The 45,602-nt window shown below is 64.3% G+C and carries 38 protein-coding genes and 1 tRNA gene; 16 read left to right on the forward strand and 23 right to left on the reverse strand.

Translation table 11 applies throughout. The features are described from left to right. A partial coding sequence (locus LB547_RS31235) for an NAD(P)(+) transhydrogenase (Re/Si-specific) subunit beta (protein ID WP_224656083.1) occupies positions 1–1,008 on the forward strand: 1,008 nt, incomplete at its 5' end. Positions 1,009–1,076: 68 nt separating this feature from the next. Here LB547_RS31235 and LB547_RS31240 read toward each other — a convergent pair. From LB547_RS31240 to LB547_RS31250, 3 genes are all read right to left on the reverse strand, one after another. Beyond that, positions 1,077–1,994 (reverse strand): hypothetical protein, encoded by a 918-nt coding sequence (locus tag LB547_RS31240; protein ID WP_140580584.1) that lies wholly within the window; start codon positions 1,992–1,994, stop codon positions 1,077–1,079. A gap of 227 nt (positions 1,995–2,221) precedes the next feature. Then, positions 2,222–4,693 (reverse strand): DNA topoisomerase (ATP-hydrolyzing) subunit B, encoded by a 2,472-nt coding sequence (gyrB, locus tag LB547_RS31245; RefSeq protein WP_140512864.1) that lies wholly within the window; start codon positions 4,691–4,693, stop codon positions 2,222–2,224. 346 nt (positions 4,694–5,039) lie between these two features. Further along, positions 5,040–5,609 (reverse strand): NADPH-dependent FMN reductase, encoded by a 570-nt coding sequence (locus LB547_RS31250; protein ID WP_140497272.1) that lies wholly within the window; start codon positions 5,607–5,609, stop codon positions 5,040–5,042. A gap of 231 nt (positions 5,610–5,840) precedes the next feature. Here LB547_RS31250 and LB547_RS31255 point away from each other — a divergent pair, with 231 nt between their 5' ends. Then, on the forward strand, positions 5,841–7,211 hold the full coding sequence (locus LB547_RS31255; RefSeq protein WP_140759303.1) for a cytochrome P450: 1,371 nt from the start codon (positions 5,841–5,843) through the stop codon (positions 7,209–7,211). A gap of 21 nt (positions 7,212–7,232) precedes the next feature. Here LB547_RS31255 and LB547_RS31260 read toward each other — a convergent pair whose 3' ends face one another. From LB547_RS31260 to LB547_RS31290, 7 genes are all read right to left on the reverse strand, one after another. After that, on the reverse strand, positions 7,233–8,207 hold the full coding sequence (locus LB547_RS31260; RefSeq protein WP_140559777.1) for a complex I NDUFA9 subunit family protein: 975 nt from the start codon (positions 8,205–8,207) through the stop codon (positions 7,233–7,235). A gap of 140 nt (positions 8,208–8,347) precedes the next feature. Beyond that, positions 8,348–8,734 carry a hypothetical protein gene (locus LB547_RS31265; RefSeq protein WP_224655870.1) on the reverse strand — a complete coding sequence of 129 codons (387 nt, stop codon included), beginning with the start codon at positions 8,732–8,734 and terminating at the stop codon, positions 8,348–8,350. A 239-nt stretch (positions 8,735–8,973) separates the two neighbouring features. Then, on the reverse strand, positions 8,974–9,975 hold the full coding sequence (locus LB547_RS31270) for an Ldh family oxidoreductase (RefSeq protein WP_140497264.1): 1,002 nt from the start codon (positions 9,973–9,975) through the stop codon (positions 8,974–8,976). Between the two features lie 103 nt (positions 9,976–10,078). Beyond that, on the reverse strand, positions 10,079–10,888 hold the full coding sequence (locus LB547_RS31275) for an ABC transporter permease (RefSeq protein WP_140759305.1): 810 nt from the start codon (positions 10,886–10,888) through the stop codon (positions 10,079–10,081). Continuing rightward, positions 10,888–11,553 carry an ABC transporter permease gene (locus LB547_RS31280; protein WP_140497260.1) on the reverse strand — a complete coding sequence of 222 codons (666 nt, stop codon included), beginning with the start codon at positions 11,551–11,553 and terminating at the stop codon, positions 10,888–10,890. Before LB547_RS31280 ends, LB547_RS31275 begins: the two co-directional genes overlap by 1 nt. Positions 11,554–11,840: 287 nt before the next feature. Further along, entirely contained in the window at positions 11,841–12,641 is an 801-nt protein-coding gene (locus tag LB547_RS31285; protein WP_140512875.1) for a transporter substrate-binding domain-containing protein, read from the reverse strand. 53 nt (positions 12,642–12,694) lie between these two features. Further along, entirely contained in the window at positions 12,695–13,510 is an 816-nt protein-coding gene (locus tag LB547_RS31290; protein WP_140559774.1) for an ABC transporter ATP-binding protein, read from the reverse strand. 211 nt (positions 13,511–13,721) lie between these two features. On the opposite strand from LB547_RS31290, the gene LB547_RS31295 reads away from it, so the two are divergent. The 4 genes from LB547_RS31295 to LB547_RS31310 all read left to right on the forward strand — a co-directional run bounded on the left by LB547_RS31295 (position 13,722) and on the right by LB547_RS31310 (position 17,734). Beyond that, positions 13,722–14,594, forward strand: coding sequence for a dimethylarginine dimethylaminohydrolase family protein (locus tag LB547_RS31295; protein WP_140759307.1), 873 nt, complete (start codon positions 13,722–13,724; stop codon positions 14,592–14,594). Beyond that, complete coding sequence (locus LB547_RS31300) at positions 14,591–15,235, forward strand: TetR family transcriptional regulator C-terminal domain-containing protein (RefSeq protein ID WP_224680575.1); 645 nt, start codon at positions 14,591–14,593, stop codon at positions 15,233–15,235. Before LB547_RS31295 ends, LB547_RS31300 begins: the two co-directional genes overlap by 4 nt. Continuing rightward, a complete protein-coding gene (locus LB547_RS31305; protein WP_140759308.1) occupies positions 15,235–16,815 on the forward strand; it encodes a 5-guanidino-2-oxopentanoate decarboxylase in 1,581 nt (526 codons plus the stop codon). Before LB547_RS31300 ends, LB547_RS31305 begins: the two co-directional genes overlap by 1 nt. 211 nt (positions 16,816–17,026) lie before the next feature. Further along, complete coding sequence (locus tag LB547_RS31310) at positions 17,027–17,734, forward strand: SDR family NAD(P)-dependent oxidoreductase (RefSeq protein WP_140497248.1); 708 nt, start codon at positions 17,027–17,029, stop codon at positions 17,732–17,734. Positions 17,735–17,845: 111 nt separating this feature from the next. Here the strand turns inward: LB547_RS31310 and rpsA are convergent, their stop codons facing one another. From rpsA to aroA, 3 genes are all read right to left on the reverse strand, one after another. Next, a complete protein-coding gene (gene rpsA / locus LB547_RS31315) occupies positions 17,846–19,543 on the reverse strand; it encodes a 30S ribosomal protein S1 (RefSeq protein WP_140497246.1) in 1,698 nt (565 codons plus the stop codon). 203 nt (positions 19,544–19,746) lie between these two features. After that, a complete protein-coding gene (cmk, locus tag LB547_RS31320; RefSeq protein ID WP_140759310.1) occupies positions 19,747–20,397 on the reverse strand; it encodes a (d)CMP kinase in 651 nt (216 codons plus the stop codon). A gap of 263 nt (positions 20,398–20,660) precedes the next feature. After that, positions 20,661–22,019 (reverse strand): 3-phosphoshikimate 1-carboxyvinyltransferase, encoded by a 1,359-nt coding sequence (gene aroA / locus LB547_RS31325; RefSeq protein WP_140497241.1) that lies wholly within the window; start codon positions 22,017–22,019, stop codon positions 20,661–20,663. A gap of 207 nt (positions 22,020–22,226) precedes the next feature. On the opposite strand from aroA, the gene LB547_RS31330 reads away from it, so the two are divergent. The 3 genes from LB547_RS31330 to LB547_RS31340 all read left to right on the forward strand — a co-directional run bounded on the left by LB547_RS31330 (position 22,227) and on the right by LB547_RS31340 (position 23,641). Further along, on the forward strand, positions 22,227–22,616 hold the full coding sequence (locus tag LB547_RS31330) for a TIGR02300 family protein (protein WP_140497238.1): 390 nt from the start codon (positions 22,227–22,229) through the stop codon (positions 22,614–22,616). A gap of 173 nt (positions 22,617–22,789) precedes the next feature. Next, a tRNA-Ala gene (locus LB547_RS31335) sits at positions 22,790–22,865 on the forward strand. A 290-nt stretch (positions 22,866–23,155) separates the two neighbouring features. Further along, entirely contained in the window at positions 23,156–23,641 is a 486-nt protein-coding gene (locus LB547_RS31340) for a hypothetical protein (protein WP_140759312.1), read from the forward strand. On the opposite strand, the gene LB547_RS31345 is transcribed toward LB547_RS31340, so the two are convergent. The 5 genes from LB547_RS31345 to LB547_RS31365 all read right to left on the reverse strand — a co-directional run bounded on the left by LB547_RS31345 (position 23,631) and on the right by LB547_RS31365 (position 29,362). Beyond that, a complete protein-coding gene (locus LB547_RS31345; protein ID WP_140759314.1) occupies positions 23,631–24,149 on the reverse strand; it encodes a hypothetical protein in 519 nt (172 codons plus the stop codon). The two genes, LB547_RS31340 and LB547_RS31345, sit on opposite strands and share 11 nt — an antisense overlap. After that, positions 24,142–27,021, reverse strand: a complete 2,880-nt coding sequence (locus LB547_RS31350; RefSeq protein ID WP_140759316.1) for a sarcosine oxidase subunit alpha family protein — start codon at positions 27,019–27,021, stop codon at positions 24,142–24,144. The genes LB547_RS31345 and LB547_RS31350 overlap by 8 nt, the downstream gene beginning before the upstream one ends. Beyond that, entirely contained in the window at positions 27,018–27,284 is a 267-nt protein-coding gene (locus LB547_RS31355) for a sarcosine oxidase subunit delta (RefSeq protein ID WP_140559767.1), read from the reverse strand. The genes LB547_RS31350 and LB547_RS31355 overlap by 4 nt, the downstream gene beginning before the upstream one ends. A 71-nt stretch (positions 27,285–27,355) precedes the next feature. Further along, positions 27,356–28,609, reverse strand: coding sequence for a sarcosine oxidase subunit beta family protein (locus LB547_RS31360; RefSeq protein WP_140759318.1), 1,254 nt, complete (start codon positions 28,607–28,609; stop codon positions 27,356–27,358). Positions 28,610–28,702: 93 nt separating this feature from the next. Then, positions 28,703–29,362, reverse strand: coding sequence for a TetR/AcrR family transcriptional regulator (locus LB547_RS31365; RefSeq protein WP_181177962.1), 660 nt, complete (start codon positions 29,360–29,362; stop codon positions 28,703–28,705). Between the two features lie 266 nt (positions 29,363–29,628). Between LB547_RS31365 and LB547_RS31370 the strand changes: the two genes are divergently transcribed. Beyond that, the gene (locus LB547_RS31370) at positions 29,629–31,068 is read left to right on the forward strand and encodes an aldehyde dehydrogenase family protein (protein ID WP_140512893.1); all 1,440 of its coding nucleotides are present in this window, start codon (positions 29,629–29,631) and stop codon (positions 31,066–31,068) included. A 57-nt stretch (positions 31,069–31,125) separates the two neighbouring features. After that, a complete protein-coding gene (locus LB547_RS31375; RefSeq protein WP_140759322.1) occupies positions 31,126–31,707 on the forward strand; it encodes a DUF1349 domain-containing protein in 582 nt (193 codons plus the stop codon). 31 nt (positions 31,708–31,738) lie between these two features. Here LB547_RS31375 and LB547_RS31380 read toward each other — a convergent pair whose 3' ends face one another. The 4 genes from LB547_RS31380 to LB547_RS31395 all read right to left on the reverse strand — a co-directional run bounded on the left by LB547_RS31380 (position 31,739) and on the right by LB547_RS31395 (position 36,541). Then, the gene (locus LB547_RS31380; protein ID WP_140564971.1) at positions 31,739–33,268 is read right to left on the reverse strand and encodes a mercuric reductase; all 1,530 of its coding nucleotides are present in this window, start codon (positions 33,266–33,268) and stop codon (positions 31,739–31,741) included. Next, on the reverse strand, positions 33,258–34,601 hold the full coding sequence (locus tag LB547_RS31385) for a glucoamylase family protein (protein WP_140497308.1): 1,344 nt from the start codon (positions 34,599–34,601) through the stop codon (positions 33,258–33,260). The genes LB547_RS31380 and LB547_RS31385 overlap by 11 nt, the downstream gene beginning before the upstream one ends. A gap of 213 nt (positions 34,602–34,814) precedes the next feature. Beyond that, on the reverse strand, positions 34,815–35,567 hold the full coding sequence (locus LB547_RS31390) for an SDR family NAD(P)-dependent oxidoreductase (protein WP_140759324.1): 753 nt from the start codon (positions 35,565–35,567) through the stop codon (positions 34,815–34,817). A 194-nt stretch (positions 35,568–35,761) separates the two neighbouring features. Then, on the reverse strand, positions 35,762–36,541 hold the full coding sequence (locus LB547_RS31395) for a helix-turn-helix domain-containing protein (protein ID WP_140759326.1): 780 nt from the start codon (positions 36,539–36,541) through the stop codon (positions 35,762–35,764). Positions 36,542–36,627: 86 nt separating this feature from the next. Between LB547_RS31395 and LB547_RS31400 the strand changes: the two genes are divergently transcribed. The 5 genes from LB547_RS31400 (at position 36,628) to LB547_RS31420 (ending at position 44,007) form a co-directional block, all read left to right on the forward strand. After that, on the forward strand, positions 36,628–38,793 hold the full coding sequence (locus LB547_RS31400; protein WP_140759328.1) for a hydantoinase/oxoprolinase family protein: 2,166 nt from the start codon (positions 36,628–36,630) through the stop codon (positions 38,791–38,793). A gap of 13 nt (positions 38,794–38,806) precedes the next feature. Next, positions 38,807–41,002: a hydantoinase B/oxoprolinase family protein gene (locus tag LB547_RS31405; RefSeq protein ID WP_140674195.1), complete on the forward strand. Its 2,196-nt coding sequence runs from the start codon at positions 38,807–38,809 to the stop codon at positions 41,000–41,002. Positions 41,003–41,007: 5 nt separating this feature from the next. Continuing rightward, positions 41,008–41,514: an acetone carboxylase subunit gamma gene (locus LB547_RS31410; RefSeq protein ID WP_140674193.1), complete on the forward strand. Its 507-nt coding sequence runs from the start codon at positions 41,008–41,010 to the stop codon at positions 41,512–41,514. 109 nt (positions 41,515–41,623) lie between these two features. Then, positions 41,624–42,451 (forward strand): SDR family NAD(P)-dependent oxidoreductase, encoded by an 828-nt coding sequence (locus tag LB547_RS31415; RefSeq protein WP_140512906.1) that lies wholly within the window; start codon positions 41,624–41,626, stop codon positions 42,449–42,451. Positions 42,452–42,705: 254 nt separating this feature from the next. After that, positions 42,706–44,007: an O-antigen ligase family protein gene (locus LB547_RS31420; RefSeq protein WP_140512908.1), complete on the forward strand. Its 1,302-nt coding sequence runs from the start codon at positions 42,706–42,708 to the stop codon at positions 44,005–44,007. A 207-nt stretch (positions 44,008–44,214) separates the two neighbouring features. Here LB547_RS31420 and LB547_RS31425 read toward each other — a convergent pair whose 3' ends face one another. After that, the gene (locus LB547_RS31425; protein ID WP_181165291.1) at positions 44,215–45,480 is read right to left on the reverse strand and encodes a polysaccharide biosynthesis/export family protein; all 1,266 of its coding nucleotides are present in this window, start codon (positions 45,478–45,480) and stop codon (positions 44,215–44,217) included. Between the last annotated feature and the right edge of the window lie 122 nt (positions 45,481–45,602).

Here is a 45,602-nt window from a genome sequence, read left to right on the forward strand (position 1 = left end):
CTGGGTGTGGCCATCGGCGCCATCACCTTCACCGGCTCGGTCATCGCCTTCCTGAAGCTTGACGGGCGCATGTCCGGCAAGCCGATCATGATCGGCGGCCGCCATTTCATCAACATCGCGCTTGGCATCGCCTTGGTCGTGCTGATCGTGCTTTTGGTCACCACCGAATCGAAGCTCGTCTTCTGGCTCATCGTTGCCGCATCGCTGGTGCTGGGCGTGCTGCTCATCATCCCCATCGGCGGCGCCGACATGCCGGTCGTGGTGTCGATGCTCAATTCCTATTCGGGCTGGGCGGCGGCCGCACTCGGCTTCACGCTCGGCAATCTGGCGCTGATCATCACCGGCGCCCTGGTCGGCTCGTCGGGCGCCATCCTGTCCTACATCATGTGCAAGGGCATGAACCGCTCCTTCATCTCCGTCATCCTCGGCGGCTTCGGTGGTGAGACTGCGGCCGCGGGCGCTGATGATGGGATCGAGCGCACGGTCAAGCAGGGCTCGGCCGACGATGCGGCCTATCTGATGATGAACGCGCAGAAGGTCATCATCGTGCCGGGCTACGGCATGGCCGTCGCGCAGGCGCAGCATGCACTGCGCGAAATGGCCGACAAGCTCAAGGCCAATGGCGTCGACGTCAAATACGCCATCCACCCCGTGGCCGGCCGCATGCCGGGCCACATGAACGTGCTCTTGGCCGAAGCCAACGTGCCTTACGACGAAGTGTTCGAGCTCGAGGACATCAATTCCGAATTCGCGCAGGCCGACGTCGCCTATGTCATCGGCGCCAACGACGTCACCAACCCGTCGGCGCGGGATGACAAGTCCTCACCTATTTACGGTATGCCGATCCTCGACGTCGACAAGGCGCGCACCTGCCTGTTCGTCAAGCGCTCGCTCGGCTCCGGCTATGCCGGCATCGACAACACGCTGTTCTACAAGGACGGCACCATGATGCTGCTCGGCGACGCCAAGAAGATGACCGAGGAAATCGTCAAGGCCATGGATCACTGACCCGGTCACATCGTCCGCATGAAGAAGCCCGGCTCGCCGGGCTTCTTCATGCGGATTTCAGACGATGTTCAACGGCTGGTCAGGAACACAGCCTCCTCGTCGTCGCGCTGCCTGCCGCCGAGGGCGGCCGCGGCGCTGGCGATGAAGGCGCCGATGACCAGCGACAGGGCGCCGAGGAGCGCAAATGTGGCGCTCGCCTTCCTGGCGGTATCGGCCGCCTGCTGGGCCTTGGCCTTGGCGTCCTGCGCCTTTGCCAGCAGCGTATCGACACGCGTCTTGGCGTCTGCTTCCGACAGGCCGGTGCGTGCCGCGACCAGCTGCGACAGGTATGTCTTGTCCTCGGGCGAAACCTCGCCAGCCGCAGCGCTGGCGACCAGGATGCGCGATGCCTGCGCCGCCGCCGCCGCGTCGTTTTGTGGATTGGCTGCCGCCAGTCTCGCCGCGTCCGCCGGCCTGAACAACGAGTCCACCAGATAGGATGTGGCATTGTCCGTCGATGCCCCGCCTGCATTGGCCGATGCACCGGCCGAAGCGCCCTGGGCGGCGCCGGCGGCCACGCTGGATACAGCCTGGACGCCGGAACCCACAGCCGCCGACAGCGCCGAGCCGAGCACGCCGAGGACCAGCAGCGTCGCCAGCGCCCATGCCAGGAAGCCATGAGCCGTATCCCGGAAATAAACCTCGTCGGTATGCACGCCCACCCATTTGGTGCGCAGCCGGCCGGCAAGATAGCCACCGAGGCCGGATGACAGCCATTGCACGACGATCAGCCAGACCGCGGTCGAAACCGCGAAGCTGGTGATAGAGGCGCTTGAGCCCGACCATGGCGAGACCATGCTCAACCCCAGGCCGGAGCCGAGCAGCATCAGGATGAAGGTCAATGTCGAGGCGGCGAAGGCACCGGCGATGATCGGACCCCAGCTGATAGCGGTGGCGGACGATTCCACCGCGCCGGGATCATCCGTGATCGACAGGGTGGACTGCATGACAGCCCCCTATCGCGCGAAAAGCATGATGAGAAGGATGATCGGGATTGGAACCCCGAGTAACCAGAGCAAGATGCCGCGTCCCATGGGAGCCTCCTTCGCCAGGAATTGTGATCGATACTGTCACAATGCTGGAAAGAAGCTTCCGTTCCGGCGGTTCGAATGAATCTCGCAAGGGAAACACTGGCGCGACCGACGCGCGCCAATGGTCCCGGGATGACTCCGGATTAAATGTCCAGATTGGCCACCGACAGCGCGTTGTCCTGGATGAACTCGCGCCGCGGCTCGACCTCGTCGCCCATCAGCCGCGAGAACAGGCTGTCGGCGTCGGTGGCGTCGTTTACCTTGACCTGCAGCAGCGAACGCACGTTCGGATCGAGCGTGGTTTCCCAAAGCTGCTCGGCGTTCATCTCGCCCAGGCCCTTGTAGCGCTGCATGGTCAGGCCCTTGCGGCCGGTCGCGAACACCGCGTTGAGCAGTGCCAACGGTCCCGAGATGGGTTCCGAAACATCCTTGCGGCGCAGCACGGGCGGCGCTCCATAGACGTCGCTGAGCCGCTGCGCGTAGCGGTCGAGCTGTCGCGCATCGGCTGAATTGATCAGCGCCATATCGAGATGGGCGTATTCCTTGACGCTGCGCACCGTGCGTTCGAAGACATAGCCGCCGATACCCTCATTCGAAGTCGACATCCGGCCGGTCCAGCCGCGCTCGGTGTCCTCGGCAATGATGTCGAGACGTTGCGCGATCCGCTCCGCCATCGCATTGGCGCGGCCAAGATCGGCGACGACGTCGGCATTGAGCCCGCCGGCGATCGCCGCCTGCTCCACGACGCCTCTGTTGTAGCGCGTGTGCAGGCCGTTGATCAGCTGGCGCACCGCGAGCGCATCGTCGATCGCCGCCCGCAGGTCCTGTCCGGCGCGAACCTCGCCGGAGCCGAGCGTGAGCGAGGCTTCTTCCAGTCCCGAGCCGATCAGGAATTCCTCGAACGCGCTTTCGTTCTTGATGTATTGCGAGCTCTTGCCGCGCGTCACCTTATAAAGCGGCGGCTGGGCGATATAGAGATGGCCGCGTTCGATCAATTCCGGCATTTGCCGGAAGAAGAAGGTGAGCAGCAACGTCCTGATATGCGCGCCGTCGACATCGGCGTCGGTCATCAGGATGATCTTGTGGTAGCGCAGCTTGTCGGCGTTGAATTCGTCCTTGCCGATCGAGGTGCCGAGCGCGGTGATCAGCGTGCCGATCATGTCGGAACTGAGCATGCGGTCGAAGCGGGCGCGCTCGACATTGAGGATCTTGCCGCGCAGCGGCAGGATGGCCTGGTTCTGGCGCGAGCGGCCGCCCTTGGCGGAGCCACCGGCCGAGTCGCCCTCGACGATGAAGATCTCGGACTTCGCCGGATCGCGTTCCTGACAGTCGGCAAGCTTGCCGGGCAGCGAGGTGACGCCCAGCGAGGTCTTGCGGGTGATGTCGCGCGCCTTGCGCGCGGCCTCGCGCGCCGCCGCGGCCTGGATCACCTTCTCGACCACGACCTTGCCTTCGCTCGGATGTTCTTCGAGCCAGGTGCCGAGCGCCTCGTTGACCAGCCCTTCGACCACGGGCCGGACTTCCGAGGAGACCAGCTTGTCCTTGGTCTGCGAGGAGAATTTCGGGTCGGGAACCTTGACCGACAGCACTGCCGTCAGCCCCTCGCGGCAATCGTCGCCGATCAGCGAGACCTTTTCCTTCTTGGTCAGGCCCGAGGAATCGCCATATCCGGTGATCTGACGCGTCAGGGCGCCGCGAAAACCGGCGAGATGGGTGCCGCCGTCGCGCTGCGGGATGTTGTTGGTGAAGGCCAGCACATTCTCGTGGTAGCTGTCGTTCCACCACATGGCCACTTCGACGGTGATGCCGTCGCGCTCGGCCCTGATGGCGATCGGTTTGTCGATCAGCGGTTTCTTGACCCGGTCGAGATATTTGACGAATTCCTCCAGGCCGCCATCATAGTGCAGCTCATGCCGCACGACGTCGGCGTGGCGGGCGTCGGTCAGCACGATGCGCACGCCCGAATTCAGGAACGCAAGCTCGCGCAGCCGATGCTCCAGCGTGCCGAAATCGAATTCGACCATCGTGAAGGTCTCGGACGACGGAAAGAAGGTGATCTCGCTGCCGCTGCGGCCTTCATAGGTGCCGGGCTGCTTGTCCTGTTCATAGCTGCCTGTGACGCTCAGCGGCGCGTCGGCATTGCCGTGTGTGAAGCTCATCTCGAAAATCTTGCCATTGCGGCGGATCTTGAGCTTCAGCCAGGCCGACAGGGCGTTGACCACAGAGACGCCGACGCCGTGCAGGCCGCCGGACACTTTGTAGGAGTTCTGGTCGAATTTGCCGCCGGCATGCAGCTGCGTCATGATCACTTCGGCTGCCGAAATGCCTTCGCTGGGATGGATATCGGTGGGAATGCCGCGCCCATTGTCGATGACGGTGACCGAACCGTCGGGATTGAGCGTCACCGTGACGAGATCGGCATGACCGGCCAGTGCCTCGTCGATGGCGTTGTCGACGACCTCATAGACCATGTGATGCAGGCCCGAACCGTCATCGGTGTCGCCGATATACATGCCGGGCCGTTTGCGGACGGCATCCAAGCCCTTCAAAACCTTGATGGAATCTGCGCCGTATTCGGCTTCGGCGCCGTTGGCGTTCTCAGTCTGGTCGCTCATGAAAACCTGTTGTCTAGAGGCGGCTGGTGGAGCGCGAAAAATCGCCCCCGAATCGCGCTTTCAATATTGCCTAGATATAGGCGTTAAAGGTGGTTTTTCCAAGGTTTGCAGGCATTTCCGGGCGGAAAAGCGCACCGTCGGCCAGCTATTGGCGAGAGGCTTTGACCTTAGCCAGCCGGTCGCGCAGGAATTTTGATCGTGAACTTCTATCTTGGCGCCGGCTGCCGCGATGGCGGCCATCAAAAGCATCAGCAGCAAAGCGCATGGCAAACGCAGGCCGAACCGCCCACGGTTCGGTCGTTTGCCGACATTCCGCCTGTCTACGGCGCGGGCGAGCCGGCTTGCATCAGCCGGCGCGCATCGGCTTCAGCGCCTCGCTCCAGCGCAGCAACTCCTCCAGCATGGTTCTTGCCCCGCCCTGCACCTGCTCGCTCGCTTCGAAGGAGCCGTCGGTCCCCAGCAGCTTCTGGTACAGCGGCAGCGCGATGCCTTCCGGAACCGGCATGACGCCGACGGAGGTCAGCAGCGGCTTGAGCGCCTGTGCCGCGCGCAGGCCACCGGAAACGCCGCCATAGCTGAAGATGGCGGCGGGCTTGTATTTCCATTCGCGCGAGAGATAGTCGATCGCGTTCACGATGGCCGGTGCGACGAAGTAATTATATTCCGGTGCCACGAAGACGAAAGCGTCGGCGGCATCGACGGCCTTCGACCAGGCCTTGGTATGATCGTTCAGGTAGTTGCCGAGCCTGGGATGGTGCGGCTCGTCCAGCACCGGCAGATCGAAGGCGGCGATGTCGGTCAGCACCGGTTCGAACTTGCCGTGCTCGCGCGCGAACCGCTCCAGCCAGTGAGCGAAAACCGGCCCGGCCCGGCCCGGCCGGGTGCTGCCGATGATGATGTTCAACTGGTGCTTCAAGGCGGGCTCCTTCGATTGACGGTATCTGTTGGTGACCGTGACCTACGGCAGAGCGCCGTCATGGACAAGACCGCGCCGTTTGGCGAGCGGTCACAATCAGATGATGGGAGCATCGCTCCGTCCCGTCGGGGCACGGGCTTTTATCGTCAGGCCACATGGACGCGCCGTGCGTCAGTCACTACATCGAACGGAGGCAAGGACTAGCGCGACGCGCTTGCCAGCGGAGCAGCCATGGACACTCAGCCCGCCCCCTTCGTTCCGCCGGCGCCGAGGCCGCGCACATCGCCGCCCTCGACGCTGGAGATGATGCGCATCGTCTACCGCAACCCGCTCGAGCTGTGGGGAGAGCCGACCTACAACGAGCCCTGGATCTCGGTGAACGGCGTCGGTGGACCGCTGGTCATCGCCAATGACCCGGGGCTCATTCGCCATGTCCTGGTCGACAATGCCAGGAACTACAAGATGGCGACGGTGCGCCAGCTCATCCTGCGGCCGATCCTGCGCGACGGCTTGCTGACGGCCGAAGGCGAGGTCTGGAAGCGTTCGCGCAAGGCGATGGCGCCGGTGTTCACGCCGCGTCACATCTTTGGTTTCGCGGGACCGATGCTCAAGCGCACGCTTGAATTCTCCTCCCGCTACGAGGATGGCGGCATCTCCGACATTGCCCACGACATGACGCTGCTGACCTACGACATCCTGGCCGAGACGCTGTTCTCCGGGGAAATCGCGGGGGAGCCGGGCAGTTTCGCCAAGGAGATCGACCGGCTGTTCGAGACCATGGGCCGCGTCGATCCGCTAGACCTGCTGCGCGCGCCCGAATGGCTGCCGCGGCTTACCCGCATCCGCGGCCGCAAGACCATGGCCTATTTCCGCAAGATCGTCAGCAATACGGTCAAGATACGCGAACAGAGACTCAGGCGCGATGCCGATGCCGTGCCGCAGGATTTCCTGACCCTCCTGCTCAAGGCCGAGGGGCCGGACGGGCTGACACGCTCGGAAGTCGAGGACAACATCATCACCTTCATCGGTGCCGGCCATGAGACCACGGCGCGAGCCTTGGGCTGGACGCTCTATTGCCTGGCCGAGGCGCCATGGGAGCGGGAAAAGATCGAGCGCGAGATCGATGCCGTGCTGGCGCGCGAGCCCGATCCGACCAGATGGCTGGACGCCATGCCGCTCACCCGCGCCGCCTTCGACGAGGCGCTCAGGCTCTATCCGCCGGCGCCGTCGATCAACCGCGAGCCGATCGAGCCGGAGAACTGGAGGGATCTCCACATCCCGGGGCGCGCGGCCGTGCTGGTCATGCCTTGGGTCGTCCACCGTCACAGGAAGCTGTGGGACAGGCCGGACGCGTTCATGCCGGAGCGGTTCCATCCGGGCAACCGCGAAAAGATCGACCGCTTTCAGTATCTGCCGTTCGGCGCCGGGCCGCGCGTCTGCATCGGCGCCAGCTTCGCCATGCAGGAAGCGATCATCGCGCTCGCCGTCCTGCTGTCGCGTTTCCGCTTCGATTCCATCGCGCAAACCAGGCCGTGGCCGGTCCAGAAGCTGACCACCCAGCCGCAAGGCGGGCTGCCCATGCGGATCACTTCGCGCCTGTAATCGCCCGCCGTCGGCCTATGTTCAGACCGCCGGTTTGCGCTGGAACTGGCCGGCCGCGCGAAAACGCCAGAGATAGCTTGGCAGGATCGTGCCGAGCGCCTGCGGCTGGATGCCGAGGCCGGCAAGCGTGCGGTTGGCCCTGGCGGCCTCCTCCGACACGACATTATGCTCGCGCAATTGCAGCACCTGGTCCTTGGTCAGCAGCGGGTTGGGCAAGAGCCCCAGGATCGACGCCTGCAGGTTCGCCACCCACCACGGCACCGGAACCAGTAGGCGCTTGCGCTCGATCACCGCGAGCATTTCCTGCATGCTTTCCTTGAAAGTAAGCACCTGCGGGCCGCCAAGCTCGTAGATCTGACCGCCCTTGACCTTGCCATCGACCGAGCGCGCCACCGCTTCGGCGACGTCGCCGACATAGACCAGCTGGAACTTGGTGTGGCCGCCGCCGATCAGCGGCAGTGCCGGCGAATAACGCGCCATGTTGGCGAAGCGGTTGAAGAAACTATCTTCCGGTCCGAAATTGATCGACGGCCGCAGGATCACGGCGTCCTTGATCGTCTCCAGAACGGCCTTTTCACCAAGCGCCTTGGTGCGTGCATAGTTGGATGCGGCTTCCAGGTCGGCGCCCAGGGCCGAAATATGGGTCAGGCCGGCGCCCGCTGCGCGTGCCGCTTCGGCCACGGCGCGAGCGCCGAATTCGTGCACGGCCGTGAATTTCTGCCGCCCGCTCTCATGCAGCACGGCAACCAGGTTGACGACATGATCGGCGCCCTGCACGGCGCGATCGACCGACCAGCGCACGCGCACATTGGCCTGCACGGGCTGGATCTGGCCGACATTGCCGAGCGGCTGCAAATGGCCGGCGAGATCGGGCCGGCGGCAGGCGACCCTGATGCGATAGCCGCGCTTGGCCAAGGCCCGCACCACGTGGCGGCCGACAAAGCCCGACCCGCCGAAAATGACGACGAGCTTGGGGGTCTGCAGGATTTCGGTCATGGCTGGCTCCGGCGCTCGAAAGCTTGGCTGAAGCCGTTTCATAATCCGTTTCGCGTCAAACGCAAAGGGTGACGCGTCGTCGCTGTGAAGCGGCTTTCCCAGGAAAAACAGCTTGGGAATTGCATCAGGACAAATGCGCTTCAGAACGCCTTGCCTGACGCAGAAAACCCCGCCGAGGCGGGGTTTTCCGGATGACATCCATGCGAAGCCAGGGGCCGACGGAGCGGCCTGACCTGAGACGGTATCAGGAGGGCGTGAAGCAAGTACGCCCACCCCAGCCCTGGACATCCGACATGGTGCCACCGACCTTCTTGCAGGCCGCGATGAAATCGGTGCTGCAACTGGCGAATTTCGCGTGACCGTTCTTGCAATAGTGGGTCCTCGGTAGCGCCGCCGCCCGGCGCGGCAATGACGCCTGGACTGGACGGCTTGACCGGCGCGGCCTTCAGGTTGGCCGCCTGGGTCGCGCCCATGAACGAGCCGAGGAGAAGGACTGCGGTCAGAATGGTTGTCTTGGTGCTGGTCATGGTGGTATCCTTTCATTGAGGTTGGGCTTTCCGGGACGCGAAGGGCATGCCTTGGCGTGGAGCAGGTTTCGATGTGACTTGCTGTTCCCCCGGTCTGAATCGGGCAAGCTCATCCTGCCCTGGACAGGCATTGGTCGCCCCGACGCTCGAAAAGGTTCAGACCGCGCGCCAAAAAAAACACGCATGGCCATGCCGCGGGCAGGCGCCGGCAGCTGATGAGCTGAAAAGAAGAATTTATTTCAGGCCGAATAGCGCTCGGCGAATTCGGAAATGCGCTGCACCACGGCCTTGGAGACCTTGATGCCCCGTGCCGCGGCCTTCTCCGCCGCCTCGGCCCGGGAGCGGCCCGGTATGTGCACGCCGTAGCGCCGGCGCAGCCGGTCGAGCTGATCCTTCATCCGCTGCTCGAAATCCGGATCGAGCAGCTTGGGCTCGACGGCCAGCACGAACAGGCCGGTGCCGGGATTGTCCGGGCCGCCGGTGAACCAGGGCGCATCGAGCGACCAGTTTGCCCCCGACAGACCCGCCGCCAGCACCTCGACCATCAGCGCGATGTTGGCGCCGCGCTGGCCACCGAAGGCGAGCATGGCCCCCTTCATGGCTGCGGCCGGATCTGTAGTGGGATTGCCGCTGGCATCGAGCGCCCAGCCTTCGGGGATCTTCTTGCCGTCCTCGGCCGCCTTGCGGATATTGACGAAGGCGGTGGCGCTCGATGACTGGTCGATGACCAGCGGCGGGCCGTCGGCGGCGGGTGCGGCGAAGGACATCGGGTTGGTGCAATAGACCGGCTTGACCGAGCCCGAACCGGCAAGCACGGCGGGACCGTTGGTGGCGGCGAAGGAGACCAGCCCCTGCGCTGCCAGCCTTCCGGTAAAGTAGCCGAGGGCGCCGCATGTATAGGCATTCTTCTGCGAAAAGATGGCGACGCCGAACAGTCTTGCCGCCTTGGCGAGCTCGTCGAGCGTGCGGTCGAAGCCGGTATGCGCCAGCCCGCCTTGCGCATCGGAAAGATAGACTGCGAGCGCCGGCCGGGTGATCACCGGCTCGGCATTGCCGTCGATGCGGCCGGCCTCCAGCGCTTCGAGATAGTCGATGAAATGCGACAATCCGACGGTCGAGAGTCCTTCTGCCTCGGCCGATATGATCGAGGCGGTGAGCGATTGCGCCGCTTCCTCGTTGGCGCCCGCACCCAGCGCCGCCATGCGGCACAGCCCGGTTGCCTGTTCGAGACTGAGTTGCATGGCGACTGCCTTTAGTGAGTGGTGAGTGGTGAGTAGTGAGTAGTCAGCAATGGGTGGTGGCGGCTAGCCACTTCCTACTCACCAATCCCTACTCACTAGGTCCCTAGCCGATCTTGTTCGGAATCCGCGCCTCGATCCTGCCGAAGGCGAAGACCAGAATGCCGGTGATCGCCATATAGATCAAGGCAAGCAGCAGCAAGGGCTCATAGGTGAGGTAAGTGTCCTGTCTGACCTTCGACGAAACGGCGAAGATGTCGATGACGCTGATGGTCGCCACCAGCGGCGTCGATTTCAGCTGCAGCACGGTTTCCCCCGTCAGCGTCGGCAGCGCCCGGTAGAAGGCCTGCGGCAGCCAGATACGCCGGAAGATCTTCCAGCGGCTCATGCCGAACGCACGTGCGGCTTCGAGCTGCCCCTTCGGCACGCCGGCAAAGGCGCCGCGCATCACTTCGCCCTCGTAGCCCGCGAATGAGAGCGTCAGCGCCAGGACGGCATAAGGCCATGCCTGCCTGAGATAGGGCCACATCCAGGATTCGCGGATCCACGGATATTGCGGAAACAACGAACCCAGCCCGTAGTAGAGCAGCCACAGCTGTAACAGCAGCGGCGTTCCCCTGATGACGGTGCAGAAGACCTTCGCCGGCGCCGCGAACCAGATCGGGCCGCCAGCCTGTGCCAATCCGACCGGCACCGCGATCAGGAAGCCCAACAGGCAGGTGACGGCCAGGATCCACAGCGCGCGCCAGATGCCGAGCAGGGCCAGGCCGTAATATTGCGGCAGCCAGTCCCAGCGCATGAAGAAGGCCGCGGACAGCACCAGCCCGAGCGCAATCAGGATCAGCACGATACGATGCGGCTGCAGCCAGAGCGAGGTGCGAGCCGCGCTGTTGATGATGGCCGCTTCGCTCGCCATCAGCGCGCCTCCTTGATCGACGGCATGCCGCGCCGCGCCCATTTCTCGACGCGACCAAGGACGAGGTTCGAAAACAGCGTCACGGCCAGATAGAGCATGCCGGCCGCGAGATAGAATATCAGGTAGGCCTTGGTGACGCCCGCCGCCTGCCGCGTCGCCAACGTCAGTTCGAAGAAACCGACCACGGCCAGCAGCGCCGTATCCTTGGTGGCGATCAGCCAGAGATTGGCGAGACCCGGAATGGCGAAGGGCAGCATTGCCGGCAACGTGATGCGCCGCAAGAGAAGGCCGGGAGACATGCCGTAAGCGCGGGCGGCTTCGATCTGGCCTTGCGGGACGGCAAGGATGGCGCCGCGTATGACCTCGGTCGAGTAGGCGCCCTGGACGAAACCGAGCACCGCGATGCCGGCCACCAGCCCGCTGATGTCGACCCGCTGATAGCCCATGGCGGTCAGCATCTGGTTTATCAGGTCGGTACCGGCGTAGTAGAGGAGCAGGATCAGCACCAGTTCCGGTACCGCGCGCACGATGGTCGTGTAGACCGCCAGCAGGTCGCGCACCACGGGGCCGCCATAAAGCTTGCCATAGGCACCGCCGGTTCCGATCAACAGTCCGACGATCGTGGCGCCGACGGCGATCTCAAGCGAATGCAGCAGCCCAAGCATGAGCGTCCCGCCCCAGCCGACGGGCGCGGGCGACAGGAGTTCGATGATGCCGGCCGCAGAGGCCGGAAGAAATGAATCGATCAGCTTCGCCCCCGGATTGCTGGCTCAATCCGCCGGCGCAAGCCGCCGGCGGCAAGGGTGCGTGGGAAAGGTCGGGTTGGAGGACTTGGCGTCAGTGCCTTGTCTTCCAGCCCATGCGATGGTCGTCAGTCCGACTGCGTGGCACCGCCGCGTCAGTCCGGCTGCATGGCATCGCCACGTCAGTTCGACTGCGTGGCATCGCCACGTCAGTTCGACTGCGCGCCGCTGCCACCATATATGTCGAAATCGAAGTATTTCTTCGAGATCTCGTCATACTTGCCATTGGCGCGGATCGCCTTGATGCCGGCGTTGATCTTTTCCTTCAGCTCGGTGTCTTCCTTGCGCACGCCGGCGCCAACGCCCGGTCCGAGCACTTCGTCGTCCGGAGCCACCATGCCCTTCAGGTCGCAGCAGGCTTTGCCCTGGTCGGTCTTGAGGAACTCGCCAAGCGCGATGGAATCGGCCTGGACCGCATCGAGGCGCCCGGCGGCAAGGTCGTTGTTGGCCTCGTCCTGCGTCTGGTACTCCTTGATCTCGGATGCCGTGGCGCCGAAATGCTTCTTGGCGTAGACGGCATGCACGGTCGATACCTGGACGCCCAGGATCTTGCCCTTGAGATCGTCCGGCGCGGAGCCGAATTTCTGGTCCTTCGGTCCGATGATCGCCGTCGGCGTGTTGTAGTACTTATCCGAGAAGTCGATCGTCTTCTTGCGTTCGTCGGTGATCGACATCGAAGAGACGATAAGGTCGATCTTCTTGGTGGTCAGCGCCGGGATGATGCCGTCCCAGGCGACGGGCGTGATGACGCAGTCGAGCTTCTCCTCGGCGCAGACGGCGTCGATGAACTCGATCTCCCAGCCGACCCATTTGCCCGAAGCATCCGGCGAGGTGAACGGCGGATACGGCTCGGCGGCGATGCCGATCTTGACCGGATCGGCCTTGGCTACGCCCATGGCGGCGACGCCGAGCAGCAGCGCTGCGGCGAACGTCTTCAGAACAGTCTTCATTTCACGACTCCCAGTTTGTTGTTGGTTCCCGGTTTTCTTCCGCCCTCGGTTTGCTAGCCGATGTTGCGAATGAATTGCTTGAGCCTTTCGGATCTGGGCGCGCCGAAGATCTGCTCCGGCGGGCCTTCCTCCTCGACCAGTCCATTGTAGAGATAGACGACATGCGTCGCGACCTCGCGCGCGAACTTCATCTCGTGGGTGACCAGCACCATGGTGCGGCCTTCGCGCGCCAGATCGCCGATCACTCTAAGCACCTCGCCGACCAGTTCGGGGTCGAGCGCCGAGGTCGGTTCGTCGAACAGCATGACGCGCGGATTGATCGCCAATGCGCGAGCGATCGCGGCGCGCTGCTGCTGGCCGCCCGACAGGTAGGCCGGATAGACATCCCGCTTTTCGGCGAGGCCGACGCGGACGAGCAGTTTTTCGGCCTGGGCGATCGCCGCGTCGCGCTTGACGCCCAGCACATGCACGGGAACCTCGATGACGTTCTCGATCAGCGTCATGTGGCTCCACAGATTGAAATTCTGGAACACCATGCCGAGCTTGGAGCGGATGCGTTCGATCTGCTTGCGGTCGGCCGGCACGGTATGGCCGTGGCTGTCGGCCTTCAGCTTGATCTCCTCGCCATTCACGCGAATGATGCCGCTGGTCGGATTCTCCAGGCAGTTGATGCAGCGCAACAGCGTCGATTTGCCTGAGCCCGAACCGCCGATGATGGCGATGACCTCGCCGTCGCGCGCCGACAGCGAGACGCCCTTCAGCACGTGCAGCTCACCGAATTTCTTGTGCAGGTTCTCGACGTGGATGGCTTCGGCGGCGCCATTTTGCGCCTCACCGGATGGGGCTGCGGCAACTCCCGCCGTGCTCAACAGGTGACCTCCGTGTAGTCGATGGCAGCTCGTCGAACGTCTACCCGGCTAATCAACATACGCTGTACTGCCCCGCTCCAGACTTCAGCATGGACCCAACTGCGCGAGCCCGTCAATCCCGCTCATTACGGCACTTGCGGCCTTGTTGTGCAAGTGTATAAATAGCCTTTCATGAAATTTTCTCGATTTTTTTCAGCTAAAAAGGGCACCGATGAGCGCTTTCGGATCACAGTCCATGGCGGCGACGCTGCGGCGCGTGCTGATGCGGTCGGCGGCCAACGCCATGCGCGACGCCGACAGATCTGCCTGGCACTATGGCCCGGGGTTCAATCCGGCGAAAGCTGCATCGCAGCACGCGGCCCTTGCTGAGTTGGTAGCGGCTTCCGGCGCTGAAATCGAATGGGTCGAAGACAAGGCCGACGGACTTTCGGATTCGGTGTTCACGCACGACCCATCGCTGATGACCGGTCGCGGCGCGCTGATCCTGTCCATGGGTAAGCCATTACGCGCCAGGGAGCCCTCGCTGCATGAGGAAACCTACACAAGGCTGGGCATTCCGATCCTCGGCCGCGTCGAGGCTCCTGGTCAGGTCGAAGGCGGTGATTGTGTCTGGGTGGACGCCCGCACGCTGGCGATCGGGCGCGGTGTCCGCTCCAACCAGGAAGGTATCCAGCAGGTTTCCAACCTGCTGACGCCGCTGGGCGTTTCCGTCTACGGCTTTGATCTGCCGCTGTGGCAGGGCGAAGAGGCGTGCCTGCATCTGATGTCGGTGATCAGCCCGTTGGCGGACGACCTCGCGCTGGTTTATTCGCCGCTTTTGCCGGCCCCGTTCTATCAAATGCTGAAGGCACGCGGCATCCGGCTGGTCGAAGGCGATGCCGAGGAGTTCGCTGCTTCCAACGGCCTCAGCCTTAACGTACTGCCGACCAGCCCGCTCAACGTCATTGCCGTTGCAGGCTTTCCCAAGACCAAGGCCGCGATGGAGGCCGCGGGCTGCATGGTTGAAGTCTTCGAGGCGGATGCGCTCTGCATCGCCTGCGAAGGTGGGCCGACATGCCTGACGCGGCCGATCCTGCGCCAATGAATGCGCCATCCCGCCGCAAGTTTCGTCGCGAGGGCGAGGAGCGGCGGCGGCAGGATCTGATCGAGGCGACTCTGGACAGCGTGGCCGAACATGGGCTGCAGGGCGCCACCTTGCGCACCATCGCATTGCGTGCCGGCGTCACCGCGGGGCTGATCCGGCACTATTTCCCCGGCAAGGAAGAACTGCTGCAGGAGGCCTATACGGCACTGGTCGGCCGCATGACCGAGCAGGCGAAAGCAGCATTGGTCATGGAAGATGCCTCGCCGCGGCAACGCCTTGCGGCTTTCGTCACCGCCAACCTCAACGCGCCGATCATCGACGCGCGGGTTTTTTCGCTCTGGGCAACCTTCATCGGCCGCGCCGGTGCGGATCCGACCCTGGCCCGTGCCCACCGCGAAGGCTATCTCGGCTTTCGCAACGAGGTGGAGGCGGTTGTGGCCGAAGTGCTCGCCGCCGAACAGTGCAAGCCGGACGCAAGCCAGTTGCGCCACCATGCCATCGCGATCAACGCGATCATCGACGGACTCTGGATCGAAGGCTGCCTGGCCGGCGAGATGTTCTCGCCCGGCGAATTGGCGGCGATTGGGATCAAGGCTGTCGAAGCCGAGCTCGGCCTCGAGCCGGAAAGGGGAGAACACTAATGACCACCATTGGCGAAGCGTTGATTTCACTGCTCGAGGCGCATGGCGTCGACACCGTGTTCGGTATTCCCGGCGTCCACACGGTCGAGCTTTATCGCGGGTTGGCGCGTTCGAGGATCCGCCATGTCACGCCGCGCCACGAGCAGGGCGCGGGCTTCATGGCCGACGGCTATGCGCGCGCCGGCGGCCGGCCGGGCGTCGCCTTCGTCATCACCGGCCCGGGGCTGACCAACACCATCACCGCCATGGCACAGGCGCGCGCCGATTCGGTGCCGATGCTGGTAATCTCGGGCGTCAACGCCACGCCGACGCTTGGCAAGGGCCTGGGCTTCCTGCACGAGCTGCCGGACCAGCGCGGCATGATGGAAAAGGTGGCGCTGTTTTCGCAACGCATCACCGAGGCCGGCGAACTGCCCGGCGCGCTCGCCCGTGCCTTCGCGCTGTTTTCCTCGTCGCGGCCGGGCCCGGTGCATATCGAGATTCCGACCGACGTCATGGTCAAGCCTGCCGATGGGATCGCGGCGGTGCTGAGCAATGCCGCGCCACCGGCTGCCGGGGCGACGGCCATCGCCGCGGCGGCCAGCCTTTGTGCGGCGGCTCGGCACCCGCTCATCCTGGCCGGCGGCGGCGCCAAGCGCGCCGAGGATGCGCTGCGGCGCCTGGCCGAAAGGCTGGGCGCGCCGGTCGTCGAGACGACCAATGCGCGCGGCCTGCTCCACCGCCATCCGCTCTGCGTACCGGCCAGTCCCAGCCTGAAAGCCATCCGCGCGCTGATGGGCGAGGCCGATCTGGTCATTGCCGCCGGCACCGAGTTCGGCCCAACCGATTATGACGGCTATGGCGATTGCGGATTTGTCCTGCCGGCCAATCTGATCCGCATCGACATCGGCGCCGATCAGCTGGCGCGCCGTCCGGCGACGGTGGCCATCCAGGCCGACTGCGCCGAGGCGATCGAAGCCTTGCTTGCCGCGCTCGGCTCGGTCGACGCGGGCAGGCAGGACGGGAAGAACCGCGCCGCGGCGGCGCGAAAGGCGGCTCGCGCCGAACTGACCCCCGTCCATGCGGCGCAGGTCCATGCGGTGGAAGCCATCCGCGACGCCCTGCCGGGCGCGATCATCGTCGGCGACTCCACCCAGCCCGTCTACGCGGCCAACCTCTATTACGATCACGACCGGCCGGGCGGCTGGTTCAACGCCGCCACCGGCTTCGGCGCGCTGGGCTACGGCCCGCCGGCGGCGGTGGGCGCGGCGCTCGCCATGCCCGACGCGCCGATCGTCTGCCTCACCGGCGACGGTGGCTTCCAGTTCACCTTACCCGAGCTCGGCGCGGCGCTCGATGCCGCGGCACCCGTTATCTTCGTCGTCTGGAATAACAGGGGCTATCGCGAGATCGAGACTTCGATGCTCGACGTCGGCGTGGAACCCGTCGGCGTGTCCCCGGCACCGCCGGATTTCTGCAAACTGGCCGAGGCCTATGGCATCGGCGCCGAACGGATCGCCGATACCGGCGCCTTACCACTCGCGCTGAAGCGCGCCCGGGCAACGGGGTTGCCGCGCGTCATCGAAATCACGGTCGAGTGAAGCTTCACGCGGCGTCGATTTTCCTACCTGCATCGTGGTCATTCGCCGGCTTGGCTTTTGCGCGGCAACAATCGCCGCTGCCCGACACATGCAAAGACGCGACGGCTGCCATGTCGAGATATCAATTGAGTGATCGCACGAAAGGCGCGACGCTTCGCGTCGGCGCGGCGAAACAAGCGACATAATCAAAAAAAGACAGGAGCGGTCCAGGATGACGGAAACACTTCAGGGCAGGCATATCGTTGTGACCGGTGGAACCGGTGCGCTCGGCGGCGCGGTCGTCGGCAAGCTGCTGGGCGAGGGCGCGGTCTGCCATGTGCCGAACGCCCATGCCGCGGCACCTTCGCATTTCCCTTTCACCACGCACGAGAACGTCAGGCTGGCGCACAATGTCGACCTCTCCGACTCCGCCAAGGTCGAAGCCTTCTATGCCCAGGTTCCCGCCCTGTGGGGATCGATCCATCTGGCGGGCGGCTTTGCCAAGGCGCCTGTGGAGAAGATCGAATCCGCCTCCTTTGCCGAGATGATGGACACCAATGCCCGCACCGCGTTCCTGTGCAGCCGTGCGGCGGTGCGCTCCATGCTGGCGGCGGGCACCGCCGGCCGCGTCGTCAATGTCACGGCACGCGCCGGGCTTGATCCGCGCCGCGGCTCGGGCATGGTCGCCTATGCCGCCTCCAAAGCAGCGGTCGCGGCGATGACGGTGGCCATGGCGGAAGAGCTGAAGCACCAGGGCATCCTGGTCAATGCGGTGGCCCCCTCGACGCTCGACACGCCGGCCAACCGTGCCGACATGCCGGATGCCGATTTCAGCAAATGGGTCAGCCTCGAAGCGGCGGCCGAGGCCATCGCCTACCTTGCCTCGCCCGCCAACCAGGCGATGAGCGGCACGCTGGTGCCGCTCTACGGTCGCGCATAACGCGCATAGTTGACTTCGACGATCCTCGGGCTGCGTCCGAGTTTCCGACAAAGAAGAACCCCGCCGGATCGCTCCGGCGGGGTTTTGTTTCGGGCCTGTGCGAAAGGGCGATTAGCTGCCCTGCTTCTTCAGCGCGGCGCCCAGGATGTCGCCCAGCGAGGCGCCGGAGTCGGTCGAGCCGTACTGGGCGACCGCTTCCTTCTCCTCGGCGATTTCCAGCGCCTTGATCGAGACCTGCAGCTTGCGGGTCTTCTTGTCGAAGGCGATGACGCGGGCGTCGACCTTCTGGCCGACGGTGAAGCGCTCGGGGCGCTGCTCGTCGCGGTCACGGGAAAGGTCGGAGCGCTTGATGAAGGTCTCGATGCCGCTTTCCACCAGCCGCACTTCCAGACCGCCATCCTTGACGCCGATGACCTCACAGGTGACGACGGCGTTCTTGCGCAGCTCGCCTGAAGTCGCCGCTTCGCCAACCGTGTCGCGGGCCAGCTGCTTGATGCCGAGCGAGATGCGCTCCTTCTCGATGTCGACGTCGAGCACCTGCGCCTTGACCATGTCGCCGCGATTGTACTCCTCGATCACCTGCTCGCCCGGACGGGTCCAGTCGAGGTCGGAAAGGTGCACCATGCCGTCCACGTCGCCTTCCAGGCCGATGAACAGGCCGAACTCGGTCTTGTTCTTGACCTCGCCCTCGACCTGGCTGCCGACCGGATGGCTGCGAGCGAAAGCCTCCCACGGGTTCTCCAGCGTCTGCTTGAGACCGAGCGAGATGCGGCGCTTGGCCGGATCGACTTCGAGCACCACGACATCGACTTCCTGCGTCGTCGACAGGATCTTGCCGGGATGCACGTTCTTCTTGGTCCACGACATTTCCGAAACGTGGATGAGGCCTTCGATGCCCGGCTCCAGCTCGACGAACGCGCCGTAGTCGGTGATGTTGGTGACGGTGCCCTTGATCTTCTTGCCGATCGGGAACTTGGTGCCGATCTCCGACCAAGGATCGCTCTCGAGCTGCTTCATGCCGAGCGAGATACGGTGCGTTTCCTGGTTGATGCGGATGATCTGCACCTTGACCGTCTGGCCGATGTTGAGGATCTCGGTCGGATGGTTGACGCGGCGCCATGCCATGTCGGTGACATGCAGCAGGCCGTCGATGCCGCCGAGGTCGACGAACGCACCGTAGTCGGTGATGTTCTTGACCACGCCTTCGACAACCTGTCCCTCTTCGAGGTTCTGCACGATTTCCGAACGCTGTTCGGCGCGGCTCTCCTCGAGCACGGTGCGGCGCGACACCACGATGTTGCCGCGGCGGCGATCCATCTTGAGGATCTCGAAAGGCTGCGGGTTGTGCATCAGCGGCGAGACGTCGCGGATCGGGCGGATGTCGACCTGGCTGCGCGGCAGGAACGCCACGGCGCCGTCGAGGTCGACGGTAAAGCCACCCTTGACCTGGTTGAAGATGACGCCTTCGACGCGCTCACCCTTGGTGAACTTCTCTTCGAGACGCACCCAGCTCTCTTCGCGGCGAGCCTTCTCGCGCGACAGCATGGCTTCGCCAAGCGCGTTCTCGATGCGCTCGACATAGACTTCGACCGTGTCGCCGACCTTGAGGGTGGATTCCTTGCCCTTGGCGCCGAATTCCTTCAGCGGCACGCGGCCTTCGACCTTGAGGCCGACGTCGATGATGGCCATGTCCTTTTCGATCGCGGTGATCGTGCCCCGGACAACCTGGCCCTCGCCGGAATGGCCGGCGGTGAATGATTCTTCGAGCATGCTCGCGAAATCATCGCGAGAGGGATTTGCTACAGACATTGTTTCTCCTGGAATGCCCCGCATCTTTAGCGGAGCGTGCGCCGTGGGTTAGCGTTGCGTTGGCCTGCCGGCGTTCCGGGCAAAGAGCCCTTGGCCGCTTAAGGCGGCAAGTCCGGCGCATGAAGAATGCTGGCAGGCTGGTTCGTGCCCGATATGGGTATTTTCTTCGCCTCCAGCAACGGAAGCACGAGGAAAAACCCGGATCAGGCCTTGTTTCCCTTGGACAGCACGTCGTCGATGACAGCTCTGGCCGCGAGAAACGCGGCTTCTATAGCCATTTCGCTGGTATCAAGCAAGTGCGCGTCGGGGGCAGGCTTCAAGGGCGAGTCGGCGCGGCCCATGTCGCGCCCGTCGCGGCGCCGGATATCGGCGAGGATTTCGGTGAAATCAGCCGTGCCGCCGATGCTCTCGATCTCGGCCAGCCGGCGTCTTGCCCGCACTTCGGCGCTCGCGGTCACATAGAGTTTGATGTCGGCATCGGGGCACACCACGGTGCCGATGTCGCGACCGTCGAGCACGGCGCCCGGGGGGGATTTGGCAAACTCGCGCTGTTTCTCCACCAGGATGCGCCGCACGGTCGGAAACACCGCGACCTTCGAGGCCGCTTCGCCAACAGCATGCGCCGACAAGACGGCCCGGTCGAGCTTCGCCAGGTCGACTTGGCGCGCGGCCGTCTCGGCCGCCGAGACATTGTCGAGCGGCAAGCCAAGCCGCAGCAAGGCATGGGCGACGGCACGGTAGGTGAGGCCGGTGTCGAGCAGGTTCAGTCGGTAGTGATCGGCCAGACGCCGGGCGAGGGTGCCCTTGCCGGCTCCGGCCGGACCGTCGATGGCGATGGTGAAGACGTGTGTCATTGGCAGGCCAGCATACCTGAAACCGAACAGCGTAGCGGTCCGGAGAGAGCTTGCGATCCGTCGCGCCCCCCTCTGTCCTGCCGGACATCTCCCCCACAAGGGGGGAGATTGGCAGTTCCGACGCCTCGCTCACTTCTGCAACGCGGGCGATTTGCGAAGGCCGCTATGACGGCTGATCTCCCCCCTTGTGGGGGAGATGTCCGGCAGGACAGAGGGGGGCGCTGTCCTGCCGGCATTTCAGTTTGGCCCCAACCCATCAACTCTCACCCAATCTCCGCGCCCAGCCCTGTCATCAGGCTCATGAACTCCGGGAAACTTGTCGCGATCATGTTGGCGTCGTCGATGGTCACCGGCTTCTCAGTCGCCAGCCCCATCACCAGGAAGCTCATGGCGATACGGTGGTCGAGATGGGTCTGCACGGTCGTGTCCGGGCCATTGGGATGGCCGCCGAGCCCCTTGCCGCCGGGCTTTCCGCGCACCGCGAGCGATGTCTCACCCTCTGTGCAGTCGACGCCATTAAGCTTCAGTCCATTGGCGACCGCCGACAGCCGGTCGGATTCCTTTACCCTGAGTTCCTCCAGCCCCTGCATCAGCGTCTCGCCCTCGGCGAAGCTGGCGGCAACGGCCAGCACCGGATATTCGTCGATCATCGACGGCGCCCGCTCGGCCGGCACGGTGACCCCCTTCAGCTCGGAATAACGCACGCGCAGGTCCGCGACATCCTCACCGCCGGCATTGCGCGGGTTCAAGATCTCGATCTGGCCGCCCATCTCCTGCAAAGTCAAAAGCAGCCCGGTGCGGGTCGGGTTCATCAGCACGTTTTCGATCACGATGTCGGAACCCGGCACGATCAGCGCGGCCACCAGCGGGAAGCCGGCCGAGGATGGGTCGCCCGGCACGGCGATCGTCTGGCCGGTGAGCTTGCCCTGGCCCTCGATGAAGATATGGCGCACGCCGCGCTCGTCGGTCTCGACCGACAAATTGGCGCCAAAGCCTTTCAGCATCTTTTCGGTGTGGTCGCGCGTCATAACAGGCTCGATGACGGTGGTGATGCCGGGCGTGTTGAGGCCGGCGAGAAGCACCGCCGATTTCACCTGCGCGGAGGCCATCGGCACGCGATAGGTGATCGGGGCGGCATGCTTTGGTCCATGCAGCGTGATCGGCATGCGGTCGCCGGGCGTTGCCTTCAGCACCTGCACGCCCATCTGGCGCAGCGGCTCCAGCACGCGGCCCATCGGCCGGCCTGACAAGGAAGCATCGCCGATGAAGGTCGTTTCCATGTCATATGTGCCGACCAGCCCCATGGTCAGCCGCGAGCCGGTACCGGCGTTGCCGAAGTCGAGCGGCCCTTCCGGCTGCAGCAGCGCGCCGTTGCCGGTGCCGCGGATCACCCATTCGTCGCCGCGCTTCTCGATATGTGCGCCCATCGCCTTCATGGCGGCGCCGGTGCGCATCACGTCCTCGCCTTCGAGCAGGCCGGTGATGCGGGTCTCGCCGGAGGCGAGCCCGCCGAACATGAAGGAGCGGTGCGAGATCGACTTGTCGCCCGGCACGCGCGCCGTACCGGAAAGCGCTTGACATTTGCGGGCGGTGGCCGGCTTGGAAGCGGCGGCGTGAGACATGGAATTTCCCTGGACGGAATGCCGGCGGGCCGGCGCTTTTCATTTGTTGCGGCGGTCTCGTATCACGGTGGGCCGAAATGGTCATCCCCCATGGTCGTCACTTGATGCTAGGCCTTTCAACGCATGGTTTTGTGACGCCGGCTTTTGGCTTTGACAGCGCTGCAAACAGTGGTTAAGGGGACCACTCTTTTATCGACGAGGCTTGCCGTGGCAAAAACCGAACTTGGCACAAAGCGTATCGACCCTGAAACGGGTCGAAAATTCTACGACCTGAACAAGGACCCGATCGTCTCGCCCTATACCGGCAAGACCTATCCGCGTTCCTATTTCGAGGAAGGCAAGATCGCCGCCCTCGAGGAGGAAGAGGAAGTGGCCGAGAAGGAAGTGGACGCCGAGGACGAGGAGGGCGTTGAAGTCGTCTCGCTCGAAGAGGCTGACGAAGACGTCAAGGGCGACGATCTGCCCGATCTCGGCGACGACGAGGATGATGTCGACCTGGGCGACGACGAGGACGATACGTTCCTCGCCGACGAAGAGGAAGAAGACGACGATGTCGCCGACATGATCGGCGTCGGCGACGACGACGACGAGGTCTGACAAGGCCAGGAACGCAAGCGTTTGCCGGCTTTCGCAGCTTGTGAAGAAAAAGCCGCTGATGAAGGCTTGATATTGACGAAGGGCGGGGTTAGAAGCCGCCTGCACTAACGGCGCGGTCTCCAACCCGCGCCGGATCTCTTCGCCGGAAACGGCGCCGGTTGACTGCCGGAAGTGGGGCCATAGCTCAGTTGGGAGAGCGCTTGAATGGCATTCAAGAGGTCGTCGGTTCGATTCCGATTGGCTCCACCAAACAGTCTCTTTTCCAATTTTCAGGTTTTAGAAACCGGATTTAGCGTCGGACATCGCTGCGCGCGGTAGGCTGATGCGCGCCGCTCAAGTGGTCGACGGGGTCGATTTCGTTCTGGCCGCCCGCTCCAGGGGCAGCGTCGTCGCCGAATAGATTGGCAAGTGAGGATGAGCCGGCGGCGCAGCGCGGTGCTGGCTGCCGATTTCACTGCCGTCGGGCGCGCCGGTGCTTACGCAATATGCGGCCATTGACTAAAACGGTTCCTGTTTGATTCGCTTTGAACGGGACCGTCATGAGCAAAGCCCTCACGTCCTTCGCCCTGGTCGCGGTACTGGCAGCGCTGCTCATGGCCTTGAGCCTGGTGGTTGCCAGGCATGGCTATCCCTACGGTGCGATCGGCGTCAGGCGCCTCGACGGCATTGCCGATGCCGGGATGTTCATACCACTCGCCGCCGTCTATTTCTTCAGCGCGCTGCTGATGATGATCCTGCCGATCAGAGCCGCCAGCATCGTGCTCACCCATGCAGCCGATGCCATCTTCTGGACCGTGATCGTGCTCCTTGCCTCCATCGTAGGCTGTCTCGTCGCCAGATGGGCATTCGGCCAGCGCGACGCCTTATGGGCGCTGCTGAACTGGCGGTTCCTGTTTGCGGTGGCTATCGTCGGTTGCCACTTCGTCATGAACGAGCTTCGCCGCAACGTGCTCTTGCGCAGTCTGTTTTTCGTTGTCTTCGCGGCGGCCACGCTGGCCTGCCTGTTCTGGTCGTTCACGCTCTGAGAGCCGTTTCGATCCACGTCCAGAGATAGGATGCCAGGCCGCGATCGATATGGATGCGCAGTCTGTCCCGGTGGCGGTAGACGATAGCGCTGACGCCGGCGAAGGAAAGTGCGGCACTGGCGCTTTCCTTGTTTGGGTCAAGCGTTGATCCGCGCGCGATGAAAGCGTCGATGGCCGAGCCTTTGACCTCGAACACATGAAGTCCAGCGCTGATCGCCGTCACCGCGAAACCTTCCGCGTGCCAACCCGCGGCGATGGCGAGCGGTGTGCTCGACACGACGAGCAGGCGGTCGCGCGCCAGACGCGCCGCATAGCGGTCACCTTGCGCGCTGCCAAAGGCGCCCACGCCGTTGCCATCCATGCCGGATATCCGCGCCCAGGCGTCGAGATCGCCGCTGACCAGCAATTGATGAAGGCCCGGGATCGTACGCACTTCGAGATTCTGCGCAACGATGGTTGCCGACTGCCACTCCGGCGCTGCCGGCCATTTTTGCGCGAGATCACGCATTGAGCCGGTCTCCTGCCGGGTCGAAGGCGCAAGGAGCGGCGATCGTCGCCGTCATCGCCTTGCCGAGATGTTGGATTTCGATCGTTTCGCCGTGGCGGGCCGCACCGCGCTCGATCAGGCCGAGCGCAACCGGCCGGCCAAGCGTAGGGCTCCGGTAGCTCGATGTGACAAAGCCCTGGCTGCGCAGCTTGCCGCCGCTACGCTTGATGCCATGCGCGCCAGTTGGCAGCGGCGCTTCGCCGGACGGGACCGCCAGCCCGACCAGCTGCATGCGGTCGCCGCGCGAAGCCTCTTCGGTGAACAGCGAGCGGCGGCCGACGAATTCGGTCTGGCGCTTTGCCCGCGGGCCCCCGACGCCGAGGTCGTGCGGCAGCGTGGTGCCGTCGGTGTCCTTGCCGATCACGATGAAGCCTTTCTCGGCGCGCAGGATCATCAGCGCCTCGAGGCCGATGACAACCGCATCGAACGCCTGCCCGGCATCGCGCAGGCGCGCCCACAAAGGCTCGGCGCGATCGGCCCGGATGGAGATCTCATAGCTTCTGTCGCCGGTGAAGCTGACGCGGGTGATGCGCACCTCGTCGCCGTCATAGCTGCCCTGGCCGACCGCCATGTGCGGCAGCTCGCTATCCTCGAGCAAAAGGCCGAGATCAACCGTCTCGAGCAGTTTCCGGGCGTTCGGTCCCGAAACGGTCAGGGTCGCCATTTCCGCGGTGGCGTTGTGGATGTAGACGGCGCCGCGCCCGAACCGGTCCTGGCGCCACTCCTCCAGTCGCGCATGCACGGCGGCCACGTGCGAGGACGAGCACGACACGACGAAGCGATGCTCGTCCAGCCGCACCAGCACGCCGTCATCGAAGACCACGCCATTCTCGGACAACATGAAGCCGTAGCGGCAGCGGCCCGGCTTCAGCGTCGACATCGTGTTGTAATAGACGAAATCGACGAACGCGGCCGCCTTGGGTCCGATCACCTCGATCTTGCCCAGCGTCGAGCCATCGAACAATGCGACGGACTGGCGGGCGCGACGGGCCTCGTCCTGGATCGAGCGATCCGCATCGCCGCCCCCATAATAGGCCGGGCGCAGCCAGCCGCCATACTCCTGGAACACGGCGCCGCTGGCACGATGCACGCTCTCCAGCGGCAGCCGCCGAACCGGCGCCATCAGTTCGCCGCTGCGCGCGCCGGCGAAGCTCGCCAGCGGAACCGGCGTGAACGGCGGACGATAGGTCGTGGTGCCGACTTCCGGCACCGTGCGGCCGGTGATCCCGGCCATCAGCGCCAGGCCCGGCAGGTTGGAGGTCTTGCCCTGGTCGGTCGCCATGCCGAGCGTCGTGTAGCGCTTCAGATGTTCGACCGAGACGAAATTTTCGCGCGCCGCCAGCTCTATGTCCTTCACCGTCACGTCGTTCTGGTAATCGATCCAGATGCGTCCCTTCGAACCCGGCGTTGGCCATGCCGCTACTATCCCGCTGGTCGCCTCCGTTCCGCTGCTGCGCGGCACTGCTGCCTTCGTCGGGCCGAGCGACGCGACGGCTTTCTGCGAACCGGCGAATACCTCCGACAACGAAACCGCGCCGGCGGCAGCTCCGGCCACCGCTATGGCCTCGACCGGGTCGCCCGGCAGGAAGGCCGCGCGCGCCTCGCTCCAGGCGAGCTTGCCCTTGGCCTGGCCGAAGAGATGGATGGTCGGTGTCCAGCCGCCCGACACCAGCACGCAATCGGCATCGAGCCTGGTGCCGTCGTCCAGCATCACACCCTCGACGCGCAGCTTGCCGGCCGCGGCGGTGAGCGCGCGGCCCTTGAGCATCCGCACGTTGGCGGGCGCGGCGGGCATACCGTCGCGCCTGATGTCGACAAGCGTGACGTCGGCGCCAGCCTCGGCGGCCGCCTCCGCCACTTCATAGGCGCTGTCATTGTTTGCGGCGACGACGATATGGCGGCCGGCCAGCACCGCATGGCGCCTGAGATAGCTGAGCGCTGCGTCCGCCGAGAGAATGCCCGGCAGGTCATTGTTGGCGAATGGCAGGGGCCGCTCGATGGCGCCCGTCGCCAGCACGATCCGGCGCGGCCTGACCCGCCACAGCGTGTCCGGCCGGCCGTCGAAATGCCGCTGGTTAAGCCCGACCAGATTATGGTCGTAGATACCGAAAGCGGTGGTCGAAGGCAGGACCAGGTGACCGCCGGCGGAAAGCCCCGCAACCGTCTCCTCGACCCAGATGGCGGCCGGTTTGCCGTCGATCTCGCCAACTCGGTGACCGAGCGATCCGCCGGGCTTTTGCTGGTCGTCGACCAGCATGACGGACCGGCCTGCGCCGGCCGCCAGCCTTGCCGCTGCCAGCCCGGCCGGTCCGGCGCCGATCACCAGCACGTCGCAATGGTGGTTGATCTGGTCGGCCCGGCCGGGCGACGTCCAGTCCTTGTCTACCTGACCCAGTCCCGCCATGGCGCGAATGCGTGGCTCGAACATGTGCCAGTCCGGCCACATGAAGGTCTTGTAGTAGAAGGCGGCCGGAATGAAGCGGGAAAAGCGGTCGAGGAAGGCGTTGCGGTCGGCCAGCGCATTGGGTGTCGCGTTGACGCTTTTGGCGACCAGCCCGTCGCGCGTCGGCTCGGTCGTCGCACGCGTGTTCGGCGTCGTCTGCGGGCCGCTGATATCCACCAGCGCGTTCGGCTCTTCGACGCCCGCGCCCCAGATGCCGCGCGGCCGGTGGTATTTGAAGCTGCGGCCGACGACCGCGACATCGGCGGCCAGCAGCGCGGAGGCGATGGTGTCGCCGGCGAATCCCTGCACGGTGGCGCCGTCGAAGCTGAAGCGGATCGGGCGCGAGCGGTCGATGGCGCTGCCACCCGTGCTAAGGCGCGAGGCGGTCACGCCGCGTGCTCCCCGCCCAGGGCAACCGAAGACAGCACCTTGTGCGTAACCGTGTCCCGCTCCATGACGAAGAATTCGCCGCAGTTCATATGCACCCATATCTCGCGCGCCGCGCCTTTTGGGTTGGAGCGCAGATAGAGATAGTTGGCCCAATGCTCGATCGGCACCTCGGCGCCATCAGGCCTGACATTGCCGGCATCGCCGCCATAGTGGAATTCGGTCTCGTCGCGCGGGCCGCAGAACGGGCAAGGGAAAAGCTGCATGGCAAACCTCAGTCTTCGTCTTTATGCATGTCGTTGCCCTAAGGCCGCTCGGCGCTTTTGCGCGACATGCATCAATGCGCGATGCCGGAACCAGCCGCTTCGTCGATCAGCCGCCCGCTGGCGAAGCGGTCGAGATCGAAGGGGCGGCTGATGTCGTTGTGCCTGCCCGTTGCCAAAAGGTTCGCCAGAAGCGTGCCGCCGGCGGGGATCGCCTTGAAGCCGCCCGTGCCCCAGCCGCAATTGAGGAACAGATTGGGCAGTGGCGATTGACCGATGATCGGCGAGGAGTCCGGCACGACGTCGACGATCCCGGCCCATTGCCGCATCAGCTTCAACTGGCCGAAGATCGGGAACATTTCCAACAGCCCCGCGATCACCCCCTCCAGCGTCGGCAGGTTACCGCGCTGGGCATAGGAGGGAGTGCGGTCGAGCCCGCCGCCGATGACGATCTCGCCCTTGTCGGACTGGCTGACATAGACGCCCGTGCCGGGCGACAGTACCACCGTGTCGAGGATCGGCTTGACCGGTTCGGTTACGCAGGCCTGCAGCGCATAGGAATTGATCGGCAGCCGAAAGCCGGCCTTGGCCGCCAGCACCGAGGAATGTCCTGCCACGGCCATGCCGATGCGGTCCGCGCGGATGGCGCCACGCGTCGTCTGGACGCCGCGGCAGCGCCCGCCCTCGACGATGAAGTCGGTGATTTCGCAGTTCTGGATGATGTCGACGCCGAGTCGGCTCGCGGCCCGTGCATAACCCCAGGCGACCGCGTCGTGGCGCGCGGTGCCGGCGCGGCTTTGCCAGATGCCGCCGAACACGGGAAAGCGCGCATTGGCCGTGAAATTGTAGATCGGCGCCACCCGGCGCACATCCTGGGGCGAAAACAGCTCCGCATCGATGCCGTTGATCTGCATGGCATTGACTGTGCGTGCCCCGATCTCCATTTCGGCGGTCGAGTGGCACAGGCTGACCATGCCGCGCTGCGACAGCATGACGTTGTAGTTGAGGTCCTTCGACAGTCCCTCATAGAGCCGGTGCGCCAGCCCATAGAGCTCGACGCTCTGCGGATAGTAATAGTTGGAGCGCACCACGGTCGTGTTGCGGCCGGTATTGCCGCTGCCGATCCAGCCCTTTTCCAAAACCGCTACTCTGGCGATGCCGTGATTCTTCGCCAGGTAATAGGCCGTCGCCAGCCCGTGGCCGCCGCCGCCGATGACGACCGCGTCGTAGGACCGCTTCGGCTCGGGCGAGCGCCAGGCCGGCTCCCAGCCGGTCTGGCCGGCGAGGCCTTCCCTGAAGAGCGACAAAGCGGAATAGCGTCTGGTCATGGCGTCTGAAGAGGTTGGGTTCAATGACTGAGGCGTAATGCCATTGTACATATATGTCTAGTTCTTGCCGCGGTGTGAAAGCGGCGGCTGTTGCTAACGGCGGCGCGAAAGCGTTTCCTCGACATAGCGCGAAAAATCCTCGACGTCCTGCGCCGTGGGCTCCTGGCCGGTGAAGCTGCGCAGATAGGACGCGACGTGCGGCAGACGGCTGCTCATCGGTTCGTCGAGCTCGAGCGAGTAGTAGCCGATCTGCATGAAATAGAGCACGCGGGCGCGCACGAAGGCGTCTTCCTCGTCATAGCCGTGGCGCCTGAACATGTCGCGAATGGCGTCGACGCGCTCCTCGTCGGCCTCGTCGAGAGCCCGCCTGATGGCGGGCGATCGCCGGGCCCACGCCCTGATCGCGAAATCCAGCTGCGGATCGAACAGCTTCTCGTCCACCCAGCACTCGAAGATGCTCATCACCCCGCGGATGACGGTCGCGGAAGGCCGCGCGGCGCGTTCGACGATGAATCTTGTATTGGTCTGCCGCCAATAATCCAGCAATTGGTCGAGCAGGTCCTGGCGGCTCTTGAAGTACCAATAGAAACTGGAACGCGACACATCGAGCTTCTGGCCGAGCGTCTGCACACGGACGCTTTCGACGCCGTCCGAAATCAACGTTTCAAGCGCGAGCTTGAGCCAGTCTTCCCGGGTGACCTTGATGTTGCCGGTGGCGCCGGCGCGCTGGGTTGTCGTGTCGGTGGCTTCCATCGGCACGACGCATGACACGCCGCCCCGGGCAAATCAAGACTATGGACACATGTGTACAGACCCGTTTCGCGGTGATTGGAACGATGTGTCGCCGAACCTGTTGGGCCAAGGGCGATGCGCTGCGGGCAGCAGGTCGCGCGGGGCCGCGAACCGAGAGACTTTGTCGCGGCCGTCCGCGCAAAGCGTGCTTTCCCGCAGCGCAATTGTCTGGCAAATACAAATCACACAGATGCCGCCGCGCGGCGAACCAGCAGGAAAGACACGACATGGCACCGCTTCGACAGAACCTCATCGACGGCGAGTGGGTCGGCGATGCCGGCTCCCGCAACATCAACCCGTCCGATACCGGCGACATCGTCGGCGAATACGCTTCCGCAGGTGTCGAACAGGCGGCACAGGCGATCGCCGCGGCCAAGGCGGCCTTTCCCGCCTGGTCGCGCTCGGGTCTGCTGGTCCGTCACGCGGTGCTGAAGAAGACGTCGGACGAGATCCTGGCGCGCAAGGACGAGATCGGCCGCAACCTTGCGCGCGAGGAAGGCAAGACGCTGGCCGAAGGCATTGGCGAGACCATTCGAGCCGCCCAGATCTTCGATTTCTTCGCCGGTGAGACACTGCGCCTCTCGGGCGAAGTCGTGCCTAGCGTGCGGCCGGGCGTCGGTGTCGAGATCACGCGCGAAGCGGTCGGCGTGGTTGGCATCATCACCCCCTGGAACTTCCCGATCGCCATTCCCGCCTGGAAGATCGCTCCGGCGCTTGCCCACGGCAACACCATCGTCTTCAAGCCGGCGGATCTCGTTCCCGAGAGCGCCTGGACCATCGTCGACATACTGCACCGTGCCGGCCTGCCCAAGGGCGTGCTCAACCTCGTCATGGGCAAGGGCTCGGTGGTCGGCCAGGCGATGCTTGACAGCCCGGACATCAACGCCATCACCTTCACCGGCTCGGTTGGCACCGGCAAGCGCGTCGCCGCGGCGAGCGTCGAGCACATGCGCAAGTTCCAGCTCGAAATGGGCGGCAAGAACCCGCTGGTGGTGCTCGATGATGCCGACCTCGCTACGGCTGTCGATTGCGCGATCAACGGCGCTTTCTTCTCGACCGGTCAGCGCTGCACGGCTTCGTCCCGGCTGATCGTGACGAACGGCATTCATGACCGTTTCGTCGAAGCGCTCAAGGAACGGATGGACAAACTGGTCGTCGGCGATGCGCTCGACGCGCAGACCCAGATCGGTCCCGTCGTCGATGCGACGCAGCTCAAGCAGGACGAAGACTACATCGCCATCGGCGTCAGGGAAGGCGCCACGCTCGCCTTCGGCGGCGAGCGGCTTGACCGCAAGACGCCGGGCTTCTTCCTGCGGCCGGCGCTGCTGACCGATGCCACCAACGCCATGCGCAGCTCGCGAGAGGAGATTTTCGGACCTGTCGCCAGCGTCATCCGCGTCAAGGACTATGACGAGGCGCTCGCCGTCGCCAACGATACGCCATTCGGACTGACGTCCGGCATCTGCACGTCCAGCCTCAAGCACGCCACGCATTTCAAGCGCAATTCGGAGGCCGGCATGGTGATGGTCAACCTGCCGACGGCGGGTGTCGATTTCCATGTTCCCTTCGGTGGCCGCAAGGGCTCGAGCTACGGTCCGCGCGAACAGGGCCGATACGCCATGGAATTCTACACCACCGTGAAGACCGCCTACACGTTTGCAGGCTGATCGGGGCGCCGGCTGACCGGGCCGGCGAAGCCTTCGCGTGCACCAAGAGACAAGGCGATGACAGTTCAAGACAAGGATCTGACCTGGCTCAATCCGCCGCCGCATCATTCCATCGACGGCGATGCGGTTCATGTGCGCACCGGCAAGGAGACGGATTTCTGGCGCGAGACTTTTTACGGTTTCTGGCGCGACAACGGCCATTTCCTCTACAAGCGCGTAGAGGGCGATTTCACCGCGGAAGTCACCGTCACCGGACGCTATGAGGTGCTCTACGACCAGGCGGGGCTGATGCTCCGCCTCAGCGAAACGCATTGGATCAAGGCCGGCATCGAATACACCGACGGCGTGATGTATTTCTCGGTCGTCGTCACCAACGATGCCTCGGACTGGTCGTTGGCCACCATTCCGGCCGGTCCGGATGGCGTTAGGATCCGGGTGACCCGCCATGCCGAGACTATCCGCGTCCAGTATCTGGATGTCTCCGATGGTCATTGGAAGCCGGTGCGGCTCGCCTACTTCCCGGTCTCGAAGGCGGTCGATGTCGGCATGATGTGCTGTTCGCCGCAGCGCGAAGGCTTCGAGGTCACCTTCACCGGCTTTTCGGTCGGCCCGCCGATTTCGCGGGACCTGCACGGCTGAAGCCCGCGCCAACGCCGAGGGGACACAAGCGTCATCGCCTGGACCACGCCAGCCAGCGTGCCGCCAGATGTCTCCACAAAGGGGTGAACCGCGTTCGCCGGTAAGCGTCGCCGGCCATTTTGATGCCTTGCGCCTGTGTCGGGAAGGGATGGATGACGTCGGCCAGCGCGTGCAATCCCATGCCCGACCTGATGGCCAGCGACACCCCGTTGATCATCTCGCCGGCATGGGCGGCGACCACGGTCGCACCGAGGATGCGGTCTGATCCTTCCCTGACATGGATTTTGACGAAACCCTCTTCCTCGCCGTCCATCACCGCGCGGGCGACATCGTGCATCAGCACCGTATAGGTCTTGACCGGAATGCCGTCGCGGCGAGCCTCCACCGGATAGAGGCCGACATGGGCGATTTCCGGATCGGTGTAGGTGCACCACGGAACCACCAATTCGCTCAGCCTCTTGCGCCCGAGAAACAGGGCGTTCTGCACGACCATGCGGGCTGTTGCTTCAGCGGTATGCGTGAATTTGTAGTCGAGGCAGACATCGCCCGCCGCATAGATGCGCGGGTTTGAGGTCCTGAGATAATCGTCCACCTTGATGCCTTTGGCATCGTGGGCAACCCCCGCCTCGTCGAGGCCAAGACCGTCGACATTGGGCGAGCGGCCTATGCCGGTGATGATCTCGTCGACGGAAATGGTCGTCGTGTCGCCGTCCCGCACCAGATCGGCGAGCTTCTTGTCGCCTTCCCTGCGCACCGCCACCACTTCGGTGTTCAGTCGGACCTCGACCCCCTCGCGCGCCAGCGCCTCCGAAAGGATCTGCGCGGCGTCGCGTTCCTCGCCGGGCAGGAACATCGGATCGCTCTGCGCCAGGATGACCTTCGCACCGAGCAGGCAGAAGGCCTGCGCTGTCTCGCAGCCAAGCGGCCCGCCGCCGATGACCAGCAGCCGCTTCGGGCAGTCGACAAGGTCGAACATCGTCTCGTTGCTGAGATAGCCGGCCTCGACCAGGCCGGGAATGGATGGAAACTCCGGCCTCGCGCCTGTCGCGATCAGCGCCTTGCGGAAGCGCAGCGTCGTTCCCGCGACGGTCACGCAATCGCTTCCGTCGAACCGGGCTTCGCCGAAATGAACGTCGATGCCCAGCGCAGCAAGCGCCTCTGCGCTGTCGGCATGGCTGATCCGTTGCCGGATGCGCCGCATCCTGGTCATCGCGCGCTGGAAATCGACGCGAAGATGGTCCGGCGCATCGGCTCCGAAATTCTCGGCATCGCGCATGTCGGCATAGAGCCTGGATGTGCGGATGATCGACTTGGACGGGATGCAGCCGGTGTTGATGCACGTGCCGCCGATCAACCCGCGTTCGATCAGCGCCACTTTCGCGCCGAGGCTTGCCGCTTCGCTCGCCGCCGTCAGGCCGGCCGGCCCGGCGCCGACGACGACGAGATTGTATGCTCCGGTGGGCGGCGGGTTTCGCCAATGCGGCGGATGGGCGCCCCTGACCAACTCGACATCATTGTGGTCGGCCGGAAAACCGGCAGCTTTCGTCCTTTCAAGCGACATCGCGGCCATCCGGGCTTGCCGACTGCGACAGCCATCCGCCTGTGAACCCCGCCTTGTTCAGGCCGCGGCGGATGTACTGGTTGGAACGCATCAGCTCCCACACCAGGCGCGAGCGGTGGTTCTCGATCATCATCACCACGATGCCTTGGTCGAGGCCGAAATGGCCTTCCGACACCCAGCCGTAGCGGCCAAATTTTCGCCGGTTGGCCAGCGTCGGGTTGAAGCCGCTCGGCAGCCGGAAATTGTCGATCACCTGGGGGTAGCGATCCGCGAGATGGCGCAGCGCCGCCATGCAGATATCAGGCGCAAAAGGCAGCGACGCCGGATAGGACCACGGCGCGATCGTGCCGTCGTCCGGCCCGAAGGGCGCACCGCGCGCGACGTAGCCGGAAAACCGGCGCCGCCGCCGTTGTATGCTGCTGCGAAAGCCGCCCGGTCCGTCCCCGGCCGAAAGCCCCCAGAGGTTCTCTCCGTAGCCGTCATAGCCATACGGATTGTGCCGAGCATAGTCGCGGTGCAGGTAGGTCGAGCGGCGGCTGTTTTCGAAATAGTCCGAATTCTTCTCGCGCATGAAAGCGTCGCGGATGCCGGCGAAATCGATCCAGGCATGAGAGAACTGGTGCATGAACAACGGACCGCCATAAAGCACGTCGTAGCCGTAGATGTTTTCCCACTGATAGGTCGCCGTCCAGCCCGCGTAGCTGTCGTCGGACGTCGGGCTGTCGGGCGAGGCCATCGACAGGACATAGAGGATCGTCGCCTCATTGTAGCCTTCCCAGCCATAGTGGAGAAAGCCGCTCTTCGGTTTCCAGCCCTGTCGCAACGTCGGACTGCTGCCTTGCGCCCATCGCCAGTCGACGCGCCGGTAGAGCGCCTCGGCCAGCCGGCGGATTTCGGCTTCCTCGTCATCGTCGCCCCGGAAATAGGCGCCCGCCACGAGAATGCCGGCCATCAGCAATGCCGTATCCACCATCGACAGTTCGCAGCGCCACACCCGAAGTCCGGTGCGAATGTCGAGGAAATGATAGTAAAAACCCTTGTGGCCGGTGACGTCAGCGCCACTGCCTTGCGTGCTGGTCCAGAAGAAACGCAGCGCGGCGAGCGTCAGCTCCACCGCTGCTTCCCGCGCCATCCAGCCGCGCTCGACCCCGATCGGATAGCAGGAGAGCGCAAAGCCTACGACCGCGATGCTGGCCGGTGAATTCGGCCGCGACGTGTCGGCGACCAGCCCGTTTTCGGGGTTCACGTTTTCCAGAAAATAGCCGAAGGCCGCGCGCTGGAAACGATCCAGAAGGTCGTCGTCCGACAGGATGGCAGGCTCGACTTTAAGCAAATGCGGCAAGCTCCGGTCTGGTCGTCGCGATTGCCGGGGAAAGGTGCAGGAATTGCGCGCGGGCCGATCTGTCACGCATGGTCATGTCTTCGCCCTCATTGTTGCCGTTGCCGGGTTCCGGCTTCGGCCATTGTACGCTTGTCCAGCTCCGTTGGTTGCTTCCTCACGCGCAATTGTAGTTGCTTGCCGCCAGCCGGAAAGCGCCGCACCACATCAGTAGGTGGCGCGGCCGCCGGAGACGTCGAAGACGGCAGCCGTCGTGAACGAACATTCCTCCGAGGCGATCCAGCAAATCAGCGCCGCCACCTCGTCGACCTCGCCAAAGCGCGCCATCGGTATCTTGGAGAGCATGAAATCGATATGCTCCTGGCTCATCTGCTTGAAGATCGCCGTGCGCACCGCCGCCGGCGTGACGCAGTTCACGGTTATGCCGGTCTTGGCCAGTTCCTTGCCGAGCGATTTGGTCAGGCCGATCACCGCGGCCTTGGATGTGCTGTAGGCGGAAGCGTTGGGATTGCCTTCCTTGCCGGCGATCGAGGCGATGTTGACGATGCGGCCGTAATCGCGCTCCAGCATGTGCGGGACGAGCGCCTTGTTGCAGTAGAAGACACCGTTGATGTTGATGTCGATGACCAGACGCCAGTCCTCCACCGGATAGTCCCAGGCGGTCATGTTGGGACCGGTGATGGCGGCGCTGGTGATCAGGATGTCGACCCCGCCAAGCGCCTCGATCGTCGACCGCGCCGCCCGATCCACCGCCGCCGGGTCGGCGACATCGACGGTCTGGCCATGCAGCGTCGGGATCGAAGCCCTGGCCGCTTCGATCTGGGCGCGATCGCGGTCCCAAACCGAAACGCGCCCGCCCTCTTGGACCAGCCTCTGTGCGACGGCGAGGCCGATGCCGGATGCGCCGCCCGTAATCACCGCCGAGCGTCCGGCAAACCGTTCCGCGAGAATCGTCGGCATCTCATTTTCCCCTGTCCTGGCGCAAATCGGCTCCGCTCGGCGAAACCATGTTCGGGGGTGACTGTGAGGTCGCCGCCGGCCAAGTTCAAGCCGGCATGCACCTCGATCGTCTGGGCCAATCCCTGAGGCGCGTTATGCCGGGCTCCCCTCGATCTGCCTGCCCAGCGCTTGCACCATCGCCACCAGCGCCGGGCCTATTTGTCCGAGCGGAACAGGAAGAACTGCAGGAACAATTCCCGCTCGGTGGTGATGTCGAGCTTCTCATAGATGCGCCGGCGATGGTTCTTGACCGTGCCGACGGTGATGCCGAGCCGCTCGGCAATGTTGGCGGTCGGATGGCCGGCCAGGATCAATTGCACGAGCTCTCTTTCCCTGAGCGACAGTTCCGGCCATAGGCTCGCCGGGATTGTGGGCTGCTGGCGCGGTGAGGCGCCGGGGCTGGACGGCGCCGAACTGCGCGAGAAATCGCTTCCGCGCGCCTTGATGTCGAGCGCGTGCAGCGCCTCGAACACCGGCAGCCGCTCGGTCAACAGGGCGATCTCGCTGTCCTTGAACGCCGTCGTCGAGCGATCGAGGAAAATGCCGAGGCACCAGTCGCCGCCATCGGCCAGCATGATGCCGACTTCATCGCATATCTCCGATTGCGCGAGGAAGCCGGCTATGTACTGGCCGCGTTTGGCCTCGTCGTCGGCCAGCCGCTTGAGCGGCATGATGCCCAGCCGGCGCTCGCGCCGCCAGGAAGCGTAGAAGGGGTCGAACACGTAATAATTATCAAGGTAGCGCCGCACCATCTCGTCGGAGAAGCGCCGGTGCTTGACGAATTGCGGCGTCTGCGTCGCCGAGTAGCGCGTCACCGTCACCAGGTCATGCGCGATGTCGGCGCCGATCAGGTCGATCAGGCAGTCGACATGCCTGTCGGTGCCGGTGGCGGCGATCGCCATGGCGAGCGGCGCCCAGATGTTGCCCATGCGCATGCCTCTTTTTCGGCGACGAGCTCCCGCCCGTCATTGTGCCTTTAGGCATATGGCGCGATCCGGTCCCGCGAATCTAGCCTGTGGTCATGCTCGGCAAGGGAAGGCGACCCGTGGACCATATCTCTACCAATCCCATCGTCATCGGCATCGACGCCGGCGGCACCATGACCGACACCATCCTTGTCGATCAGGACGGCCGCTTCAAGATCGGCAAGTCGGCAACGACGCCGAAGAACGAGGCCGAGGGGTTCCTCGCCTCGGCCGAGGACGCGGCGGACGCCTGGGGCATCTCGCTCGAGGCCCTGTTTTCGGGCGTCAATGTGGTGCTCTATTCCGGCACCGGCATGCTCAACACGCTGCTGTCGCGCACCGGCAGGAAACTCGGCCTGATCACCACCAAGGGCCTTGAGGACATGATCCTGATGGGTCGCGGCCTGCAGGCCTGGGCCGACTATTCCTATGCCGACCGGCTGCACGCTGTGACACATCATCATCCCGATCCGCTGGTGCCGCGCCGCCGCACTCACGGCGTCACCGAGCGCATCGACCAGTTCGGCGACATCATCCTGCCGCTCTATGAGCATGAGGTCCGTGCCGCGGCGAAAAAGCTGATCGCCGACAAGGTCGAGGCGGTCTGCATCATGACGATCTTCTCGCATGTCAATCCGGTGCATGAGAAGCGCATCGCCGAGATCTGCCGCGAGGAGATCGCCGCCGCCGGAGCCGACATCCTGGTCTACAGCAGCCATGAGGTGCGCCCGGTCATCCGCGAGCAGTCGCGGCTGAACTCGGTGCTGATCGAGGCCTACGCCACCTCGCGCGGCCGCAAGCAGCTCAAGGGGATCGAGGACGTCTCGAAGAAATACGGCTTCAGATATGGCGTCCAGACGCTGCTCTCCTTCGGCGGCCTCACCTCGATCAATCATCCGCGCCTGCACGAAACCATGATCTCGGGTCCGATCGGCGGCATTCTGGGCGCGGCTTATGTCGGCAAGCTGATAGGCAATGACTCGCTGATCTGCTCCGATATGGGCGGCACCTCCTTCGACATGGGCGTCATCACGCGCGGCCAGACACGGATCGAGAACGAGCCGCTGATGGACCGGTTCAAGCTCAATGTGCCGACGCTGCATCTCGACACGATCGGCGCCGGCGCCGGCATGATCCTCAAGGTCGATCCGCTGACGAAGAAAGTCTCGCTCGGGCCGGAAAGCGCCGGTGCCGACCCCGGCCCGATCTGCTTCGCCAGGGGCGGCACCGAGCCGACCATCGCCGATTGCGACGCCATCCTCGGTCGGCTGAACCCGCATTATTTCCTCGGCGGCAAGGTCGTGCTGCAGGTCGAGAAGGCGCGCAAGGCCTTCGAGGAAAAGTGCTCCCGTCTGCTCGGCGTCGGCGTGGATGAAGCCGCCGAAGGCATGATCGACATGCTGGAAGCAGACGCCAACAACGCGCTGCGCCGCGTCATCTCCGGCCAGGGGATCCACCCTTCGGAGTTCACATTGCTTTCCTATGGCGGCTCGGGGCCGCTGCATCTGGCCGGCTGCTCCAGGGGCATCGGCTTCAAGGATATCATCACCTTCCAGTTCGCCGCCGCCTTCTCCGCGTTCGGCTGCACCACGGCGGATTTCATGCGCCGGCATTCGGTATCGACCCAGATCGACATCGGCGCGCGGGCGAGTGAGGCCGAGCTGCTGGCCTTCGGTGCCAGAGTGACTGCGGTCTGGGACGATCTCACCAGGGCCGCGGTCGACGAGATGGTGGCCGACGGTCATGCGCTGGACAAGATCAGGACGGTGCCGTTCCTGATGATGCGCTATACCGGCCAGCTCGAGGACGTCGAGGTGATGGCGCCGCTCTCGGCGATCAATTCGGCCGGCGACATGTACAAGGTCATCGACGAGTTCGAGGCGGTCTACGCCAAGGTCAACCATCGCGTCTCGCGTTATGGCGAAGCCGGCTTCTCGATCACCGAGCTCGGCCTGATCGCCACCGCCGACAAGGTCAAGCCCGTGCTGCTCAAGCGGCCGCTCGGCCCCTCAAGCCCCGCATCCGCGCACAAGGGCGTGCGCGAGGCCTATATTGGCGGCCGCTGGCACAAGGCCGATCTCTACGAGATGGATCTTCTGCTGCCGGGGCATGAGGTGACCGGCCCGGCCATCATCGAACACCCCGCCACCACCCTCGTCGTCCATCCGCGGGACCGTGTCTTCGTCGACGAATGGACGCTGCTCCACTACTCCCACGCTTGAGAGGGCGAACGCCATGCTGGACAAACCCGCCTCCGCCCTGCGCCTCCGCGAGCGGCTGATCGAATCCGAACGGCTCATGGACGAGACCGGCTGCTATGACGGCATTACCGATCTCGAACTGCGCAACCAGGATCCGCTGAAATTCGAGACGCTGCACACCAAGCTGCGCGCCTACTGCGTCTCGGCGCGCGAGATGGCGCGTCGCATCTCGGCTTCGCCCGGCGTGCGCGAGGTCGGCGAGATGGTCGTCGCCATCTACACGCCCGAGGGCGACGCCATCGCGCTCTCCAACGGCATCATGGTGCATGTGCACACGATGAGCCGTTTTATCAAATGGATGATCAGACAAGGCTACGAGGAAAATCCCCGCATCGTCGACGGCGACATCTTCGCCAACAACGACGCCTTCATCGGCACGGTGCAGGTGCCCGACGTGATGGACGTGGTGCCGATCTTCCACTCGGGCAAGCTCGTCGGCTGGGCCGGCGCCGTCTGCCATGAGCTGGAGGCCGGCGGCATCACGCCGGGCGGCGACGTGGCGCTGGCCCAGGAGCGCTTCACCGAAGGCCTGTTCGTCTGTGCCGAAAAAGTCGGCCAGAACGACGAGTTGCGGCGCGACTACGTCATCCGCTGCGAGCGCAATCTGCGCATGCCCATCTACTGGGTGCTGGACGAGAAGGCCAAGGTCGCCTCCTGCATCGACATGCGCGAAAGCGTCAAGGCGCTGATCGACGAGATCGGCCTCGACTACTGGATGAAGGTGTCCAAGGAATTCATCGAGGAGGGCCGCCGCGCGCAACTCGCCCGCACGCGACAACTGACCGTTCCCGGCATCTATCGGGGGCATACTTTTTACGGTCACGTCACCAAGGGCAAGCCGGGCTACCAGCCGCTCGGCGACCCCGACTGGCTCTACAACATTCCGATCGAAATGGAGATCACCACGGGCGGCAAGATCATCATGGATTTCGAGGGCACGCAGCCCTGGGGCTACCATTCCATGAACTGCACGCCGGCCGGCATGGATGGCGGCATGTTCGTGACGCTGACCCAGCACATGAATTTCGAAGGCCTGGTCAATGACGGCGCCTGGATGGCAACGGAGCTGAAGCTGCCGCATGGCACCTGGACCAATCCCGACAATGAGATGGTGGCGACGGCCACGTCCTGGGCGCTGCTCCTGCCGGCCTATGGCGTTTTCCAGCGGCTCTTGTCGAGATCATTCATCGCCCGCGGCTTCGTCGAGGAGGCCTTCGTCGGCCAGGTCAACAGCCCGATGATCGAGATGGGGGGAACCAGCCAGTACGGCACGCTGTTCGGCATGGCGCATTTCGAATGCGCGGCTGCCGGTTCCGGCGCGCTTGCCATCAAGGACGGGCTGGACACCGCCTATGTCGGCTGGAACCCTGAATCCGACATGGGCAACATCGAGATCTGGGAACAGAACATGCCGATGGTCTATATCGGCCGCTCGATCGTTGCCAATTCCGGCGGCGCCGGCAAATATCGCGGCGGCTGCGCCTTCCTGTCGACCTGGCTGGTCAGCAAGACCGACCATCTCCGGCTGGTCACCTCGGAACACTCCTCGCGCGTCTTCGACAATGGCGGGCTCTGCGGCGGCTATCCGGCGCCGACCTGCCAAAAACACCGTGCGGTGCGCGACAGCAACATCTTCGAGCTTGCACAAAAGGGCGCGCCGCTGGCGCACCATACCGGCACCAATCCTTATCGTTCCGAACTCGAGGTCCGGCTCGAAGGCCAGCACGTGACGATGGAAGGGCCCTATATCACCGCACCCCACAAAACCGGCGACGTGTTCACCCATTCCTACAATGGCGGGGGCGGCTATGGCGACGTGCTGGAGCGCGACCCGCTCAAGACAGCATCGGACGTCGAGAACGGCTATCTCACCAGGGAAGCTGCCGGAAATATCTTCGGGATCGTGCTTGACGAGGACGAGGACGGCTATCCCGTCGCCGATCTCGAAGCCACCAAGCGCCACCGCGCCGAGATGCGGTCGCGCCGGCTCGCTCGGGCCAGGCCGGTCTCGGAGTGGATGGCCAAGGAGCGCGAGCGGGTGAAGGCGGTCGATTTCGCGCCCGAGGTGAAGAAGATGTATGCCAGCGCCATCAAGCTTTCGCCGCGCTTCACCAGGGATTTTTCAAGCTTCTGGGATGTCGATGCCAAATCGACCTTCGGCGTGGAGTAAGGACCATGACCTCATACAGCAAGGAAGTCATCGCCGATCTGGTCGCGGGCACGCTGCCCTGGCCGCAGACGCGCCGCGTCATGAGCGCCTACAAGGATGACGACCGGTTCTTCAAATATGTTTCGGTTTTGCAGGACCGTGTCGGCTGGAGCGATCCGATACTGCTCCCCGTGGGCGACCACCTCTTCATCTGCCAGAGCGGCGATGAGCGGGTAACCCGTTGCGAATGCGGCAATTCCTTCGGCGACTACCGCAAGAACTGGAAGCTGAAGGCTTCGATCATCGTGCGCGACAGCGAGGAGGCGCTGCGCGAGATCTATCCCAACAGCGACCTGCCGGATCCCGAATGGATGGAAATCCGCGAGTTCATCTGTCCGCAATGCGGCACGCTGCACGAGGTCGAGGCCGCGGCGCCGGGTTATCCCATCGTCCATGATTTCGAACCCGACCTGGAAGGTTTCTACCGCGATTGGCTGGGCAAGCCGCTGGAGCCGATGGACAAGGAAAGCTGATGGCAAGGACACAAGTTTCGTCACCGGCTCCGAAGGTTATGTTGGCCTATGAAGTTCAGATACTCTCGGGACTGATGGACCGTCCCGTGCCGCGCGGAGGCCATGCCCGATGACAAACCTTTCCGGCCGCGGCGCAATCGTCACCGGTGGCTTCTCCGGAATGGGCCTGGCGATTGCCACGGCATTGGCGCAGGCCGGCGCCAATGTCGCTGTCGGTTCCTATGTCGCACCTGGCGGCGTGGAGAGATCCGACGCCGCCTACTATCCCGGCGCTGACGAGATAGAGCGCGTGCGTTCGGCTCTCGGCGCGCATGGAACGAGGATTTACGCCGCCCATCTTGACGTGCGCGACAGCGACGTCACGAACCGTTTCGCGGCCGACGCCGAGGCGGCGGTGGGTCCTGTCGACATCCTGGTCAACGCCGCCGGCACCACGGCCGAGCAGCCGGTCTGCGGCCATTCCGACGCGCTGTGGGACAAGATCGTCGACACCAATCTCACCGGCGCCTTCCGCGCCACCCGCGCCGTGCTGCCCGGCATGATCGAGCGCGGCTGGGGCCGCATCGTCAACATCGGCTCGACCGCCGCCTCGGTCGGCTGGAAGGACAATCCCGCTTACTGCGCCTCCAAGGCCGGTCTCCTCGGCCTCACCCGTTGCGTGGCGCTCGAAGGGGCGGCGCATGGCGTCACCTGCGTCATGATCAGCCCGACCTGGGTCGAGACCGAACTGATGCGCCGCAACGTGGCGCAGGTCGTCGAGCGCGAGGGCAAGGGCCGCACGGCCGAGGACGCGATGGCCGAGATCGCCAGGGGCAACCCGCAGCAGCGCATCCTCCAGCCGCAGGAGATCGCGGCGCTGGCCGTGTTCCTCTGCTCGGATATGGCCAAGGGCATCACCATGGAAAACATACAGGTCACCGGCGGAGCACTTTGGTAGCGCGCACGGCTGGTTGCGGCCTCGATGGAGAGGCCGGCAATGGAAAGAGAAGTCCGATCCCGTCCGGGCGTGTCCCGGACCTGATCTCTCGGCGCTCGCCTGGCTGTAAGACAAGGTGACCGCATTTGCCATTGAGCGCGCGGCGCGATAGGTTATATTGCACTGCACAATGGAGATGCCGTCGATTGCACCCTTCTTACGGAGATGCCTGCCGGCTACGCGGCGGTCCGGGGTAGGCTCGGCGAGAACCTGAGATGAAGATTCCAAAGTCCTTGCTGGTCGATCCCGAGAGGAACTCGGTCTACGGCAGTTTTGCCGTTGCCGTCTCGGTCTGGGCATTCTCCTACTCCGTCATATTCGGCCAGGTGCTGATCCTGGCCTATTATGCGGTGTGGCTGCCCCTCATCATGGTCGACTACAGGCGGTTCCTGCGGCATCTGTCTAGCGCCTGGCTGCCATTGTCGTTCGCGGCCTATGTATGCTTCTCCGTCTTCTGGTCGGACGCTCCCGGCATCACCGCGAGAACGGCCGTCCAGTACTTCTCCCACATCGCCTGCGCCTATGTCGCGGCGCGAGCCGTCAGTGTGCGGACCCTGACGATCGGCGCCCTGGTCGGCATATTCGTCGTCCTGCTCTACTCTCTCAAGGTCGGGGCCTATTCCGAGGACGTCCTCGACGGCACTTATAATTTCGTCGGCGCCTTCGCCTCCAAGAACCAGATCGGCTTCGTCGCCTCCCTCGGTATCTATTTCAGCGTCGTCTTCATCGCCTTCCTCAGGCACGGCCGGCTGAGCCTGTTCCTGACCGTGCCGGTGGTGCTTTTGTCGGCCTATCTGCTGGTCATCTCGCATTCGGCCACCTCGATGGCCTCGACACCGGCGGTGCTGGCGCTGGTGATGCTGCTTGCCATGAGCAAGGTGCTGTCGCGACGCTACCGCCGGGTGATCTTCCTGGTCGGCACAGGCATGCTGGTCGTCGCTATCCTTGTGGCGCTGAATCTCGGCCTCATGGACTTCGTCCTCGGCCTGTTCGGCAAGGATTCGACGCTCACCGGGCGCACCTATCTGTGGGAGCAGGGCTGGAACGCCGCGCAGAGGGCGCCCATGCTCGGCGTCGGTTATGCCGCATACTGGGTCCAGGGCTTTGCCGAGGCCGAGCGCCTGTGGAACGAGTTCTACATCACCACCCGCACCGGCTTCCACTTCCACAACACCTACATCGAAGCCCTTGTCGAACTCGGCTTCGTCGGGGCGACGCTGGTTTCGCTGGTCATCCTGCGCACGCTCTACGGCCATGTCTCGGCGGTGGCGTTCGGGACATGGCGGGCGGATTCGGTCGTTCTGGCCGGCGTCATGGTGCTGCTCCTGATCCGCTCCTTCGTCGAGGTCGAGATCCTCAACCCCTACATCATGGGTTCCTTCCTGATGTATTTCAGCTTCTTCAAGCTGGCGCGGCTGCCCGTTGCCCGTCCTCGCCTGTCTGCGGCAAGGATCGAGGAGGCGAATGCCGCCAGAGGCTGGAGCGGGCCGGAGCCTGGCACCGATGCGGCTCGATGAGTGCGGATCGGTTTCCTGTTGGGCTTGCGTCAAGACAAGGCGATAGAGCGCTGGCGATTCGCTCAAACGCCGCCCCGCTCCAGGGTGATTTCAGGAAAAGTGTGTACCGGGAAGAGCGCGCAGCGCTTTCCGTCCGGAATTGCGCAAAAACAAACGGATAGAGCAGCTCACCGTTTTCGTGAACGGTGAACTGCTCTTATCGACCGCCTACTGGCTGGGCATTGGCGCCAGCTTGACCTTGATCACATCGCCCGGCAGCACCGGCGTGTCTTCCTTGACCGCAATCTCGCTTGTCTTGCCGTCGGCAGCGCGCAGCAGTGAATAGATCAGGGTGGGCTCTTCGTTGGTTGCGCTGGCGGCCACGGTGGCGGGATCGGTGGCCTGGGCCATCAATCCTTTCTGCATGTTGACCCTCAGCGCGGCCTCGTTCAGGTCGGCTTCGGTCTGCTGCCGATCGGCGGCGAGGCTCGAGCTCAGCGTGTTCTGGGCGTCGATGGCATCCTGCGTTGCCTTGCTGATCGCTTGCTTGGCGGTGAGGATGGCCGTTTCGTAGTCCAGGATCTTGCCCTGAAGGTCGGTGACGGACTGCTGTGAATCCAGCAGCCTTGCGTTGGCGACCAGGCCTTTCTGGGCCAGCGGACCGATGCTGGTGAGTTGCTGCTGCGCCAGGTCGACCTGCTTCTGCTGGTTGACGATCTTCTTCTGCAGCGATTCGATCTCGGCCTGCAGAACCCCTTTCAGGTCGCTGAGCGCCTCTAGCTTCAGCTTCAGCGCCTTCTGGTCAGCCGTGAGGATCGTCATCTCGTCCGCGACGATGGCCTGCAGTCTCGGGTCGCCCTCGACCTCCTTCGGCACGTCGAAGCTCGACTTGCCCGCAAGGTCGGCATCGATGCGCGCGCGCTTGACGATCAGTCGAACGCGCTGATCGTCATATATGTCGAAATTGCCTTTGGCGGTGACCAGGTCCTTGCCGAGCTGCGGACCGTAGTCGGCGCTTCGCCGGATGCCGCCGGCGATGCTGACCGCCTTCAGCACCGTAAGATCGGGCACATAGGGGAATTGCCCGGGGTTCTGCACCTCGCCCGAAATATAGAACGGCCGGAACTGCGCCATTTCCACCGATGCCTCGGGCCGGTCCGACAAGGCGAGCTTGTGCTGCAGCGCCTCGCCGATCGCCGCCGCGACTTCGGCCGTTGTCTTGCCGGATGCCGGCAGCTCGCCGACGAAAGGCACCGACAGCATTCCGGCCGGCCCGACCGTGTATACGCCATTCACCGCCGACCAGTCGCGGAACGTGCCTTCCACGGTCTGCCACTCCGCGATACGGATGGTGAGCTTGTCTTGCGATCCCAGATGATACTCGTCGGCAAGGGCGATCCGCGGCAGGGCGAGCGACAGGGCCAGGCAGCTGGCCACGAGCCGCAAACGCCGCGAGCGGCCCGAATGCGGGCCGCTGCAAAAAACTTCGAACATGTCTATCTTCAACTGAACGTTCCGATCCGCTTTGGCCCCACCAGCCCGATGAGCCTGCGCCCGATGCCTGCCGGGAGAGATCCCCCGGTGCGATCCGGTTCGCGGCTGCTCAGTAGCAGCCG

The sequence above is a fragment of the Mesorhizobium sp. B264B1B genome, from assembly GCF_020165765.1.
In the GTDB taxonomy this organism is placed as follows: Bacteria; Pseudomonadota; Alphaproteobacteria; order Rhizobiales; family Rhizobiaceae; genus Mesorhizobium.

Coding starts and splice junctions, on each gene's coding strand:
- LB547_RS31390 (WP_140759324.1), bottom strand. CDS start 35,567: ATGCCGACGATTCTCGCGGAACGGTTTGCCGGACGCTCGGCGGTGATT.
- aroA (WP_140497241.1), bottom strand. CDS start 22,019: ATGTCTCACGCCGCCGCTTCCAAGCCGGCCACCGCCCGCAAATGTCAA.
- LB547_RS31415 (WP_140512906.1), top strand. CDS start 41,624: ATGACAAACCTTTCCGGCCGCGGCGCAATCGTCACCGGTGGCTTCTCC.
- LB547_RS31345 (WP_140759314.1), bottom strand. CDS start 24,149: ATGCGTGATCTCGCGCAAAAATGGCCGGCAGCGCCGGAGTGGCAGTCG.
- LB547_RS31255 (WP_140759303.1), top strand. CDS start 5,841: ATGGACACTCAGCCCGCCCCCTTCGTTCCGCCGGCGCCGAGGCCGCGC.
- gyrB (WP_140512864.1), bottom strand. CDS start 4,693: ATGAGCGACCAGACTGAGAACGCCAACGGCGCCGAAGCCGAATACGGC.
- LB547_RS31280 (WP_140497260.1), bottom strand. CDS start 11,553: ATGCTTGGGCTGCTGCATTCGCTTGAGATCGCCGTCGGCGCCACGATC.
- LB547_RS31425 (WP_181165291.1), bottom strand. CDS start 45,480: ATGTTCGAAGTTTTTTGCAGCGGCCCGCATTCGGGCCGCTCGCGGCGT.
- rpsA (WP_140497246.1), bottom strand. CDS start 19,543: ATGTCTGTAGCAAATCCCTCTCGCGATGATTTCGCGAGCATGCTCGAA.
- LB547_RS31260 (WP_140559777.1), bottom strand. CDS start 8,207: ATGACCGAAATCCTGCAGACCCCCAAGCTCGTCGTCATTTTCGGCGGG.
- cmk (WP_140759310.1), bottom strand. CDS start 20,397: ATGACACACGTCTTCACCATCGCCATCGACGGTCCGGCCGGAGCCGGC.
- LB547_RS31355 (WP_140559767.1), bottom strand. CDS start 27,284: ATGCAGCTTTTCCCTTGCCCGTTCTGCGGCCCGCGCGACGAGACCGAA.
- LB547_RS31410 (WP_140674193.1), top strand. CDS start 41,008: ATGACCTCATACAGCAAGGAAGTCATCGCCGATCTGGTCGCGGGCACG.
- LB547_RS31365 (WP_181177962.1), bottom strand. CDS start 29,362: ATGGAAGCCACCGACACGACAACCCAGCGCGCCGGCGCCACCGGCAAC.
- LB547_RS31375 (WP_140759322.1), top strand. CDS start 31,126: ATGACAGTTCAAGACAAGGATCTGACCTGGCTCAATCCGCCGCCGCAT.
- LB547_RS31310 (WP_140497248.1), top strand. CDS start 17,027: ATGACGGAAACACTTCAGGGCAGGCATATCGTTGTGACCGGTGGAACC.
- LB547_RS31405 (WP_140674195.1), top strand. CDS start 38,807: ATGCTGGACAAACCCGCCTCCGCCCTGCGCCTCCGCGAGCGGCTGATC.
- LB547_RS31240 (WP_140580584.1), bottom strand. CDS start 1,994: ATGCAGTCCACCCTGTCGATCACGGATGATCCCGGCGCGGTGGAATCG.
- LB547_RS31380 (WP_140564971.1), bottom strand. CDS start 33,268: ATGTCGCTTGAAAGGACGAAAGCTGCCGGTTTTCCGGCCGACCACAAT.
- LB547_RS31275 (WP_140759305.1), bottom strand. CDS start 10,888: ATGGCGAGCGAAGCGGCCATCATCAACAGCGCGGCTCGCACCTCGCTC.
- LB547_RS31265 (WP_224655870.1), bottom strand. CDS start 8,734: ATGACCAGCACCAAGACAACCATTCTGACCGCAGTCCTTCTCCTCGGC.
- LB547_RS31360 (WP_140759318.1), bottom strand. CDS start 28,609: ATGACCAGACGCTATTCCGCTTTGTCGCTCTTCAGGGAAGGCCTCGCC.
- LB547_RS31395 (WP_140759326.1), bottom strand. CDS start 36,541: ATGCGCATGGGCAACATCTGGGCGCCGCTCGCCATGGCGATCGCCGCC.
- LB547_RS31340 (WP_140759312.1), top strand. CDS start 23,156: ATGAGCAAAGCCCTCACGTCCTTCGCCCTGGTCGCGGTACTGGCAGCG.
- LB547_RS31370 (WP_140512893.1), top strand. CDS start 29,629: ATGGCACCGCTTCGACAGAACCTCATCGACGGCGAGTGGGTCGGCGAT.
- LB547_RS31300 (WP_224680575.1), top strand. CDS start 14,591: ATGAATGCGCCATCCCGCCGCAAGTTTCGTCGCGAGGGCGAGGAGCGG.
- LB547_RS31400 (WP_140759328.1), top strand. CDS start 36,628: ATGCTCGGCAAGGGAAGGCGACCCGTGGACCATATCTCTACCAATCCC.
- LB547_RS31270 (WP_140497264.1), bottom strand. CDS start 9,975: ATGCAACTCAGTCTCGAACAGGCAACCGGGCTGTGCCGCATGGCGGCG.
- LB547_RS31305 (WP_140759308.1), top strand. CDS start 15,235: ATGACCACCATTGGCGAAGCGTTGATTTCACTGCTCGAGGCGCATGGC.
- LB547_RS31295 (WP_140759307.1), top strand. CDS start 13,722: ATGAGCGCTTTCGGATCACAGTCCATGGCGGCGACGCTGCGGCGCGTG.
- LB547_RS31285 (WP_140512875.1), bottom strand. CDS start 12,641: ATGAAGACTGTTCTGAAGACGTTCGCCGCAGCGCTGCTGCTCGGCGTC.
- LB547_RS31420 (WP_140512908.1), top strand. CDS start 42,706: ATGAAGATTCCAAAGTCCTTGCTGGTCGATCCCGAGAGGAACTCGGTC.